This is a genomic window from Microbacterium sp. Nx66, assembly GCF_904066215.1.
Classification (GTDB): domain Bacteria; phylum Actinomycetota; class Actinomycetes; order Actinomycetales; family Microbacteriaceae; genus Microbacterium; species Microbacterium meiriae.
Genome location: NZ_LR880474.1, coordinates 1,018,709 through 1,075,079, shown reverse-complemented (window position 1 = coordinate 1,075,079; position 56,371 = coordinate 1,018,709). Strand labels below are relative to the sequence as shown.

Here is a 56,371-nt window from a genome sequence, read left to right as displayed (position 1 = left end):
CGACTCACCCGTTCCGGGCGCGACGCCGAAGAAGCCGGCCTCGGGGTTGATGGCCCACAGGCGTCCGTCCTCGCCGGGACGGATCCAGGCGATGTCGTCGCCGAGGGTCTCGACCTTCCAGCCGGGGATCGTCGGACGCAGCATCGCGAGGTTCGTCTTGCCGCAGGCCGACGGGAACGCGGCTGCGACGTGGTAGGCCTTGCCCTGCGGGTCGATCACGCGGACGAGGAGCATGTGCTCGGCGAGCCAGCCCTCATCACGCGCGATCACCGAGGCGATGCGTAGCGCGAAGCACTTCTTCGCCAGGATGGCGTTGCCACCGTAGCCCGAGCCGTACGAGTAGACCTCGAGCGTCTCCGGGAAGTGCACGATGTACTTGTCGTCGTTGCAGGGCCACTCGACGTCCGGTTCGCCGGCCTCCAGCGGAGCACCGACGGAGTGCACCGTCTTGACCCACGGCGCGCCCTCGGCGATCTGGCGGGTGACCTCGTCGCCCACGCGGGTCATGATGCCGATCGATGCGACGGCGTAGGCGCTGTCGGTGATCTGCACGCCGATGTGCGACAGGGGTCCGCCGACGCGACCCATCGAGAACGGCACGACGTACATCGTGCGGCCGCGCATCGAGCCCTCGAAGATCTCGTCCATCTTCGCGTGCATCTCTTCCGGGTCGGCCCAGTTGTTGGTGGGCCCGGCGTCCTCCTCGCGCTCCGAGGCGATGAAGGTGCGGGCTTCGGTGCGGGCGACGTCGCTGGGGTGCGAGCGCGCCAGGTACGAGCCGGGGCGCCACTCGGGGTTCAGCTTGATGAGCTTGCCCTCGTCGACGAGTCCGCGCAGCAGCCAGTCGTTCTCGGCGCGCGAGCCGTCCACCCAGTGCACGGCGTCCGGCTGCGTGAGCGCGCGGATCCCTTCCACCCAGGCGGCGAGCTCGGCCATTGCGGGGGTGTCGTAGGAGGGGGCGGTGCCGAACGTGCGCGTCGGGGTGACAGGGGACGTGCGAGGGGTGAGGACTTCGGCCATGGCCATGACTGCTCCTTCGAAGTGTGGGGCGTTGCTTCCATCTTCTTCGCCCTTGACGCGGACTTTCGGCCAAACCGAACGATAAGAATCGCTGTTCTTTCGCTAGACTCAAACAATGGCGTCCTCCGGCATCCACCTCACGACCCTCGGCCACCGCATCCGGCACCGCCGCCTGGAGAAGGGGTACACCCTCGACGAGCTCGGCGCCCTCGTCGGCGTCGCCGGCTCCCAGCTCAGCCTCATCGAGAACGGCAAGCGCGAGCCCAAGCTCTCCCTCCTCCAGGCGATCGCCCAGGCCACCGGCACCGAAGTGACCGACCTCATCTCCGGCGAGCCGCCGAACCGGCGTGCCGCTCTGGAGATCGAGCTGGAGCGGGCCCAGGAGAGCCCGGTGTTCCGTCAGCTCGGTGTCTCCCCGGTCCGCGTCACGAAGGGCATGAGCGACGAGACCATCGAGTCCATCCTCGGCCTCCACCGCGAGCTGCAGCGCCGCGAGCGCGAGGCCATCGCCACCCCGGAGGAGGCCCGCCGCGCCAACACGGAGCTGCGACTGCGGATGCGCGCGCAGAACAACTACCTCCCCGACATCGAGAAGCTCGCGGAGAAGCAGCTCAAGGCCGCCGGCCATTCGCAGGGCGCTCTGACCCACCGCACCGTGAGCATCATGGCCGAGAAGCTCGGCTTCGAACTCATCTACGTCAACGATCTGCCGCACTCGACGCGCTCGGTCACCGATCTCGAGAACGGCCGCATCTACCTGCCCCCCGCCTCGATCCCCGGTGGACACGGCCTGCGGTCGATGGCACTGCAGGCCATGGCGCATCGACTGCTCGGGCACACGCCGCCGACGGACTACGCCGACTTCCTGCAGCAGCGGTTGGAGATCAACTACTTCGCCGCGTGCTGCCTGATGCCGGAGACCGCCGCGGTGGCCTTCCTGCAGCAGGCGAAGAAGGACCGCAACCTCGCGGTGGAGGACTTCCGCGACGGGTTCGGCGTGACGCACGAAGCGGCCGGCATGCGCATGACGAACCTGCTCACGCAGCACCTCGGCATGTCGCTGCACTTCCTGCGCGTCGACTCGACCGGAGCCATCACGCGCGTCTATGAGAACGACGACCTGCCCCTGCCGATGGACGTGACGGGGGCGGTGGAGGGGCAGCGCGTGTGTCGGAAGTTCCAGGCCCGCTCCGCCTTCACGGAGCAGAACCGCACTGTCGAGCACCACCAGTACACGGACACGCCGTCCGGCACGTTCTGGTGCTCCACGCAGACCGGGTCGTCGAGCGAGGGCGAGTTCTCCGTCACGGTCGGCGTGCCGTTCGACGACGCCCGGTGGTGGCGGGGACGCGAGACGAACGACAGGGCGGTGTCGACCTGCCCCGACGAGGCGTGCTGCCGCCGCCCGTCGGCCGAGCTCACGGAGCGCTGGAAGGGACGGGCGTGGCCGAGCGCCCGCGTGCACACCCACATGTTCTCGCCGCTCCCCCGCGGCATGTTCCCCGGCGTGGACGACAACGAGGTCTACAACTTCCTCGGCCGCCACGCCAGTGAGTGACCCGCCGCCCCACCCCCTTGCGTGCGCCCCGGCCCACTACGCGCTGCCGTAGGGGGCCGGGAGGCACGGAAAGGGGTGGGTCGACGAGGGGCTCAGGCGATGAACGCGGCGAAGCGGGCGAGTGCGGCGGTGACGGCGGCGGGGTCCTCGGGGGGCTCGAAGAGAGTCGGAGGGGTGGTGTGGGCGGCGGCGGCGTGCGTCCAGCAGCCGATCACGCGGCCGTGCTCCACCACGGTCGCCCGGACCATCCCGTTCTTCCCCGGTCCCACGGCGGCGAGGTGTTCCGGAGCGCACACGACGGTGCGGTCGGCATAGGAGATGTAGAACTCGTCGAAGGCACCGAGGGCGAAGACGGACGGCCGGCCCGCCGCACGTCGAGGCGGAGTGCGGCCGACGAAGACGCCGTCGTCCCATTCGGTCACCCGGGGTACCGCCCGCTCCGCCGCCTCCCTGGACTTCCCAAGCGTCAGGCCCGACCACCACGCGAAGTCCGCGACCCCGGCGGGCCCGTGCCCCTCGACATAGCGGACGAACAGCTCGGCCAGCGGGTCGTCCGGGCGGGCGTGGTCGCGGATGTGGTCCGCCGCGAGCACGAACCGCTGCTCCCGCGTGATGCCCTCCCGCGGCACGACCGGCCCCTGCACGAGCACGCCGGAGACCGTCATCGCGAACAGCAGGTGGATGCCGCGCTGCCCCGAGGGGTCGATGCCGATGCCCTCGAGCACCGCGAAGATCTCGCTCCGGGTGAGGCCGCCGTCACGGAGCCGCGGCGTGAGCTCCCGGACGACCGCGTCGATCATGGCGTCGTCGATGCCGAGCTGCCGCTGTCGGGAGGCCGCCTGCTGCTGCTGTCGTGCGGCCGTGACCTCCAGCACCCACCCGACATCCCGCGCGGGGATCGTGTGGAGCGTCCCCCGCATGGTCCAGGCCCGGACGAGGTCGCCACGGTCGAACGCGGCGTCGACGTCACGGAGGCGTACGTCGCCCTTCGTCCGCACAGCCAGCGCCCACCGTCCGGCCGTGAAGTCCTGGCTCTGCACCGCCAGCAGCCGCCCCGCCGCCCCCGCCACGTCCGCCTCCGGCGCGGTCAGCCCCTGCCACCGCAGCCGCTCCTCCCGCCACTGTGAGGTCTTCATGCCCCTCATCATGCCGCGACCCACCCCCTTTCGCGTGCCCCGGCCCCGTGCGTGCGGACGCAGGGGGCCGGGTCGAGCGGAAGGGGGTGGGTCGACGGGAGAGGTCAGAGGGTGACTTCGCGGCGGGTGGGGAGGACCACGGGGTGCGAACCCGCCATGGTCTCCAGCACCCGGATGACCTGGCAGGAGTATCCGAACTCGTTGTCGTACCAGACGTAGAGGATGAGGGTGTCCTCGTCGGCGATCGTGGCCAGACCGTCGACGATGCCGGCGCGGTGCGAGCCGACGAAGTCCGTCGAGACCACCTCGGGGCTCTCCACGTAGTCGATCTGCTGCCGGAGCTTCGAGTGCAGCGACACCCGGCGCAGGTAGTCGTTGACCTGGTCCTTGGTGGCGGGGCGCTCCAGCGTGAGGTGCAGCACCGCGAGCGAGACGTCCGGCGTGGGGACGCGGATCGCGCTGCCCGTGAGCTTGCCCTCCAGCTGCGGGAGGGCCTTGGCCACGGCCTTCGCCGCCCCGGTCTCGGTGATCACCATGTTCAGCACGGCGGAGCGGCCGCGGCGGTCGCCCTTGTGGAAGTTGTCGATGAGGTTCTGGTCGTTCGTGAACGAGTGCACGGTCTCGACGTGGCCCTTCACGACGCCGTAGGCCTCGTCGATCGCGGCGAGCACCGGGGTGATGGCGTTGGTCGTGCACGACGCCGCGGAGACGATGCGGTCTTCCTCGGTGATCGTGTCGTCATTGATGCCCTGCACGATGTTCTTCAGCGGGCCTTTACCGGGGGCGGTCAGCAGCACGCGGGCGACGCCCTTCGCACGGAGGTGCTGGGAGAGTCCGGCCTCGTCGCGCCAGCGGCCCGTGTTGTCGACGACGATCGCGTCATGGATGCCGTAGGCGGTGTAGTCGACCGCCGCCGGGTCGTCGGAGTAGATGATCTGGATGCGCGTGCCGTTCGCGATGATCTGCTCGGCCTCTTCATCCACCGTGACCGAGCCCGCGAAGCGGCCGTGCACCGAGTCCCGCAGCAGCAGCGACGCGCGCTTGACGAGGTCGTTCTCGGAGCCGCGGCGCACGACGATGGCGCGGAGCCGGAGTCCGCTCCCGCCGCCGGTGTGCGCGATGAGGATGCGGGCCAGCAGCCGGCCGATGCGCCCGAAGCCGTAGAGCACCACGTCGGTCGGCGGCGCCGGGACCGCGCCGACGGCCGGGGCCAAGGTCTCGGCGAGGTACTCCTCGAGCGGGCGGCCGCTCTCCGCGTGCCCCTCCACGAGGCGGGCCACGTCGATCGACGAGGCGCCGGGGGCGAGAGCGTGGATGCCTTCGAGCACCGCCAGGCTGTCCTCGACCTCGAGCCGCTCGTGGCCGAGCTGGGCCACGCGCTCGTGCACCTCGACGAGGCCGGTGGCCGAGAGGCCTAGCAGGCGGTGGCCGTGCAGCGAGGTGACCACGTCGCGCTCGCGCTTGAGAGCCCCGATGAGCGGGATCATCCGCTCCGCCAGCTCTTCGCTCGCCGTCCATTCGTCGCGGTGTGCCGCGGAATCGTTCATCTGCGTCCTTGCATGTGTGAGCGCGCGCCGAGGTCGCCGGCGCGCGCGAGGTTGCCGGGGTGTTCGGGGGATGACTCCAGGGTACAAGCCGCGGAACCGCGCGCCGAATCGGTCGGCGCGGGACATCCCGAGTGCACGAGTTTTACGTCTACACTGGTGGAATAATGAGCAGCGCACTCCTCGGCGACGACGCCGACCTCCTCCTCCGCGGTGGCCGCATCCACACCTTCGACGCCACCGATTCCGTCGCCACCGCGATCGCCGTCCGCGACGGGATGATCGTCGCCACCGATGCCGCGGCCGAAGCCCTCCCAGCCCGCGAGATCGTGCAGCTCGACGGCCGCACCGCGATCCCCGGCCTCAACGACGCGCACCTCCACGCCGCGTGGCTGGGCGCACGCTGGCCGCACCTCTTCTTCTCCGACACCCCGCCCGAGGAGCAGCCGACCGGCCGCCTCGTGACCACGGCCGGTGAGCGACGCAGCGCCCTGCGCCGCGCCTGGGCTCTGCTCGCGGAGCTCGGCATCACGAGCTACACGGAGCCGGGCATCGGCCCCGGGGAGGACGACGGGGAGACCGGCTGCTTCGGCACCGACATGCTCGAGTCGTATGTGGAGCTGCACCGCGAGGGGGCCCAGACCTCGCGCGTCACGCTGCTGCGCCTGTTCGGGACGATCGACGGAGAGAGCTCCCTAAAGGACTTCGCCGCCGGACTCCCGGTGCCGCCGCCGACGACCGACCCGCGCTGGCTCGCGATCCCCGGCGTGAAGATCTTCGCAGACGGCATCCCGCCGATGGCCACCGCATGGACGTCCGACCCGTACCCCGACGGGACGACCGGGCACCTGCTCACCCGCGGCGACGCCGATCCGCTCAGCGCCTTCCAGCAGATGATCGCCCTGGCCGCCGGTCGCGGACTCCAGATCGCCGTGCACGCCACCGGCGATCGCTCGATCGAAGAGTTCCTCACCGCACTGGAACGCGCCGGCGAGACTCCCCCGCCGCCGGCACCCCACCACGTCGTGCACGGCGACCTCGCGACGCCGGCGCAGATCCGCCGCGCGGAGCGTCTCGGCGTCGGGTTCGCCGTGCAGCCCCTCATCGCCGCGCACACGCACTCCTGGGCGGCCGTGCAGCTCGGAGAAGCCCGCGTCGCCGCCGCCTGGCCGCTGGCCGAGATGCTCTCCTCGGGGGCGCTGACCACGCTGACCAGCGACGCGCCGATCGCCACGCCGGACTGGCGCCCCAGCCTCGACGCCTCCCTCGCCCTCCTCGCCGCCGACGGTCGGGCGGACGACGCCGCAACTCGGCGCCGGCTGCTGCGCACCATGACGGCGGACGCCGCGATCCAGGACGGTGCCGCGACCTGGAAGGGAACCCTCGAACTCGGCAGGGTCGCGGACATCACGGTGCTCGACGAGGATCCGTGCACCCCGGGGCGCCCGTTCGCCGCCCTCCAGGTCGAGCGCACGATCGTCGACGGCCGCACGGTGTTCGCGCGCGGCTGACCACCCACCCACGAAAACGGCGGGCGGCATGTTCACGCATGCCGCCCGCCTCTGATCCCCCTCGGACCAGTCTCGGACCGCGGTCGTCAGACCGCGGTGGCCAGGAGCACGCGCGGGCTCCCCGGCAGGGCGACGGTGTCGCGCACCGCCCACCCGGCATCCGACAGCCAACCGCGAACCTCGGACTCGGGGTACACCACGGTGCCGTCGATCACGAGGTACTCCCCCGCGTGCAGGGCATCCAGGGCGCGCTGCTCGTCGTCGTCATCGAGGAAGAAGTCGAGCACCGTCAGCGTCGCCCCGTCGGCCGCCGCCGCACGGAGTCGGCGGAAGATCTGCGCGTTCTCCTCCGCGGAGAACCGGTGGATGACGTGGTTGGCGAACACCGCGTCGTACGCGCCCTCGGGAGCCGTGGTCGCCGTGTCCCCGACCTCGACGGCGGCCCGGTCGGCGACGCCCGCCGCTGCGACCGCCTCGGCCACGCCGTCCTCGAATCCCGGGGCGTAGACGAACGTCGTGTGCAGCTCGGGGTTGCGCGCCATGACGGCGAGGGCGAACTCGGCGGACAGACCACCGAAGTCGAGGGCCTTCGTCGCGCCGGCGAGGTCGACGAGCCGGCCGAACTCCTGTGCGTGCAGGCGGTTGTACGTCATGACGCCGGCCATGAACGTCCCCCACCGCGCGTCGTCCATCTGCAGGTCGCCCGGTTGGGTGGTGTCGACCGTGTGGGCGAACTGCAGCCAGTGCGGGTAGCTGATCTCGTCGAGGAAGGTGAGGAAGGGGGCGAGATCGATCACCGCGTCCTCCCCGGTGAGGTAGGCGGACGCGTCGGGGGCCAGCGCGTAGCGCCCCTCGGTGCGGACGAGGAGACCCTTCGCCGCGAGGGCGTCGGCGAGCAGCCGGGCGATCCGCTCGCTCACCCCGCAGCGCTCGGCGATCGCCGCAGCCGTGTCGGCGCCGGCGGCGACGGCGGCGAACAGACCGATGCGGCTGGCCTGGAAGAGCTGCTTCGCGGCCATGTAGCCGGTGGCGATGTCGAGGATGCGGGCGGCGTCGGGAGTGGGGGTGTCGGTCATGGCGGATGCCTTTCGATATGTCTACGAACGTTGGAAATAAAGGACAGGAGGGGGCCGGGCGTCGATCGGGCGGGTCAGTCCGCGAGGAACCCGCGCACAGCGTCGCGGAACGCGGCGGTGTGCAGCGCCGCGAGATGATCCCCGGGGACGCGTCGCACCCGGACGTCGGGCAGCCGCGCGGCGAGCTCGTCGATGCCCGCGGCCATCGGGTCATCGGTACCGCCCAGGAGCAGCACGGGCATCGCCGGGGCAGCAGCCTCGGGCGAGAACGGCTCGGTCGCGAGCCCCTCGATGAGGTCGAGCAGATCGTCCGGGCGGTTGCCGGGCAGGCTCACCATGTGCACGATCATCCCGGTCAGCGGATCGACGGGAGCCGGTCCGCCGGCGATCGCGGCCCGAGCGGCGGAGAGGTCGACGAGCGTGAAGGGCTCCCCCGCACTGAGGCCGCCGAGCACGAGACGCCGCACCGCGACACCCGGGTGCCGGGCGAGGTCCCACGCGAGCCGGGCACCGAGCGAGTAGCCGACGAGGTCGACCTCGTCCGGGCCGATCGCTGCGGCGAGCGCGTCGAGCACCGCGGAGGTCGGCACGACTCCGAGCCCGGGGGCGTCGCCGTGCGCCGGCAGGTCGAGGACCCGGCGCGGCCGGTCGCCGAGCACCGCCGCCCACTCGCTCTCCGGCCAGTCCTGCGTGCCGCGCGAGGCGAGGCCGTGCAAGAACACCACGGGTCGTTCGGGGGAAAGGGTCATGACGGGCCGTCCTCTCGGGACCGGCCCCTCGCCCTCAGCGCAGCCGCGCGAGGAACCGGTCGATGTAGTTCTCGTAGTCGGCGATGCGGTCGCCGTCCGGGTACATGAGGTTGATGACCGTCGCCCCGACCGCCGCGGAGATGTACTCGTCGGCGAGCGGGCCGTAGTCCTGATCGCGGATCGATCCCTCGTCGCGGGCCGCCTCCATGCGCGCGATGAGCGAGGATCGCCACGAACCCAGGTGTCCGCGGTAGAGCTCGGCCAGCGACTCGTTCGCCATCGCGTACTCCCAGAGCGCCAGGAGCACCCGGCCCGCGGCGATCTGCTCCGGGTCGCGCGGCACGGTGGCCTGCAGGAAGCCCCGCAGCGCGTCGTCCGCCGCCACCGGTTCCTGCCCCGCGGCCTCCACGCCCTCGGACATCTGCTGCAGGATCGTCTCGAACGTCGCCGCGACGATGCTCTCCTTCCCGGGGAAGTAGTGCTTCAGCGCGCCGTTCGCGAAGCCCGCCTCCGCGGCGATGCTGCGCATGGTCGCCGCCTCGAACCCACCCTTCAGGATGATGCTCTTGGCCACCTCGACGATGTCCCGTCGCCGCTGGTCGTGGTCGATGATCTTCGGCATGGCGTCCTTCCGGCCGAGTCCGGGGTGTGGCGTGTTCCGGCCTGGAGCTACCGTACCGCCGCATCGGGCACCTCCCGCAGAGCGAGCCATTGCGCCCGGCGTTCCCGCTGCGCCACCGGGTCCGCGACGGGCGAGGCCAGCCGCAGGCGCTCGGCGTACGGGTGACGCGGCGTGCGGGTGACCTGCTCGCCGTCGCCGATCTCCACGATCTCGCCCCGGTACATCACGGCGACCCGGTGACAGACCCGCCGGACGACGCCGAGGTCGTGCGAGACGAACAGGTAGGCCACGCCGGTGTCGCGCTGCAACTCGATGAAGAGGTCGAGGATGGTCGCCTGCGTGGTGAGGTCGAGCGCGCTGACCGGCTCGTCGCACACGATCAGCCGGGGTCCGCGGACCAGGGCGCGGGCGATCGCGATGCGCTGCCGCTGCCCGCCGGAGAACTCGCTCGGATACCGGTCCATGCTCGTGGAGGGCAGGCGCACGCGGTCGAGCATGTCGCGCACGCGCGTGTCGGCCGCCTTCGCTCCGATGCCCGTCGTCAGCAGCGGCTCGGCGAGGATGTCGCCGATGGTCAGTGCCGGGTTGAGGGAGCCGTACGGGTCCTGGAACACGACCTGCACATCGTCGGCGAGTGCCCGTCGTGCCTTGCCGCCGAGGCCGCCGATGTCCCGGCCGTCGAAGCGGATGCGGCCCGCGGTCACCGGGGCGAGGCCGAGGATGGCCTTGCCGAGGGTCGACTTCCCGGATCCGGACTCCCCGACGAGGCCCAGGCATTCACCGGAGGCGATGTCGAGGGAGACGCCGTGCAGCGCGCGGAAGGCGTGTCTTCCGCGGCCGTACTCGACCACGAGGTCGTCGACCTGCAGCAGGGGGTTCACCGGAGCGGCGTTCATGCGGGGACCTCCGTCCGGCGGCTGTCGAGCGCGGCGCGCCCTTCGGCATCATCGAGCGACGCGGCGATGAGCTCGCGCGTGTACTCCTGGGTGGGCGCGGCGAAGAGGTCGTCCACGGGCCCCGACTCCACGATGTCGCCGCCGCGCATGACGATCACGCGGTCGCAGATGTCGGCGACGACGCCGAAGTTGTGCGTCACGATGAGCAGCGCCATGCCGTACTCCGCCTGCAACTCCCGCAGCAGCTCGAGCACCTCCGCCTGCACGGTGACGTCGAGGGCGGTGGTGGGCTCGTCCGCCACGAGGAGCGACGGTCGACCGGCGATCGCGCCGGCGATGAGCACGCGCTGGGCCATGCCGCCGGACACCTGATGCGGGTAGCTGCGCATCACGCGATCGGGATCGGACAGCCCGACCCGCAGGAGCACCTCCCGCGCGCGCTGCCGGGCGGCGGCCTTCGCGAGCCCGTGCGTCCGGCGCAGCGGCTCGATGAGCTGATGCCCGATCGTGTACGAGGGGTCGAGGTTGCTCATCGGCTCCTGCGGCACGTACCCGATCGTGCGTCCGAGCAGGGCCTGGCGCTCCTTCGGCGTCGCGTGGGTGACCTCCGCGCCGCCGACCCAGATCGCGTCGGCGGTCGCCCGGCCGGTCGCGGGGAGCAGGTCGAGCACCGAGAACACTGTCTGCGACTTGCCCGACCCGGACTCGCCGACGATCCCGACGACCTCGCCTGGCGCGACATCGAGGGTCACGCCATGCACGACCTCGGTCTCCCCCGTCGGCGTCGCGTGGACGACGTGCAGGTTCTCGACGCGGAGGGCCGACGCCGGGGCCTCGTGGCGGACGCTGCCCGTGGCGGGAGCCGCGGCGACCTCGTCGCCGGTCTCGAGCACACCGCGCCGCCGCCGTCGGGCCGCCCGCGGCGTGCGCACCTGCACGAGCTCGGCGAGCGTGGAGCCCATGATCGCGAGGACGGCGATCGTGAGACCGAGCGCGGCGGAGGGCCACAGGAGCATGAGGGGGTAGGTGAGCATGAGCCGGAAGCCCTCGAGCATCATCGCGCCCCAGCTCGGCACGTTCGAGTCGCCGATGCCGAGGAACTGGAGCCCCGCCTGCATGCCCATCGCGATGCCGGCCGTGAGTGCGGTCTGGATGATGACGGGCGGGTAGACGGCCGTGATGACGTGCCGGAAGATGATGCGCGCGTCCGACAGGCCCGACACGCGGGCGGCGTCGATGTACGCCTCGCCGCGGACGGCGAGCGTCTGCGACCGCGCGATGCGGAAGTACCCCGGCACCATGAAGACACCGACGGTGACCATCAGCAGCTCGAAGTTGTTGCGGCTGCCGGCGGCGACCACGAGGAGGATGATCATCCCGGGGATCGACTGGAGGGCGTCGCTGATCCAGGTCGCGACCCGGTCGAAGACGCCGCCGAAGTACCCGGCTGCGACACCCGACGGGACCCCGACGACGAGCGCCGTGACGATCGTGATGAGCGCACCCCACAGTGTCGTCCTCGTCCCGTAGATGAGGCGACTGAGGATGTCGCGGCCGGTGGAGTCGCCGCCGAGCAGGTGCTCCGGCGAGGGCGGGGCCTTGGCCGCCGCGAGGTCGACGAGGTTCGGGTCCATCGGCGCCAGCAACGGCGCGAACACACCGACGAGCACGATGAGCACGAAGATCGCGAGCGGGATGTAGCCGCCGGGGTGACGGAGGAAGCGTCGGAACAGGCTCGACCGGCGCTTCTGGGCGGCCCGGTCGAAGGCGACGCGGATGTCTGTCGTGGTCATGCGACGCGCACCTTCGGGTTGATCCAGCCGAGCACGAGGTCGAGCAGGAGGTTGATGAGGACGACGAAGACGATGGAGACCACCGTGATCCCGAGCAGCATCGGGATGTCGCCGTTCTGCGACGACTGGTTCGTGAGCTGCCCCAGACCGGGGAGGCTGAAGATCTGCTCCACCACGATCGCCCCGGAGAGCAGGCCCACGAACATCAGGGCGATCACCGTGAGCGCGGCGGGCGAGGCGTTGCGGAGGATGTGCAGGTTCACCCGGGCGGCGGACAGGCCGCGGCTGCGGAGCGTGCGCACCCAGTCCTGGCGGCTCTGGGCGATCACGGCATTGCGCAGCTGCTCCGACACGGCGACGATGCCGCCCAGGGCGAGGGAGATCGCCGGCAGCGTGATCGAGCGCAGCCAGCCTTCGACGGACTGCGTCGGCGGGACGTAGCCCACGGCGGGGAACCACTTGAGTTGCACCGCCAGCCACATCACCAGGACCAGGCTCACCCAGAACCCGGGAAGTGCGAAGAGGACGACGGAGATCCCCTTGATGATGCGGTCGAACCAGGTGCCGGGGCGGAGTCCGGTGATCATGCCGAAGGCGACGCCGATGACCGCCGTGATGAGGGTCGCGAGGGTCACGACGGAGAGAGTGACGGGGACCTTCACCGCGAGCTGCGCGCCGACCGGCTGGAAGTTGCGCCACGAGACGCCGAAGTCGAGCAGGACCGCGTGGGAGAACCAGTCCCAGAACTGGACGATCAGGGGGCGGTCGAGTCCGATCTTCGCCGCCAGGGCCTGCTGCTGCGCGGGACTCGCGGTCGTGCCGAGGAGCGAGGCGGTCGGGTCGCTGATCGCGAGGTGGGCGAGGAAGAACGTGCCGATCGAGACCGCGACGAGCAGGAGGATGCCGGACAGCACCCGCTTCGCCGTGAAGAGGAGCATGGGGGCCTCTCGAGGGTGAGGAGGAGGGGAAGGGGTGCCGGGGCGGCCGCGTGGCGACCGCCCCGACGGGCGTTCAGCCCTGCGTGATGTACCGCAGCGTCGGGAACATCATCCCCACGACGGGCTGCAGCTGGATGCCGGGCGCCGTGTAGTAGATGTTGTTCGCCTGGTACCAGACCGACCACCAGGCCTGGTCGACGAGGGCCTCGTTGAGCTCCTTGATGGCGGCGGTCTGCGCGTCGCCGCGCTCCGTCTGCACCTTCTCGACGAGCGGGGCGATGACCTCGTTCTTCGCGTAGTCGGGCTCCGGGTTGAACCACTGCACGCTCGTCAGCTGCCGGGAGACGGTGGCCACGTCGTTGCCGTCCATCGCGAGGAAGGAGATGAACATCGGGTAGTTCGGGGCGTTGAGCTGGTAGTCCGGCATCTGCATGTTGTCCCAGGTGACGGTGATGCCGAGCTCGTTGAGGGCCTGCTCGGCCGACGGCTTCCACATCTCGAAGATCGGGGACATCGGCATCGAGATGTCGAAGCCGTCCGGGTAGCCGGCGTCGGCCAGGAGCTCCTTCGCCTTATCCATGTTGAACGCGTAGGCATCGTTGAGCTCGGGGTCGTTGATGTCGCCGCCGTCCGGGAAGACCTGGTTGGTGGCCACGCCCGCACCGCTGCCGACCGCCGCGAGGACGGCCGCACCGTCGAACGCGTAGTTCAGCGCCTGGCGGACCTCGAGCGTGCCGAGGGGCTCGCTCTTCGCGCCGGTGTGGTCGGTGATGACGAGGCCCGCCCACCCGGAGACGCGCTGGGCGGTGTTCCAGCCCTGCTGCTCGGCCTGGTCGAGGTTGGCCACGTCGCCGTACTGCACGTTGATCTGTCCGCTGAGCATCGCGTTGTGCCGGGCGGTCGCGTCGGTGATCGGGTAGATCGCGAGCTCGGAGAACGGGTACGTCTTCGCGTCCCAGTGGTCCTCGGTCTTGGTGAAGTGGTACTCGGCGCCCGCGACGCTGGTGTCGCTGTCGAGCACATAAGGGCCGGAGCCGACCGGGTCGCTGCCCAGCGTGCCCGCCTCGATGGAGGCCGGGGGCATGACGTAGCTGCGGCCGAGGCCCATCAGGTAGAGGATCGTGTCGTCGCGCTGCGTAAGGGCGATGCGGACGGTGTCGTCATCGACCTTCTCGAAGCCCTTCGCGTTGACGTAGGCCTCACCGGACCGGGCGCCGGCCTTGAGGTACTCGAGGCTCGCGACGACGGCGTCGGCGTCGACCGGGGTGCCGTCGCTGAACACGGCGTCGGTGCGGATGTCGAGGTCGATGCTGAGGTCGTCGTCGGCCACGGTCCACTTCGTCGCGAGCGACGGGATCGGGGTGCCGTCGGCGTCGAGGGCGATCAGGGCGTCGTACACCGCGGACAGGTAGGGGCCGTCGAAGCCGATGTCGGCGAGGGACGGGTCCCACGAGGTGACGTCCAGGAAGTTGCCGATGTTGAGGGCGTCGGGGCCTTCGGCGCCGCCGCCCTCGGACGGCGAGGGCGTTCCGCCGCCGCTGCAGCCGGCGAGTGCGAGGGTCGCGGCGACGGCGGCGGCGACCGCGAGGGGCATTCGTTTCATGGTTCCTTCTCTCGGGTGCAGGGGGTGGTGAAGAAGGTTCGAAGAGCCGCTGACCGGAGACCGGGACCGACGCCACTTCGATGTGTCGTGCTGGTTAGTCTACATGCGTGGAAAAAGAGCGCAAGCGCGTTTCTTCCTCTGTCCGCGCGGACCGATGCCTCAGCGCGCACCCGCCTTGCTCCCCCGCGCACACCCCGCCCCGTCCCGTACCCCGCCCGCCCGCACCCCGCGGGTGCAGGTGCGGGTACCGGGATCAATAACGCACCCCTGCCCTCCCCGCGCGGCCCACTTCTGATCCCGCCACTGCGCCCACCCGTCCGACCGGATCAGAAACACCCCTCGGCGACGCGTTTTCGGCACCCTTCTCATCCCGCACCGGGGTGAACGACGGCGCGAACGGGCCACACTGCCGCTCCCGGGGGCCACCGCATCCCTTCCCGGGATCAAGAACGCACCGCCCACCCGGGCCCCAGGAGCACTTCTGATCCGGAGCGTGCGCGGGGCACTTCCGATCCAGCACGGAGGCGAGGAGCAGTTCCGATCTGCTGCGGACACGAGGAGCACTTCTGATCCGGGGCCCCGGAGAGCGGTCCGGTCGCGCACGAGCGGCGGGCCCGGCGACCGACACCAGAAGCGGGATCAGAATCGGCCGCACGCCCTCCTCACGCGGCGCGTCTTCTAATCGGCGCACAGAACGTCACGCCCTGCGGGATCAGAAACGTGCCCGTGGGGTGCGCGCGAGGTGCGGAACTGATCCCGCACGCGAAGTGGGACGCGGGGGCGGAGTGGGACGCGGGCCAAGCGAGTGCGGGATCAGGAACGTGCTTGCGGGGTGCGCGTGAGACGCGGAACTGATCCCGCACGCGGAGTGGGACGCGGGGGCGGAGTGGGACGCGGGGGCGAGCGAGTGCGGGATCAGGAACGTGCTTGCGGGGTGCGCGCGAGGTGCGGAACTGATCCCGCACGCGGAGTGGGACGCGGGGGCGGAGCGAGGCGGGATCAGGAACGTGCCTGCGGGGCGCGCGGGAGGTGCGGAAGTGATCCCGGAGACCGGCGGCCGGGGGCGGGGCGGACGCCGGGGGCGGGGCGGACGCCGGGGAAGCCGTGGGAGATACGAAAGGTCACCAGGTGCCGTCGGGGCGGACGGCGTGGTCGACGCGGCAGTCGGCGAGGGCGGCGCGGACCTCGGCGCCGTGGTCTCGGACGAGGGCGAGGGCGGCGTGGTTGTCCTCGAGCTGCGCGACGCGAGAGGCACCGAAGAGTACGTTGGCCGTCGCGGGGTTCGCCAGACAGAAGGCGATGCCGAGGGCAGCCGGCGTCACCCCGAACTCCCCCGCGACCCGCGCGACCTGGGGGTACACGGCGAGGATCCGCTCGCGGATACCCCCGACATCGGCACCGATCTTGCGCTGGGGCATCCGTCCCGTGGCGAGGATTCCGCCCTCGAACACGTCGGAGGCCTGCAGCGTGAGGGTTCCGTCGGCGAACAGGGGCCCGTAGGCGTCGCCCTCCGCCATGGCCCGGCGCGCGATGCCGTACTTGAGCTGCGCGAACGCGGGGCCGACCGCCCCCTGAGCGGTTGCCTCGGCGAGCGCCGCCCTGGTGTCCGCGATCCGCCAGTTGTTGATCCCCCACGAGTCGACCAGGTCGTCGACGATGAGGGCGTTCACGTCGGCGACGAGTCGCGGCATGTCCGGGGCGTCGAGGTAGTCCCCCACCACGAGGGTGTCGAAGCGGTCGAGGCCGGCCCGCTCGAGCGACTCCTCGATCTGTGCCCGGAAGCCCTGGTGCGGCCAGTCCCAGAGCCAGAGCTTGCCGCAGAGCACGACCTCGACACGGTGCACCCCGCTCGCCCGGAAGGCCTCTCCGAAGAGGATGTCGGTCCGGGAGTTCTCGGCATGCGGCCCCATGTTGTAGTACGCGATGTCGAAGAATCCGGCATCGAGGTCGACCGCCCGCTGGATGAGCTGCACGGCATCGTCGAAGCCCATGCGGTCCCAGGTGTTCCACGATCCGAGGGCGAGCGGCGGCACCGTCGCACCCCGAGGAGACAGCGGCTTGCGGGGGTATGTCACATCGGGCATGAGGGCTCCTTCGCCGTCTCGGGGCACGGGGTTGTGTTTTTCTATGTTTGTAGAATATAACGGAGGAATCCCATCGGAACACCGTCAGTGAGGACGACCATGACCGCTTCCCCGCGCCGCATCCTCGTCACCGGAGGAGCCTCCGGGCTCGGCCGCGGCATCGCCAGCGCCTTCCGCGCCGCCGGGGACGAGGTGTTCCTCGGCGATGTGAACCTCGAGGCCGCCCGGGCCGTCGCCGCCGAGATCGGCGCCACCGCCCTCCCCCTCGACATCGCCGACGAGGGCGCGGTCACCACCGCCGCCGCGCAGCTCGCGGAGGCCGGCGGGCTCGACGTCCTCGTCAACAACGCCGGCGTCGTCGCCGGTGGGGGCACACTCCAGGAGGTCGCGGTCGACGCGGTCGACGCGGCCCTGCGCGTCAACGTCCGCGGCACGTTCCTCATGCTGCGGGTCTTCGGCGGGCTGCTCGCGGCCGCCGGCCACGGGGCCATCGTCAACATCTCCTCCATCGGCGCCCGGCAGCCCACCCCGGGCCTCGGACACTACGAGGCCACGAAGGCCGCGGTCGACGCGCTCACCCGGACGGCCGCCATCGAGCTCGCCGGCTCCGGGGTGCGCGTCAACGCCGTCGCCCCCGGTCCCGTGCTCACGCCCCTGACCGCCGACTTCGCCTCGAAGCCCGATGCCCGCGCCGCCTGGGAATCGCGCATCCCGCTCGGCACCATCGCCGTGGTCGACCAGGTCACTCCGCTCGTGCTCTTCCTCGCGAGCGAGGCCGCCAGCCACATCACCGGGGTCTCGGTCCCCGTCGACGGCGGCCAGCTCCTGGTCTGACCCCCGTCCCCCTCCGTGCGGGATCGATCCCGCCCCTCCCTGGCACCGCGGAGGACCGTCTTCGATCCCGCCACCCGCCCCGCGACTGGAGAACCCATGACCCTCCCCCCCACCACCCGCGCCGCGGTGCTCACCGCGCACGGCGAGCCGCTCACGCTGCAGGACCTCCCGCTGCCCGCCGAGATCGAACCCGGCGCCGCACTCGTCCGCATCGCCTGCACGACGCTGTGCGGCACGGACATCGAGATCTGGGAGGGGAAGATGTCGTTCCCCGGCATGCTGCCCATGGTCCTCGGTCACGAGATGGTCGGCGAGATCGTGGCCACCGGGCCCGACACCCGCGACGCGCTCGGCCGCGCACTCTCCCCCGGCGACCGGATCGGTTGGTCGGAGTCCACCTGCGGCGAGTGCCACGGCTGCGTCGTGCTGCGCGAGCCGGTCGCGTGCTCCCGCCGCGGCTACGGCTTCCTCCAGCGCGCCGACGTTCCGCCGTTCGCGACGGCCGGGCTCTCCGAGTACGCGTACGTGACCCCGGGTGCCGCCACGCTCCTGCTCCCGGCGACCGTCAAAGACACCTGGGCCTCCATGGCGGGCTGCGCCGCGAAGACCGTCCTCCGCGCGTTCGAGCGGGCCGGCCGGATCCGTCCCGGCTCCCGCGTGGTGGTGCAGGGCTCCGGCGCCCTCGGCATCTTCGCCACCGCAGTCGCGAGGATCGCGGGTGCCGGGCAGGTCATCACCGTCGGCGCCCCCGCGGCTCGTCTGGAGCTCGCCGCCCGCTTCGGCGCCGACGCCGTCGTGGACTTCCGCGACGGGCCCGTCGTCGACCAGGTCCTGGCGCTCACCGGAGGCGAGGGGGCGGACCACGTGTTCGACTTCGCCGGAGCCCCGAGCGTCGGCCCGGACGCCGTCGGCATGGCCGCCCAACGCGGCACCGTGGCGATCGTGGGCTCGACCGGTCCGGCCGGAGACGGCTTCGCCCTCAGCACGATCATGGGCAAGGAGCTCACGGTCGTCGGCTCGCTCAACGGCGACATCTCCGACTACGCCCGCGCGATCGACTTCTTCACGGCGTTCGCCGACCGCTTCCCCTGGGACGACCTGTTCAGCGCCCGGGTCGGCCTCGCCGACGCCTCCGTGAAGATCGCCCACATGCACCACCTCGATGAGGTCAAGGCCGTCATCGACCCGAGCCTCTGAGGAGCACCATGACCACTCCCCTACCCCTCCGCGAGATCGGCCGCAGCGGCCTGCACGCCTCCCTGTTCTCCCTCGGCTCCTGGCACACCTACGACCGCATGGACTTCGCCGACGCGGTGGCGCTCCTCCGCGAGGCCACCGACCGCGGCGTGAACCTCTTCGACGTGGGCGTGTACTCCGCACCCGGCGCCCCGCCCGTCTTCACCGACGTGATCTTCTCGGCGATGGTGCGCGCGGCCGGGCTGCGCCGAGAGGAGTGGCTGCTGTCGTCGAAGCTCTGGCTCGAGGCCTTCGGCGCCGACGGCTTCCGTCCACAGCTCGAGAACGCGCTGATGCGGGTGGGAGTCGAGCACGCCGACCTCGTGATCCTCGGCGACCTCCGCCGCGACGACCTCGAGCTGCGCGATCTCGTGCTCGACCTCGCCACGCTCGCCGACGCCGGCCTCATCCGCGCGTGGGGCGTGAACAACTGGTCGGCGGCGAGCATCCAGGCCCTGATCGACCTCGCCGCCGCGGAAGGCGTGCCCGGTCCGCAGATCGCGCAGCTCAAGTACAGCGTCTCGCGGCGGTCGATCCCGGACGGCGAGCCCTTCGCGCGCCTCTGGGAGCAGGGCCTCACGCTGCAGGCCTCGGACTGCCTGGAGGGCGGGATCCTCGCCGGGAAGGTGAACGGCGACCGGCAGATCGGGCGCGACCCCGGCGGCATCCGCGAACGGATCATCGCCGACGTCCCCGCGTTCACGGCGGTCGCCGACGACCTCGACGTGACCCCCGCCCAGCTCGGCATCGCGTTCACCCTCACCCACCCCGCCCTGACGACGACGCTGTTCGGCGCCTCCCGCGTCGCGCAGCTGCGGGCGAACCTCGACGCGGCCGCCCTCGTCGATCGCGTCGGCGCCGCCGAGCTGCGCCGTCTCGTCGAGCCCTTCTGGGCCGACCGCGGGGTCGTCGACCCCGAAGGCCCCTGACGCCGTCCCACCCGAGGAGAACCATGACCATCCCCGTCCCCTTCGATCCCGACGTGCAGGCCGTGCTCGACGAGATCGCGAAGAACCCGCAGCCCGCCCTCACCCGCGAGACCCTGCCGCGCGACGGCGTCGACCGGATGTTCCCGGACAACGACGCCGTGATCGCCGGCCGGGACATCACCTGGGAGGACCGCGTCATCCCCGGCCCGCCCGGAGCACCGGACATCGAGGTCACGATCTTCCGCCCCGCCGGCTCGGAGACCTCGACGCTCCCCGGCTTCGTGAACATCCACGGCGGCGGCATGATCGTCGGCCACCGCTCCTGGGAGACGGCTCGAGTCGTCGACATCGTCGCGGAGCACGGCGTCGTGGCCGTGAACGTCGAGTACCGCCTCGCCCCGGAGGACCCGTACCCCGCGGGCGTGGAGGACTGCTACGCGGCCTTCGTGTGGACGCACACCCACGCCACGGAGCTCGGCATCGACCCCGCGCGCATCGTCGTGGGCGGCGGCAGCGCGGGCGGGGGCCTCACCGCGGCCGTCGCCTTGCTGGCGCGTGATCGGCGGGGCCCCGTCATGGCCGGGCAGTTGCTGCTGTGTCCCATGATCGACAACACCAACACCACGGTGGCCAGTCGGCAGTACGACGGCATCGGCACCTGGCAGCGCGACATGAACCTCCTCGCCTGGTCGTGCGTCCTCGGCGAGGAGCTCGCCTTCAGCGTCGAGGCTCCCGCCTACGCCGCGCCGAGCCGGGCGACAGACGTCTCCGGCCTTCCGCCCGCCTACATCGAGGTCGGCGAGGCGGAGATGTTCCGCGACGAGGACACCGTGTACGCCCTCCGGATCTGGGAGACCGGCGGTCAGGCCGAGCTGCACGTGTGGGGCGGCGGCGCCCACGGCTTCGACATGTACATGCCGGACGCCGAGATCACCCGCGCTGCCCTCGCCGCACGTGCCTCCTGGCTGCGACGGATCTGGCGGACCGCCGCATGAGCACGCCCGAACCGGTGCCCTACGACCCGGAGCTCGTCGCCGGACTCGACGCCTTCGTCGACCTCGTCGAGGTCATCCCGCTGCGCGCGGACACCATCCACGCCAACCGCGATCACTTCGCCACGATCATCCCGCCGATGGCCGTGCAGGCGGAGGGTCGCGCCGTGACCTGGGAGGACCGGGTCATCCCCGGCCCCGTCAGGGCTCCGGACCTCGAGATCACCATCGTGCGCCCGGCGCAGGCGCCCGCAGACCCGGCACCGGCGGTGCTGTCGATCCACGGCGGCGGCATGGTGCTCGGCACGCGTTTCTTCGGCACCGCCGAGCTCATCGACCTCGCCGAGCGGCACGGTGTCGTCGGCGTCGCGGTCGAGTACCGTCTCGCCCCGGAGCACCCCGGACCGGCGCAGGCGGAGGACTGCTACGCGGCACTGGAGTGGATGGTCGCCCACGCCGACGAGCTCGGCATCGACACCTCCCGCGTCATCGCGTCCGGGCAGAGCGCCGGCGGCGGACTCTCGGCGGCGGTCGCGCTGCTCTCCCGCGACCGCGGCGGACCACGGCTGGCCGGGCAGCTCCTCGGCTGCCCGATGCTCGACGACCGCAACGAGACCCCGTCGAGCCGGCAGTACGACGGCTTCGGCGCCTGGGACCGGAACAACAACGACACCGCGTGGGACGCGATCGCCGGAGCCGACCGGTTCACCGACCGCGTGTCGCCGTACACGGCGCCGGCCCGGGCCACGGATCTGTCGGGACTCGCTCCGGCGTTCATCGAGGTGGGTGCCGCGGAGACCTTCCGCGATGAGGCCGTCGACTACGCGTCGCGGATCTGGGCCACGGGCGGCCAGGCCGAACTGCACGTCTGGGCGGGCGGCTACCACGGCTTCTCCGGGTTCTCCCCCGAGGCCGAGGTCTCGCAGGCCGCGGTGGCCGCGCGGGAGAGCTGGCTGCGCCGCGTGCTGCGCCTGGGCGGATGAGTCTCCCGGCGCGCGGTGAGCCCGCGCGGATGGGCACGCTGCGGGCGATGCTGGTGCTCGGCATGCTGGAAGCCTTCGGTCCGCTGTCGATGGACCTCTACCTCCCTCAGCTCCCCCAGCTCGCGGCGTCGCTCGGCACGACCGAGGCCCTGGCGCAGGTGACCATGTCGGCGTGCATGATCGGCCTCGGCCTGGGGCAGCTCGTGGCCGGTCCCCTCAGCGACCGGCTGGGCAGACGTCTGCCGCTGCTGGTCGGCGTCGCGGCGTTCGCGGTGCTCTCCGCGGTGTGCGCGGTCGCCCCGACCATCGAGCTGCTGCTCGTCGCCCGCTTCCTGCAGGGGCTGGCGGGATCGGCGGGCATCGTGATCTGCCTGGCGATCGCCCGCGACCAGTTCGAGGGCATCGAGCTCTCCCGCATGCTCTCGCTGCTGTTCCTCGTCTCGGGCACCGCGCCGATCATCGCGCCGGTGGTGGGCGGCCAGCTCGCCCGCATCATGGACTGGCGCGGGATCTTCGGGGTGCTCAGCGGGATCGGCGTCATCCTGCTGCTCGTGGTCGTCTTCCTCCTGCCGGAGACGCTGCGACCGGAGGCGCGCCACGGCGGAGGCCTCCGCGTGCTGCGGGCGCATGCCGGCGCCGTGCTGGGCGACCGGCTCTTCGCCGCGGTCCTGTGCGCCTCCGCCGGTGCGGGCGTGGCGTTCTTCACCTATCTCTCGATGTCGTCCTTCGTCCTGCAGGACGAGTTCGGCCTCAGCCCGCAGAGCTTCAGTCTCGCCTTCGCCGCCGGCGCCCTCGCGAGCATCGTCGGCAGCCAGTCGAGCCGCCTGGTCGTGCGCCGCTTCGGCCCCCTCCGCGTCTACCTCGGCGGGGTCACGGCGACGCTCGTCGCGACCACGACCTTCCTCGTCCTGGCACTGAGCGGGACGGGGGTGGCGGGCGTGGTGGCGGCACTCGTCGGGTTCATGCTGTGCGCGGGCCTCGGCGGCCCGAACGGCCAGACACTCGCCCTCGCGCATCACGGCGCCAGGGCGGGGACGGCGTCCGCGCTGCTCGGCATGTCGTCGTTCCTGTTCGGCCCGGTGCTCGCCCCGGTCGCCGCCGGGATCGGGGGCACGAACGCCGTCACGATGGCGGTCACCATGACCCTGGCCGCCGCCGTCGCGGCGATCGCGGCCTGGGCCTTCGTCCGCCCCGCGGCGCGGGAGTGAGACCCTCGCACCGGACGGTCAGCCCGCGATGCTCATCGCGACGACCCCGATCGCCATCGCCCAGGATTCCACCGCGAGCAGCCGGGCGGCGCGGCCCCGATGCGCCGTCGTCCGCCACCCTGCGGCGATCGTCCAGGCGACGACGCTGAGAGTGCCGAGGAGGACGAGCGCGCCGAGCGCGCCGCCGAGTCCATGACCCCCGTGCCCCGCGGACGTCACCACGCCTTGACCGACCGATCCCGCCGCGCCGTGGAAGGCGCAGATCGCCATCACGAGCGATCCGAGAGCGCGGTGACAGCAGGGGGCCGCGGACGTCGCCCCGCGAACGCCCATCGTGCCGATCATGCCGGACACGAGCAGCAGGGCACCGATCAGCAGGGCACCCAGCGGCCCGGTCCCGCCCGTCGCCATCAGCAGCATCCCCGCCGCCATCACCACCGCGGCCTGGCGTCCCTGCCACGGCACAGCGCGCCGCGCAGCGAGGCAGGCGCCGGCCGACACGAGCGCCGCCGCCGCCATCAGCCACGATGCTGCCGGGAGCAGGAGGTCCACAGCCGAAGTATATTGATCGTTCGCTCAAAAAAGCGAGACCCCTCGTCATACGACACAATGAGCACGTGCCCCGCATCGTCGACCATGATGAGCGTCGCCGTCAGATCGCCGACGCGCTGCTCGTCGTCGCCGCCAGAGACGGTCATGAGAGCGTGTCCTCACGGGCGGTCGCCAAGGAGCTCGGCGTCGCGACCGGTTCGCTCTGGCACTACTTCGACGGCTTCGACGACGTCGTCCGCGCCGCGGCGGCCGAGGTCACCCGTCGCACCGACGAGCGCATCGCCGCCGCGACGGACGGACTCCGCGGCCTCACCCGACTGCGGGCCCTGATGGGCGAGGTGCTCCCCGTCGACGAGCGCACTCGCACCGAGGCGCACGTGGTCGTCGGCTTCTGGGGGCGCCTGGCCGCCCTCGCCCCGACTCCTGACGCCGGAGCACCGACCCTCGCGACGTGGCAGGGCAGCATCCGCGAGGCGCTGGAGGAGGCGGTGAGCGACCGAGAGCTGCGCCCGGACACCCCCACCGGCGACCTCCTCGCCCTCCTGCGCTCGATCACGTACGGCCAGCAGGTCGTCGAGGTCACCGAACCGCAGACGGCGGCGGCGCACTTCGCGGTCCTCGACAGCATCCTCGCCCCCTGGCGTCGCTGACCTCGACATCGCCCACACGCCACGGTTGTGCGCCCGTGCACGCCGTCGTATCATCGTGCCAACCCGTTTCTTGAGCACTTGCTCGAAAATAGTGAGGTCAACGATGTCCCCGCACTCCCCCCAGCCCGTCTCCCTCGAGCCGATCGCCGTCCCGCACCCGCTCGACCCGCTCACCGGTGCCGAGATCGCCGCCGCCCGCGCCGTGCTCGACGCGGCCGGCCTGCTGACGGCGACCACCCGCGTGCCGATGCTGCTCCCCGACGAAGCCACGAAGGAGGAGCTCGCGGCCTGGCGTCCCGGCTCTCCCATCGACCGCCGTGTCGACGTGACGCTGCTCGACACCGCCACCGGCGTCGCGACCGAGCTGATCGTCTCGATCACCCGTGGCGAGGTCGTGCGGCAGGAGCGAGTGCCGAACGACGCCCCGCCGTACGGCCAGCCGCAGTACCTGTTCGAGGAGTACGAGCGGGCAGAGGCCATCGCCAAGGCGTCCCCGGACTGGCAGGCGGCCATGCGGCGGCGGGGCCTGGCGGACCACATGGCCCTCGCCTTCTGCTCCCCCCTGGCCCCGGGCTACACCGGCCGGGCCGACGAGGTGGGCCGCCGCGTGATCCGGTCCCTCACCTTCCTCCGATACGACGAGCAGGATTCCCCGTGGGCCCACCCCGTCGAGGGGCTGATCGTGCACATCGACCTCACCACGGACAGCGTGATCCGCGTCGAGGACGAGGGCGACGTGCCGGTGCCCGCCGGGCACGGCAACTACTACCCGGAGGTGCAGGGCGCGGCACGGACGACGCTGCGGCCCATCAAGATCACCCAGCCGGACGGGCCGAGCTTCGCCGTGTCCGGATCGCTCGTCGAGTGGGAGGGATGGTCCATGCGCGTGGGCTTCAACGCCCGCGAAGGCCTCGTCCTGCACGACGTGTCGTTCCAGGGGCGCTCCGTGCTGCACCGGGCGAGCGTGCCGGAGATGGTCGTGCCGTACGGTGACACCGCCCCCGGGCGCTTCTGGATCAGCTACTTCGACGCGGGCGAGTACCTCCTCGGCAAGAACGCCAACCACCTGGAGCTCGGCTGCGACTGCCTCGGCGTGATCCAGTATCTCGACGGCTACGTCGCCGACGACCACGGTCACCCGGTGCGCATCCCGAATGTGATCTGCATGCACGAGGAGGACTTCGGCATCCTCTGGAAGCACACCGACCTCTCGGGACGGTCCGACGTGCGGCGCTCACGGCGCTTCGTGGTCTCGTACTTCTCCACGATCGGCAACTACGACTACGGCTTCTACTGGAACTTCGGACTGGACGGCTCCATCGAGGTCGTCGCCAAGGCCACGGGCATCGTGTTCGCCGGCGCCGGGGAGCCGGGCGTCCGTCAGAAGCACGCCACCGAGCTCGCCCCCGGCGTCTTCGCCCCGGTCCACCAGCATCTGTTCTGCGCGCGGCTCGACGTGGCTATCGACGGCCAGGACAACCGCCTCGTGGAGGTCGACGCGCAGCGGGTGCCGATGGGGCCGGACAACCCGTTCGGCAACGCGTTCACCTGGTCGGAGACGGTGCTCGAGACCGAGCACGCCGCCCAGCGTGAGGCCGACTCCTCCGCCGCCCGGGTGTGGGAGGTGCAGAGCGCCTCGCGGACCAACCACGTCGGCCGCCCGACCGCCTACCACCTCGTCCCGGAGCCGACCGCCCTGCTGATGGCCGACCCCGCCTCCTCCGTCGCCGCGCGCGCGGCCTTCGCCACGAAGCACCTCTGGGCGACCCGGTACGAGCACGGGCAGATCTGGCCGGCCGGGCGCTACCCCAACGCGCACCAGGGCGGCGCCGGCCTCCCGGAGTACACGGCCGACGACCGCCGGATCGACGGCGAGGACATGGTGCTGTGGCACACCTTCGGGCTCACGCACTTCCCCCGCCCGGAGGACTGGCCGATCATGCCCGTGGACTACGCGGGATTCTGGTTCAAGCCCTACGGCTTCCTCGACCAGAACCCCGCCATGGACGTGCCGGAGTCCTCCCAGGCGCACGGCGGCGCGACGGCGACGGACTCCTGCTGCGGCGGCGACTCCTGCGCCTGCGGCCACTGAGCGCTCCCAGGGACGCTCCGCCGCGCGATCAGTAGCGGGCGGAGAAGGCCCCGTCGGCGTGGAGGAGCTGACCGGAGATCCAGCGTCCCTCATCCGAGACGAGGAACGAGACGACCGCGGCGATGTCGCCCGGCGTGCCGAGGCGACCGAGCGGTGTCATCCCGGCGAGGCCGACGCGCGTCTCGTCGTCCATCCATCCGGTGTCGATGGAGCCGGGGTTCAGGACGTTGGCGGAGATGCCGCGCGGACCGAGCTCGCGCGCGGCGGAGATGACGAGCCGGTCGAGCGCGCCCTTGGAGGCCCCGTAGGGCAGGTTCCCGGTCACGTGATCGCTCGTGAGCGCCACGATCGCGCCACCCGTATCGGCCTGCCGGGCGAAGGCCGCGATGAGGAGCAGGCTCGCCCGCGCGTTCACGGCGACGTGCCGGTCGAAGCTCTCCGCCGTCGTGTCCAGCACGCCGGACTCGACGTCGTGCGCGTGGCTGAGGACGAGCGCGGAGATCGGGCCGTGCGCCTCCGCGACCTCGGCGATCAGGCGCTCCGGCCCGTCGGCGGTGGAGAGGTCGGCGGGGTGATCGGCGTCGTCGAGGTCGCTGGTGACGACGGTCCAGCCGTCGGCACGGAGCCGCGGGACGATACCCGCGGCGATGCTGTTCGCGCGCGCGGCGCCGGTGACGAGAGCGAGGGGCATGCCCTCACGCTAGCGGGCAGCCCGTCGCGGGTGCGAAAACGTGCCCCGATCGTTCCGGGCAGGAGCGCTTCGCATCCCGCGCCGCGGGGAGGGCGACGACCGGCTCAGGTGAGGGCGACGATCGCGTCGCGGAGGATGCCGGCGGCGTCCGCCAGTGCGGCCGCCGCGGTCTCGGCGGACGCTCCGGTCGCGAGCAGGAGCAGCGCGAGCTTGACGGAGCCGTCCGCGGCCTCCAGCGCGGCGGACGCGGCGTCGACGTCCACACCCGCGAGCTGCGACACCGTGCGGATCGAGCGCGCGTGCAGCTTCTCGTTCGTGGCCAGCAGGTCGACCATGACCCCGCGGTACGTCTTGCCGAGCTTGATCATCGAGAGCGTCGTCAGCATGTTCACGACGAGCTTCTGCGCCGTGCCGGACTTCAGCCGCGTGGAGCCCGAGATGAACTCCGGCCCCGTGACGACCTCGATCGCGATGTCGGCCTCCGCGCCGATCGCCGATCCCGCGTTCGAGGCGATCGCCACCGTGAGGGCGCCGAGGCCCCGGGCGTACCGCAGCCCGCCGATGACGTAGGGCGTACGACCGGATGCCGAGATGCCCACCACCGTGTCCCGCTCGGTGAGGTCGAGGTCGCGCAGGGCGAGGGCCGCGGCCTCATCATCGTCCTCCGCGTTCTCCACCGCCGAGCGGATGGCCGTCTCCCCGCCGGCGATGAGTCCGACCACCATCGACGGGTCGGTGCCGAAGGTGGGCGGGCACTCGCTCGCGTCGAGCACGCCGATGCGACCTGCCGTGCCCGCACCGATGTAGATGAGGCGACCGCCGCGTCGGAAGCGCTCCGTGATGCCGTCCACCGCCGCCGCGATCTCCGCCGTGCGACCCGCCACGGCCTCGGGCACCCGACGGTCCTCGGCGTTCATGCGCTCGACGAGCTCAGTGGTGCTCAGCAGGTCGAGATCGCCCCGCTCGGTGGACGAGGCCTCGGTGTCCAGGCCCGCGAGCTCGGCGAGAAGGGTGGTCAGACGGGGGTCATTCGGCACGGTGCACGAACCTTTCATGGGGGAGGTCGAGGCGACGGGTCAGCAGCAGGGCCCCGTCCATGGCGCCGCCTCGCGCGGGGACGACTCGACGGCCGCTCCCTTCGAGCGCGCGTGCGAGGGCGGCGCGGAATCCGTCGTGGTCGGTGAGGCCGCCGTGCAGTGCGACGTCCGCGGTCGGCCCGGCGGCCGCAGCGGTCGTCGCAGCGAGGAGCCGGACGGCCTCCTCGACGATCCCGCGGGCGACGGGGTCGTCGTCTGCGGCGGCGGCGAGCACGAGGGGCGCGAGGGTCGCGAGGCGGCGGGCGAGAGCTCCGTCGGCGGCGAGCCAGGCCTGCACGGCCGAGGGCGGGCCGACGGGGGCGGCGAGCGCCGTGGTGAGAGCGGTGGGCGCGGCCAGCCCGTCGTGGGCACGGAGCACGGCGCGCAACGCCTCGCGGCCGAGCCAGGATCCGCTGCCGAAGTCGCCCAGCTCGGGACCCCAGCCGTCGACCAGACGCGCACCGGAAGGGTCGACGCCCAGCGCCACGGCTCCGGTGCCGGCGATGAGCAGCACGCCGGCCGCGCCGTCGAGAGCGCCCGCATGGGCGGTGACCACGTCTGACGCCACGGCCACGCGCGCTCCGGTCCGTGCGGCGAGCGCGGCGGCGAGTTCCGCGGCCGCCTCCGGGGCGAACCAGGCGCCGGCCGCCCCCACGCCGAGCGTGTCGATGCGCTCGACACCGTCGAGCAGCGGGAGAATCGCGGTGAGCGCCGCCTCCACTCCGCCCGCCGCGGCGAGGCCCGGCGCTCCGATCCCGGAGCGCTCCCCGGCCGTCGCGCCGTGCACGACGAGGCGGCAGCGGGACTTGCCGAGGTCGACGGTGGCGGTCGTGTCGCTCATCGGCACTCCTCGGATCCGGCGGAAAGAAAGAAAAGCGTCTACACAACACGTAGACTCGCTGAAAAGAATTTACCATCCCGTTCCGCCGTTCCGGAGGATACCGTGAGCATCCAGTCCACGATCGAAGCCGCCGCTGCGACCCTGCCCCCGTCGCTGGCGCGCGTCGCGGCCGCTGTGCGGGAGAACCCGACCCTCGTGATCGACAAGACGATCAGCGAGCTCGCCGAGGAGTGCCGCACCTCGGTCGCCTCCGTCGTGCGGTTCTGCCGCGCGATCGGCTTCACCGGATACGCGCCGCTGCGGATGGCCCTGGCCACCGAGCTCGGCAAGGAGGCCGCGCAGTTCTCCGCCCGCGGCGCCTACGGCTCGGAGATCTCCGACGAGGACACCCTCGAGGAGGCGGTCTCCAAGCTCGCGGCCCTGGAGCTCCTCGCCATCGAGGAGACCGTCGGCCAGCTCGACTTCGCTGTGCTGGCGGCGGCTGTCGCGGCCATCGACGGCGCCGACCGGATCCTGCTCTACGGCATCGGCGCCAGTCAGTTCGTCGCGGAGGACCTCGCGCACAAGCTCCTCCGCGTCGGCCGCAACGCCCACGTCCTCTCGGACCCCCACGAGGCGATCGCCGCCGCCGTGCTCCCCGTGGGCACGACCGTCGCGATCGGGTTCTCGCACGCCGGGTCGACGATCGAGACGGTGCGGTTCCTCGAAGCCGCCGTCGCCAACGGTGCGACGACCGTCGCCGTCACCTCCGTGAAGGACTCCCCTCTCGCCCAGGTCGCCGACCACGCCCTGTTCACCGAGGTGCGCGAGTCGACCTTCCGTGCCGGGGCGATGGTGAGCCGGATCGCGCAGCTCGCCCTCGTGGACTGCCTGTTCATCGGCGTCGCCAAGCGGCGGTACGCCGAGACCGTCGACGCCCTGCAGCGCACGCGTCAGGCGACGCGCCTCCTCCGCGACTGACGTCGGCGCCGAGCCCGGGTGCGTCAGCGGACCACGGCATCGGGAGCGGTCAGGGCGTCGGCCCGCGGCGCGTGACCGCCCATCGTCCCCGCCGTGCGCAGGAACACGATGATCCAGCTGAAGATCAGCACGGCCGCGATGAGCTCGACCGCCGTGAGGTTGTAGTAGCCGACAGCGAAGAACGCCCCGAGCAGCACGATGACCAGCACGTACGTCCAGCCGAGGCCGACGAAGACGCGCGGGATGCTGCGCACGAACCACGGCAGGCCGACGACGACCACCGCGAACACCACCACCATGCCCGTCGCGACGGTGTTGTGCAGACCGAAGAACTCGTCGACGGGGAAGATCCCGACGCACGCGAGGAAGATGCCCATCAGGATGAGCCCGCCGCGCACGATGGTCCGGCCACGGCGGTCGACCGGATCGTCGACAGGCAGCCCCGCCGTCGCATAGCGCGAGATGGTCGTCACCATGATCCCCGCGATGATGAGGGTCACGTTGAAGGCCACCGAGGCGCTATTGCTGCTCATGCCCAGCGCCGACAGGTTGTCGCGCCACCAGTGCACGTCACTGGAGGCCAGCATCGCCGCGAAGGCCCCGACGACGAGGAACACCGCCAGGACCAGCGACAGCACGGTCGGCGTCAGAGCGACGGCGCTGAGGAAGGCGACGTAGCCCGTGAGCGCGAACGCCACGGCGACCAGGATCGCGCCGGGGAACGCGAAGACGGGGGCGTCCACGAAGCTCTGCTCCAGCAGCTGCGCGATCCCCAACCAGCCGAGGTAGGCGATCGCGGCGTGCGCGAAGGCGATGGCGGCGAGGTCGTACCAGCGGAGCCGGTCGCCGGGGACGGCGAACCCGTCCCTGGCGCGGGTGGGGTCGGGCTCCGGAACCCGCACAGCGAGCCGCCCCAGGGCGAAGGCGAGCGCCGCCGCGATCGCACCGCCGTAGGCCGCGAACATACCGATCGAGCCGGTGCCGCTGATCGAGAGCTCCCGCCCCCAGAACACCGGCAACGCCCCGAGGAACCCGACGAGGAGGAACGCCGCACCGACGATCAGCGCGGTCGCCTCGAACACCGCGTCGGAGGTGGCGGGTCCGCGCACCTGGCGGAGCACCTGCCGGATCCGCTGCGTCACCGTCGACATCATCCCGCCGTTCACGGACCACATCCTAGACGGCACCCCCGCAGGATCGTCGCCGGTGGTAGCATCACGGAACGGATCGTATACAACGTCGTCGTTCCCACCAGCCCGAGGTGATCAGTCATGAACGGTGCCCTCACCACCCCCGCCGAATCGGTGTCCACGCTCGTCGCGCGCAACATCAGCGAGTTCCGCGCCGCCGTCTCCGAGTCGTTCGTCCCGCTGCAGGTGTCCACCGCGGGCGCCGACCAGTTCCGCGGCGTGATCCGCGGCGCCGCCGTCGACGAGGTGCACGTCAACGACATCCGTGCCACCTCGCACGTCGTCGAGCGCACCACCGAGCTCATCGCCCGCGGGGACCGCTCGTACTTCAAGGTGAGCCTGATGCTCGCCGGGACGGGCCTGCTCATCCAGGACGACCGCGAGGCCGTGCTGCAGCCCGGCGACCTCGCCGTCTACGACACCGATCGGCCGTACTCCCTCGTCTTCGACCAGGACTTCCGCACCATGGTCGTCATGTTCCCGAAGCACCTGATCAGCCTCCCGCCGGACATGATCGGGCAGCTCACGGCCGTCCGCATCTCGGGTCAGGAAGGGCTCGGCGGCATGGTCGTGCCGTACCTGACGCAGCTCGCCGGCAACCTCGATGAACTCGCCGGCACGACGGGAGCCCGGCTCGCGCACAGCGCCCTCGACCTCGTGACCACCGTCTTCACGCGGGAGCTCGGTCTCGACCAGGTCTCCGCCGACCCGCACCGTGCCCTCATGCAGCGGATCCGCTCGCACATCGACCGCAACCTCGCCTCCACGGACCTCGGACCGGCCTCCATCGCCGCCGCGCACTTCATCTCCACCCGCCACCTGCACGGACTTTTCCAGGAGCAGGGGGTGACCGTGTCGACGTGGATCCGCACCCGCCGCCTGGAGCAGTGCCGCCGCGACCTCCTCGACCCGATGCTCGCCGACCGCCCCGTCGCCGCCATCGCCGCCCGCTGGGGCTTCGTCGACGCGGCGCATTTCAGCCGCGCCTTCAAGACCGCCTTCGGCGTCTCCCCCAGCGAGTACCGCGCCACCCACTGACCCTGTTGTTCCCATTCTCCCCGTCGCGCGCGGGATTAAAACCGCCCCGCCAGCGCTCGCCCCGCGCTCGTTCCTGATCCCGCACCATCCCCCGCCCCGCGTGCGGGATCAGGAACGCACCTCACTCCCGTCGGGCAGGGGCACTTTCGATCCCGCACCGACGAGCGGCACTCCGTGCGCGAGAGGGCGGCTCCCGCCCCAGAGGGCACGACTCCCGCACCCCAGAGGACACGACTCCCGCGCCCCAGAGGGCACCGCGCCCGCGTGCGGGATCAGGAACGCACCCCACACGCGTCCGGCAGGGGCGTTTTCCGTCCCGCGCCGGGGCGGCCGCGGGCGGGACGCCCGTGCGGGATCAGGAAGGCACCCCACTCGCGCCCGGCAGGGGCGGTTTTGATCCCGCACGGGGGCCCGGGGCGGATCCAGGGACGGAACCGGGGGGACGGAACCGGTACGGGGCCCCGCGGGGACGGGGCTTGCCCGGGAGGGCACGCCGGTTGACTCTCGGTGCGGGATGGACTCCGCGCGCTTGAGGGGTCCCCCGGTGCGGCCGGAGCATGAGGCAAGCGCATCGCGACGACGCGGTGCCCGGGGCGACGAGGCCCCGCCGTGTGCGACGTCAGGACCCTCATGACCGACATCTCCGCCGACCCCGCTCTGGACGAATGGCGCACGTACGACGAGTTCGCCGCGGGCATCGACACGTTCCGCCTGCCGAACACGATGCTCGCCGGAACCGCACTCACGCTCACCCTCGACGACGACACCACGCTCGCGCTGAGCTTCGACGAGGACTCCGTGGTCTGGGAGGGCCTGGGCTCCTCCGGTCGCGACCCGTACGACGCCGTCCGCGTCCGTGACGACGTCGTCTTCGTGAACATCCCCTTCGAGAGCCGCGAGCGGGAGGCCCTCACCGTCGTGTTCTCCACCACGACCCACCGCGCCACCGTCATCCGCTCCCGCATCGCCGCCGAGGCCGTCGAGGGTACCCCGCAGGTGGGGCAGGACTTCTGGGCCGCGACCACCGACGCCGGACCCGCGACCGGCGAGGCCCCCGGTCCGAGCCGCGACCTCATCGGCAAGCGGAACATCTACCGCTACAGCCCCCACCACCTGTACGAGCACGTCTACGTCTCCAGCCAGCGCTACGCGTGGCAGTGCCTGGAGGGCGTCCAGCGCGGTCACGGCGACATGGACCTCTCCACGGTGTGGAAGTTCGCGGACGGCCTGTACCTGTTCTGCTTCCGCGAGTTCCGGATCGCGGTGGCGAGCGTCTGGCTCCACGACCTCGGCTACCAGCTCATGACGACGCAGATCTTCCTCGGACTCAACGGCGACGGCGAGTCCGAGCACTCCCGCGCCGGCGGACACATCTACCCGCTGGGCGCCGTCGCCTACCCCGACGCACAGCCCGCCTGACCTTCGACCCTTCGACCCTTCGACAGGCTCAGGGACCCAGACGGGCTCAGGGCCCTTCGACAGGCTCAGGGACCCAGACGGGCGCAGCGACCCACCACGGAAAGAGAGCACATGAGCAACGCAGACCTGATCCGCGACCACTACGCCGCGAACGACCGGGGCGACCTGGACGGCATGCTCGCGCCCTTCGCGGCCGACATCGAGTGGACCGAGGCCGCCGGATTCCCCTACGCCGGAACGTACATCGGCCCGGACGCGGTCGCCGAGAACGTCTTCGGCCGCATCCAGGAGGAGTGGGACGACTACACCGTCGCGATCGACGAGGTCGTCGACGGCGGCGACGTCGTGGTCGGCATCGGCACCTACTCCGGCACCTACAAGCGCACCGGGCGGTTCTTCGCCGCCCGGGTGGCCCACGTCTGGCGTGTGGCGGGCGGCGAGATCGTCGCCTTCGAGCAGTTCACCGACACGGAGCTCGTGAACCGCGCCCTGCGCGCGCCGTCGACGAGCACCGAGACCCAGCCTTCGAGCTGACAGCACGACCCGAACAGGAGAGGCAGGAAGCACATGAACAGACGAGCATCCGGCGCCGCGGCGATCATCGCCGTGGCCGCCCTCGCTCTCGCCGGCTGCGCCGGCGGCGACGGAGCCGGGGGCGACGGTGCCCCCATCGTCGTCGGCTCCGTGAACACGATCAGCGGCCCGGCGACGTTCCCGGAGGCCTCGCAGGCGGCTGCCGCCGTCTTCGACGCGTTCAACGAGGACGGCGGCCTCGACGGCCGCACGATCGAGTACAAGATGCTCGACGACAAGGGCGACCCCGCCACGGCCACCGCCTCGGCGCGGGAGATCGTGGGCAGCGACGAAGCCGTCGCGCTCGTGGGCTCCGCGAGCCTCATCGAGTGCGAGATCAACGCGAAGTACTACGAGCAGGAGGGCATCCTCTCGGTGCCCGGCATCGGCGTCGACACGGGCTGCTTCGACAGCGAGAACATCTCGCCGGCGAACGTCGGCCCGTTCAACGACATGACCCTCACGCTGCAGTACGGCTCCGAGGTGCTCGGACTCGACGACATCTGCATCCTGCTGGAGATCGCCGGCTCCACCCGCCCGACCTATCAGGCCGCGATCGACAAATGGACCGAGATCACGGGCAAGGAGCCGAAGTACGTCGACGACACCGTGCCGTACGGCGCCTCCGACTACACGCCCTACATCGTCAAGGCGCGGGACCAGGGCTGCAAGGCCCTCGCGATCAACCCGGTCGAGCCCGACGCGATCGGACAGGTCAAGGCCGCGAACGCGCAGGGCTGGGACGACGTGACCTGGCTCTACCTCACGAGCGTCTACAGCGAGAACTTCGCCGACGCGATCGACGACGCGGGCGCCGGCATCTACGTCCCCGCCGAGTTCTACCCGTTCACGGACGACAGCGACATCAACGCGGACTGGCGGACGCTGATGGAGGAGAACGACATCCCCCTCACCTCGTTCAGCCAGGGTGGCTACCTCGCGGCGACGTACTTCATCGAGGTGCTGAAGAGCATCGACGGCGACATCACCCGGGAGAGCGTCTCCGAGGCGCTGAAGGGTATGGACCCGATCGAGAACCCGATGGTGGGCACGCCCTACGCCTTCGGCACGCAGAACACCGCGGGCTGGCCGATCATCCTGAAGTCGGGCACGAACGCCTGGGAGAAGGTCGCCGACGACTGGCTCCGGATCGGCGAATAGTCCCCGCGCTTCGACAGGCTCAGCGACCCACGCCGGGTCCCCGCGCTTCGACAGGCTCAGCGACCCACGCCGGGTCCCGCGCTTCGACAGGCTCAGCGACCCACGCCGGGTCCCCGCGCTTCGACAGGCTCAGCGACCCACGCCGGGTCCCTGAGCCTGTCGAAGGGCCCTCACCAGAAAGGACGCCTGATGCTCCAAGGCGCCATCGCCGGACTCGCCGCCGGCGGCCTCTACGCCGTCCTCGGCGTCTGCCTCACCCTCATGTCACGCCTCGTGCGCGTCGTGAACTTCGCCCAGGCCGCGACCGGCATGTTCGGCGCGTTCACCGCCGTGTGGTTCGTGCGCGAGATCGGACTGCCCATCTGGCTCGGCACGATCCTCGGCGTCCTCGTCGCAGGCCTGCTCGCCGCGGCCATCGGCTTCATCGCCGCGACGTGGCTGTCGGAGGCCTCGACGACGACCCGCTCCGCCATGACGGTCGGCCCGCTCCTGCTGCTCATCTCGCTGTCGTTCATCCTGTTCGGCAACAAGCCGCAGCCGTTCACCCCGATCATCGCCGGGCCCGCGTTCTCCTTCGGCGGCGTGGTCATCAGCCAGGTCACCGTCGCGACGGTGGCGATGGCCGTCGTCACCGCCGTCGCCGTCCGCATCGTGCTGCGCCGTACCCGGGTCGGCACCCAGCTGCGCGCGCTGTCGGAGCGGCCGACCACGGCGGAGCTGCTCGGCATCCGCTCCCGGCCGCTGTCGATCGCCGTCTGGTTCGTCACCGGGATCATCAGCGCCATCGCGATCATCATCGTCGCGCCCTCCCAGTCGAACGACGCCACGAGCCTGTCCATGCTCATCGTCCCCGCTGCGGCGGCCGCGCTCCTGGGCGGCTTCCGCCGGCTCGACCTCGCCGTCGTCGGCGGGCTGCTCCTCGGCGTCCTCGGCGGACTCGTCGCGCAGATCGACGAAGTGGCGCTCGTGCGCAACTTCCTGCCGTTCCTGTTCATCGTCGTCCTGCTGCTCTGGACGCAACGCAAGGAGGTGTGGGATGCCGCTCGCTGACCGCCCCTGGTTCCGGATCACCTGGCCGTTCGCCGTCGCCGTCGTCGGCATCGGCGTGGGCGCGCTCCTCAGCGCCGCCCTTCCCGGCTACTTCGTCTTCCTCGCGATCAGCGCTGTCACGGCCGCGATCGCGATCCTCGGCCTCGGCATCGTCACCGGCTCGGCCGGGATGATCGCCCTGTGCCAGCTGACCTTCGCCGCGGTCGGGGCGTGGATCGTCTCCCTGCTGAACGTGATGCAGGCGCCCGGCGGCTTCCTCGTCTGGCTCGTGCTCGGCGGCGTCGCGGCCGGCCTCGTCGGCATCCTCGTCGGCCTCCCCGCCCTGCGGCTGCGCGGCGTGAACCTCGCCGTCGTGACGCTCGGATTCGCGGCCGCGGCGGACGTCACGCTCGTGCAGATCCAGTTCCCCGGCTCCGCGGACGGCATCGCGATCGAGCGGCCCGCGCTGTTCGGCAGTGACCGGGAGTTCTTCTTCCTCTCCATCGTCGTGCTCGCCGTCTGCGGCCTGGCGGTGTTCTTCCTGCAGCGCGGACGCTGGGGCGCCAGCTGGAAGGCCGTCGCATTCTCCGAGCGGGGCACGGCCGCGGCCGGGCAGAGCGTGCGCACCGCGAAGCTCACGGCGTTCGCGGTGTCGGCGGCCCTCGGCGGCATCTCCGGTGGGCTGCTCGCCGGACAGGTGCAGCTCCCCTTCGCCTCGAGCTTCACACCACTGCAGTCCCTCGCCCTGTACGTGCTGGCGATCATGTCCGGCGCGCACCTCATCGACATGGCCATCTTCGGCGGACTGCTCTGGGTGCTCGTGCCGGAGCTGCTCAAGCGCTGGGGCGTGCCGCAGGACTGGGGCTTCGTGGTGTTCGGCGTGCTGGGCGTCCAGGCCCTCACGAGCGGCACGAACCTCGGCCAGGGCATCCGCAACCTCCTGTACCGGCGGGCCGACCGGCGCACGGCCACCGCGGAGCTCACGGCGCTCCCGCCGGACGCGGGAACCGATGCGACGGCGATCACCACGACCACGACGGCCACCGTCGACGAGGCCGCCCTCGACGGCGCCCCGGTGCTCACGGTCGACGGGCTGACCGTGCAGTTCGGGGCGCTCAGGGCCCTCGATGACGTCTCGTTCACCGTGCCCGCCGCCTCGATCATGGGGCTCATCGGTCCGAACGGCGCCGGGAAGTCGACCTTCGTCGACGCCATCAGCGGGTTCCTCCCCCAGCACGAGGGCCGCGTGCTCCTCGGCGACCGCGACCTCGCCGGGCTCTCCCCCACCCGGCGCGCCCACCTCGGACTGCGACGGACCTTCCAGCAGGACCGCGTCCCGCCGGCGCTCACGGTGGGCGGCTATGTGCGCTTCGTGGCCCGGCGGCGCCTCGCCGCGGCGGACATCGACGAGGTCCTCGCGTTCTTCGGATGCCCGCCGGCCCGGGCGCGCCTCTCGAGCGTCGACGTCGGCACCCGGCGGCTCGTGGAGGTCGCGGCGAACGTCGCCGCCCGCCCGCGCCTGCTCATCCTCGACGAACCCGCCGCCGGCCTCTCGCACGAGGAGCATTTGGCGCTCGCGGCTCGCCTCCGCGAGCTCCCCGGGCGCTACGGCGTGGCCCTCATCATCATCGAGCACGATCTGGACCTCGTCCGCTCGGTGTGCCCGACCCTCACGGTCCTCGACTTCGGCCGCGTCCTGGCGAGCGGCCCGCAGGCCGAGGTCCTCGCGAACCCCGACGTCGTCAAGGCGTACATGGGAGAGACGGAGCTGCTGAAATGAGCGCACTGGTGCTCGACGGGGTGACGGTGAGCCGCGGCGCCGGGCCGGTCATCTCGGACGTCTCGCTGCGGGTGACAGGCGGCGAGGTCCTGGCGCTGGTCGGCCCGAACGGCGCCGGCAAGACGAGTCTGATCGAGGCGGTGTCCGGCGTGACACCGCACTCGGCCGGGTCGATCCTGCTGGACGGGGATCCGATCGACCGGCTCTCCCGCGTGGCGCGAGCCCGGCGCGGCATCGTGCACATCGAGCAGGGGCGGGCCGTGTTCCCGTCGCTGACCGTGCGCGAGAACCTCTCCCTCACGGCACGCACCGCCGGGGAGATCGAAGCCGTGCTGGCGCAGTTCCCGGAGCTCGAGAAGCGCATCGACTCCCCCACGGCGCTGCTGTCGGGTGGGGAGCAGCAGATGGTGGTGCTGGCACGGGCGTTCGCGGCGAAGCCCCGGGTGCTGCTCATCGACGAGATGTCCCTGGGCCTCGCGCCGGTGGTGTTCCTGCGTCTGATGCCGATCGTGTCGTCGATCGCGGAGTCGGGGGTGGCGGTGCTGCTGGTGGAGCAGTTCACGCAGCTCGCACTCGGTCTCGCGCAGGAGGCGGTGGTCGTCGCCGGCGGCCGCGTGTCGTTCCAGGGCGCCCCGCAGGCCCTCCAAGACGACCCCGCCCTCCTCCACCGCGCCTACCTGGGGGGCTGAGTCTCCCGTCGACCCACCCCGTTGCGTTCCTCCCGGCCCCGTGCGTACGTGCGCAGGGGGCCGGGGCGCGCGAAAGGGGGTGGGTCGGCGGCGTGGGGGTTAGCCTGAGGGAGTGACCGAGATCCTCCACGCCCGCGCCGCCCTCCTCGACATGGACGGGACCCTCGTCGACTCGACCGCCGTCGTGGAGCGCCTCTGGCTCGCCTGGGCGGAGCCGCACGGGATCGATCCGGAGACCGTGCTCCGCACTGTCCACGGGCGGCAGGGACATCAGAGCATGGCGATCCTGCTCCCCGAGCGCGACCACGCGATCAACCTCCGCGAGAACGAGGTCATGCTCGCGACCGAGGCCTCCGACGTGGACGGTGTGATCGGCATCCCGGGTGCCGAGGACCTGCTCGCCGCGCTGCAGCCGTTCCCGCACGCCGTGGTCACCTCGGCCAACGTCGCCCTCATGACCGCGCGGATGGGCCAGGCCGGGCTCACGGTCCCCGAGCTCGCCGTCACGGCGGAGAACGTCTCCGCCTCGAAGCCCGATCCGGAGGGCTTCCTCCTCGCCGCCCGCACGCTCGGCATCGACCCCGCGGACTGCGTCGTGTTCGAGGACTCCGGCGCCGGGATCCAGGCCGCCCACGCCGCGGGCATGCGCGTGATCGGCATCGGCCCGCACGCCGCAGCCCACGCCCCGACCGCGCACGTCGACGACCTCACGCACGTCGCCGTGGTCGCGACCGAGGACGGCTTCGAGCTCCGCATCGACTGAGGCGCGACAGCCGCCGCTCGACCCTGACCCGCGCTACATCCCGGCGTGGTCGAAGGCGATGGTCGGCACGTCGACCACGTGCGACCCGCCGTCCGCCACGATCACGGCGCCGGTGACGTACGACGACTCCCCCGACCCGAGGAAGCGGACGACCGAGGCGATCTCGGCGGGCCGCGCGGGGCGGCGCAGCGGCACATCGGCGGTGACCGTCGCGTACCCCTCCTCGCGGGAGCCGAGGCCGGCATGCGCGGCGAACTCGTCCATCTCCTCGTCGGCCATCGGCGTCTGCACCCACCCGGGGCAGATCGCGTTGACGCGGACGCCGTGGCGCCCGTAGTCGCGCGCGAGCGTCCGCGTGAGGCCGATGAGCGCGTGCTTGCCGACCGTGTATCCGGCCACCGACGGCCCCGCGAAGAGTCCGGCCAGCGACGAGACGATCACCACCTGCCCCTTGGCCTCGATCAGCGCCGGCAGCGCCTCGCGTGCCATCACGAACGCGGTGGTGAGGTTGGCGCGGATCGCCGCGTCCCAGCTCGCGTCGTCGGTCTCGGCGACCGGCGAGAACCCGTGTCCCCCGGCGTTCGCGACGAGGACGTCGATCCGGCCGAACCGCGCGAGGATCTCGGCGATCGCGGCCTGCGCCGACGCGGTGTCCGCCGCATCGGCGACGACGGGCAGGGCTCCGACCGCGCGCTCGACCTCGTGCAGCGGCTCCGGCCTGCGGCCCACCACGACGACGTGCGCCCCCTCGGCCGCGAACCGCTCCGCGACCGCTGCGCCGATGCCCGTGCCGCCTCCGGTGATGACGACGACGCGTCCGGAGACGCTTGATCCGACCACGGTTGCCATGTGTGCTCCTGTGTGTTCTGCGCGCGTGCGCTGTGGGGCCGGACGCGGTCGCGTCAGGCGGGGAATCCCGACCGGGCGGTGTACCCGAAGTCGCTGAGGAGGGTGGTGCCGTTCACGGTCCGGCTCCGCGGGGAGAGGAGGTACGCCACGTGCCCGGCGACCTCGTCGGCGCTCTGCACGGGGAAGGCGGGGTCGGCGAAGGCCTCCGAACCGAGATCCCCGCGGCTCATCGGAGTGTCGACGATGGACGGTGCCACCGCGTTCACCCGCACCCCGGTGCCGGCGAGGTCGACCGAGAGCGCCCGCCCGAACTGCACGAGCGCCGCCTTCGATGCGGCGTAGGGAGCCATGCCCGGCGAGGCCACGACGGCCGAGTCGCTCGCGAGCAGCACGACGGACCCCGCGGCGGACTCCCGGAGCGCCGGGATCGCGTGCTTGAGCACGAGGAACGCGCCGGTGACGTTGACGGCGAGGACGCGGTTCCACTCCTCCAGTGCGGTCTCCTCGATCGGCGTCCCGACCGGGCCCGAGATCCCGGCGCAGCAGACCACCGCATCGAGACCTCCCATCGCGCGGACGCCGGCGTCGACCGCGGCGGCCACCTGCTGTTCGTCCGTGACGTCGGCGGCGAGCAGCACCGGATCGGCGCCGGCGACCGCGGCGGCGTCCCGGAGCGCAGCCGCGTCCCGGTCGAGCAGCGCGACCCGCACCCCCTCGGCGGCGAGCGCCCGGACGACGGCACGGCCGATGCCGCTGGCGGCCCCCGTGACGAGGGCCGTCGTGCCGTCGAGCTGCAGGTCCATCGCGTCCTCCGACCGCGGCCCGGCGCCGCGCGGCGCCGACGAGACAGCGGTGTCGTCCCGGTCATCCTGCTCCGCGGGGCGAAGGGGCCGCACGCCCACCGGCGGGGTGTGCGCGGTGGCACCATCGTCCTTCGCTCACGGTCAAGCGCCGGATCGAGGCGGCGAGCAGACTCGCTCTATCGACGATTCCCCTCGTCGTCGATGCCGTGTCCGCACGGCCGTCACCCGAGCAAAGGAGCCGACGTGGCAGAGCAGACCTCCGCACCCACGACGCCGCACCACACCTCCCTCCGCCCCGGCGCCCTCGGCGTCGCCGGCATCGTCTTCCTCGTCCTGGCCGCCGTCGCGCCGCTGACCGGGATCGTCGTCGTCGCCTCCCTCGCCATCGCCCTGGGCAACGGCGGCGGCACCCCGATGTCGTTCTTCCTCGTCGCGGCCATCCTGCTGCTGTTCGCGATCGGCTACGCCCAGATGTCGAAGCAGCTCGTGAACGCGGGAGGCTTCTACGCCTTCGTCGTGAAGGGCCTCGGCCGCACCGGCGGACTCGTCGCGGGCCTCATCGCGACGCTCGGCTACAACTTCTTCGTCGTCGGCACGATCGGCACCAGCGGCTTCTTCATGCAGACGATCATCCGCGACCTCACCGGTCTCGACGTGCACTGGCTCGTCTGGGGCCTGCTGTCGATCGTCGTGTGCTTCGTCCTCGCGCGGATCGGCGTCGACTTCAGCTCGAAGATCCTCGGCGTGTGCCTCGTGCTCGAGGTGCTCATGCTCGTCGTTTTCGACATCTCGGTGCTCGTGCAGACCGGCTACGACGTCGCCGCGTTCAGCCCGGAGGCCGTGTTCTCCGGCTCGCTGCCCATCGGCCTGCTGCTCGCGGCGACCGGCTTCCTCGGGTTCGAGGCCACTGCGCTCTTCAGCGAGGAGGCCAAGCAGCCGCTGCGCACGATCCCGCGGGCGACCTACACCTCGATCATCGCGATCGGCGTGATCCTCGGCGTCACGACCTGGGCCGTGGTGAGCGCGACCGGCGTCGCACAGGCGCAGGCCACGGCGCTGGAGCACCTGCCCACGGGCGACCTCATCTTCTCGCTCTCGCAGCAGTACCTGGGCGGTCCGCTCACGACCGTGATGATGGTGCTGCTCCTGGTGAGCCTGTTCGCGGCGATGCTCGCGTTCCACAACTCGGCCACCCGCTACCTGTACTCGCTGGGTCGCGCGAAGATCCTCCCCCAGGCCCTCGCCCGCACCCGCCCGAACGGTGCCCCGCAGCTCGCGGGCATCGTGCAGGCCGGCTTCGCGGCGATCGTGGCGATCCTGTTCGCCCTCGCCGGCGCCGACCCCATCGTCACGCTCGTGCCCGCGATGCTCGGCTTCGGCACCCTCAGCGTGCTGATCCTGCAGGGGCTCGCGGCGATCTCGATCGTCGTGTACTTCCGGCGCCGGAACGACCCGCGGTGGTGGAGCACGTTCATCGCGCCGGGCATCGGCTTCCTCGGCATCGCGGCCATCTCGATCCTGGCGATCGTGAACTTCAACATCGTGGCCGGCTCCGAGGAGCTCGCGATCCGCCTGATGCCGCTCCTGCTCGTGCTCGCGCTGATCGGCGGCATCGTCTACGCCGCCTACCTCCGCCGCGCCAAGCCCGCCGTCTACGACGGCCTCGCCACCGACCTGGAGCGGTTCAGCGACCGCTGACGCCCGCGCCGACCCCGTTCCCCGAAGGAAGGAATCCCCATGACGACCCTCAACCCCGCCGACACCTCCACCTGGCTGCCACTGGAAGGCCTCGCGCCCGGTTTCGACGCCAACAAGGCCCCGCACAGCACCGCGCTCAGCGGTCGCGAGATCGCTGTCGTCGACGCCCGCGGCACCCGCATCGTCCACCGCTTCGACGACTCGACGGTCGCCTGGGAGTACCAGCCCGCCGCCGAGGACCCCACGGAGGCCGCGTCCGACACCGACGACTACGAGGCGTTCGAGGTCGACGACGAGCTCTACTTCGTGCAGTTCCACCACCGCTACCTCCCGAACGAGGCGGTCTCGCTCGTGCTCGATCTGCGGCACGGACGCTCCCTCGCGGTGATCTCCGAGATCCTCCCCGCGCCCGAGCAGGGCCGCACCCGGGTGCAGCACCACTTCGCCCCCGGCACCATCGAGGGCGCCGCGGTCACCGGTGCCGAGGCCGCCCCCACGACCACGCTCATCGGCCGCCGCGTCGAGTGGGTCTACAGCGAGGAGCACGCCTACGAGCACGTCTACCTCTCCCCGCGCTGGTACTCGTGGCAGTGCCTGGCCGGTCCGGAGCGCGGGCTCGCCGACACCGACGAGAACAGCGTGTGGGAGGTGCGCCCCGGGATCTACATCTTCGCGTGGCGCGAGAAGGTGATCCCGTGCGCCTCGGTGACGATCGCCGACCACCGCGACGTGAACGCGATCCGCTCCCACGGCGTGCTGTTCGGACTGGACGAGAGCGGTGAGGTGCCGACGCACTTCACGTTCGGCGCACACGGCCGCCTGCTGTCGACCACCCACCACACGCCGTCGCTCGAGCCCGCGACCTTCGGAGATGCCTGACATGACCGACGTCGCCGACCTCATCGTCACCGGTTCCGTGATCCGCACGTCGGACCGCGCCCGTCCGCGTGCCGAGGCCTTCGCCGTACGAGACGGACGGATCCTCGCCGTCGGCGACCGCGCCGACGTGGAGGCGTTCCGCGGCCGTCGCACGCGGCTGGTCGAGGTCGGCGACGCGGCGGTCTACCCCGGGTTCGTCGACGTGCACAACCACCACGCGCTCGCCGGACGGACCGAGCTCTTCGAGCTGTCGCTCGCCCCCTCGCTCACGCTCGACGAGATCCTGGACCGGGTGCGGGAGAAGGCACAGACCCTGCCCGAGGACGCCTGGATCGTCGGCGGCGCCGTGGCCACGACCCTGCTTCCCACCCTCGCCAACACCGCCACGCGGTTGCGTCTCGACGAGGCAGCGGGCGGACGGCCGGTGGCGCTCATGGAGGACTCCCGCCACAACCGGTGGGCCAGCACCCGGGCGCTGGAGCTGGCCGGCATCACGGCGGACAGCATCCCGACCTCCGGGGTGACGCTGCTCGACCCCGACGACGGCACCCCCACCGGCGTACTCCTGGAAGCCGCCGGCATCCCGGTGCAGGAGGCGTACGACCGCAGCGGCGGACTCACCGCGGAGCAGCACGCGGCCGCCTCCCGTCGCGGGATCGAGCTGCTGAACTCGTTCGGGATCACGGCGTTCCAGGACGCGGGGGTCTCCGTCGACATCCTCGCCGCGCTCGCCGGACTCGACCGCGCCGACGAGCTGCACGCCTGGGTGGTCTCCTCGCTCCTCATCAACGACGAGATCTTCGGGTTCGACCCCATCGGCGCTCCCCTGCTCGACCGCGGCGAGGAGTTCCGCACGCCGCACCACCGTCCCGACTTCGTGAAGATCTTCCTCGACGGCGTCCCGCCCGCCCGCACCGCCTCGTTCCTCGACCCGTATCCGGCGGATCCGGTGCACGGGGCGCACTTCCACGGCGAGACGACCATGACCCTCGACGAGCTCACCGACTGGCTGCGGGCCGTCGCCGCCCGCGGTCTCGGGGCCAAGGTGCACTGCACCGGCGACGGGTCGGCACGCCTCGTCCTGGACGCCGCCGAGCGCCTGCGCGCGGAGGGCTTCACGACGCCGGTGCAGATCGCGCACGGGCAGTTCCTCGCGGAGAGCGACATCCCCCGACTCGCGGCGCTGGACGTCTCCGCCGACATCTCCCCGTTCATCTGGTACCCGGGCGTCATCCCCCAGGCGCTGGCGGACGTGCTGGGAGAGCGTGCCGAGCACTCGCAGCCCAACCGCGCACTCCTCGACGCCGGGGCCCTCGTGGCCGGCGGCTCGGACTGGCCGGTGAGCGAGTCGCCGAACACGCTCGAGGGCCTGCAGGGGCTCGTGACACGCGCCGATCCGCTCGGTCGGGCCGCGGGCACGCTCTGGCCGGAGCAGGCGATCTCGGCCGAGGAGGCGCTGGAGGTCTTCACGATCAACGCCGCGACGGCGATGGGGCTCGGCGCCGAGACCGGGTCTCTGACTCCCGGCAAGTCGGCCGACTTCGTGATCCTGGAACGGGATGCGATCGGCGGACCGGCGGAGGAGATCGTGCACACCGAGGTCGTCTCGACGTGGTTCGCCGGGCGCCCGGTGCACGAGCGCTGACCGCGCCGCGCCGTACGATGGGCGCATGCGCCGCTTCCCCGCCTCCGTCTATCGGGTCGGGGACGAGCCCGACCCCCGGTTCTCCCTCGCCAACGAACGCACGTTCCTGGCCTGGACCCGGACCGGCCTGGCGCTGATCGCGGGCGGCGTCGCTCTCGAGGTCCTCGGCCTCGACCTGCACCCCGGGTTCCGGCTGGCGGCCTCGCTGCTGCTGATGATCGCCGGCACGGCCGTGGCGCCGCTCGCGTGGTTCGAGTGGATGCGGGCGGAGCGCGCCCTCCGGCAGGGACGACCGCTGCCCGGCGCGCTGTCGGCGGTGGTGCTCGCGGTGGTCGTGGTGACGACGGGGTTGCTCGTCCTCGCCGGGGTGCTGTGGCGCTGAGCGAGGCCTGCCGATGACCGCCCCCGATACTCCGGTGCCCGCCACCCCTGCCCCCGATCTGTACGACCCCGGGCTGCAGCCGGAGCGGACGGAGCTGGCCTGGCGGCGCACGGCCCTCGCGATCGCGGTCGGCTCGCTGCTGTCGCTGCGGGTCTTCCCTCTCGTGCTGCCGAGCGGCGCCGAGGGGTGGGGCCTCGTGCCGGGCGTGCTGGGCGTCGGCACGGCGGCACTGCTCTGGATCGCCGCGCGCCGTCGGCAGCGTCGGACGACCGCGGTGCTCACCGCGCGGGCGCGCGGCCCGCTGCCGGGCGGCGGTCTCCCGCTCGCGCTGACGGTGTTCGCGACCGGGTTCGGGATCGTCGCCCTCGCGCTCGTGGCCGTGACGCTGCTCACGCGCTGACGCGCAGGAGCGCGAGGCGATCGCGACAGATGCCGTGATCGCCCCGCGTCCCCTCGCCGCCCTCCCTCAGTCCGCGAGGATGAACCGCGCGCCGCGTTCGCCGATCATGGCCGCGGGCGCGTTGGTGTTGCCGGTGGGCACGGTCGGCATGACCGAGGCGTCGATCACCCGGAGCCCCTCGATCCCGCGCACCCGGAGCTGCGGGTCGACCACGGACTCCGGGTCGGAGCCCATGCGGCAGGTGCCGACCTGGTGGTGATAGGTGATGGCCGTGCGGCGCACCCACTCCTCCACGTCGTCGTCCGCCACGTCCAGGCCGGGGTAGACCTCGACCGCTCCCCACTCCTCGGCGAGCGCAGGCTGCGTGCCGATGCGGCGGCACTGGCGCACGGAGGCCGCGAGGGCGTCGGCGTCGCGCTGATCCTCCAGCGCCGCCAGGTCGATGTGCGGCAGGTCGTCGACGCCGGGGCCGGTGAGGCGCAGTTCGCCGCGGCTGTGCGGCGTCACCAGGCCCGCCATGAGCGTGAACCCGTCGGTGCCGCGCGGCTCCAGCTCGCCCCACATGGGCACGGAGAAGTGGATGGGCTGCGTGTCCGGCTGCGCGAGGCCGTCGCGGCTGCGCCAGAACAGGTGGCTCTGCGTGACGGACACTCCCGGCTGCGGCGGGCCGACGGGCTTCTTCTCGGTCGCGAAGATCACGGGTGACAGGAGGTGGTCGTGCAGATTCTTGCCGACGGCGGGGGCATCGAGCACGACGGGGATGCCGAGGGCACTCAGCTCGGCAGCGGGACCGATGCCCGAGCGGAGCAGGATGACGGGCGTGCCGAGTGCTCCCGCGGAGAGGATGACCTCGTCCGCGAACACCTCCTCGGTGTCATCGCCCTCCCCGAGCCGGATGCCGACCGCGCGCCCGTCGCGCACGATCACGGAATGGACGGCGCGTCCGGTGAGGATCGTCATCCGGTCGGCGACGGGCTGCGCATAGGCGGTCCAGGTGTTGACGCGGCGGCCGTCCCTGATCGTGACCTGCTCCTGCGACACCCCGTCGAGCGTGCCGCCGTTGTAGTTCGGGTTGCGCGGCAGCCCCTCTTCGACCGCGGCGTCGATGATCGAGGCCTGGATGGGCGAGAGCGCGTAGTCGTCGGTCACGGGCAGCAGGTCGTTCTCGATCGCGTCGTAGATCGGCTCGACCTCGGCCCACCCCCATCCGGTCGCCCCTGCCGCCTCCCACGCGTCGTAGTCGGAGGCCGCGCCGCGCACCCAGATCATGGCGTTCAGCGCGTGCGAACCGCCGGTGACCTTCCCGCGAGGCAGATGCAGACGACGACCGGCCGCGTGCGGCTGCGGCACGGTGAAGAAGTCCCAGTCCTCAGCGGAGTGCCAGAGCTCGCCCGCCCGCGAGGGGTCGTGGATGGCCGGGTTCGTGTCGTAACCACCCGCCTCGACGAGCGTCACCGCGACACCGGCGTCGGTGAGACGCCGCGCGACGATGGCGCCCGACGTACCGGCTCCGACGACGATCGCGGAGCGCACCGCGCCGCTGTTCGTCGCGGCCACGCTCAGGCCTTCCGGGCGGGTCCGGAGACGACCTGGGTGACCGCGACGGACTTGAGCCCCTCGACGCCGAACTCCAGCCCGTAACCCGAGCTCTTCACCCCGCCGAACGGCACCATCGGATGCAGCCCGCCGTGCGAGTTGATCCACACCGTGCCGGACTGCATACGCGCGGCGACGGCGCGGGCCTCCTCCGGGTCGCTCGCCCATACCGAGGCTCCGAGGCCCACATCGAGGGCGTTCGCCAGCGCGAAGGCCTCGTCGACGTCGCTGTACCGGATGACGGGGAGGGCCGGGCCGAACTGCTCCTCCTGGACGAGCGCCGCATCGTTGTCGATGTCGGCGACGATGGTCGGCCGGTAGAACAGCTCGCCGAGGTCGGATGCCGGCTCGCCACCCGTGACGATCCGGGCGCCGCGGCTCTTCGCGTCGTCGACGAGGCGGCTGACGATGTCGAACTGCGGGCGGTTCTGCAGCGGTCCGAGCACGTTGGCCTCGTCGAGGCCGTTGCCCATCGGCACCTGCTCGGCGATCGCGGCGAGAGCGTCCACGACCTCGTCGTACACGGAGTCGTGCACGTAGAGGCGCTTCATGGCGGCGCAGGTCTGTCCGGTGTTGATGAACGCACCCCAGAAGAGGTCTTCCGCGATGGCCGACGGATCCGTGCCGGGGAGCACGATGCCCGCGTCGTTGCCGCCCAGCTCCAGCGTGAGGCGGGCGAGGTTGCCCGCGGAGCTCTCGATGATGCGACGCCCGGTCGCGGTGGAGCCGGTGAACATGATCTTGGCGATGTCGGGGTGCGAGGCGAGGCGGGCACCCACCTCACGGTCTCCGGAGACCCCGATGAGGACGTCGGCGGGCAGCACATCGTTCATCACGGTGAGCATCGCCAGCACGCTCAGCGGCGTGTACTCGCTGGGCTTCGCGACGACCGTGTTGCCCATGCGCAGCGACGGGCCGATCTGCCAGATCGTGATCATGAGCGGCCAGTTCCACGGCCCGATGGCCCCGACCACGCCGGCGGCCTTGTAGACGAGCTCTGCGTGCAGCGTCTCGTCGTCGACGAGCACCTGCGGCTCGAGGACCGTGGTGGCGTTGGTGCGCAGCCAGGCCGAGCAGGCGCCGAGCTCGAACCGCGCGTTGGGGCCGTTCAGCGGCTTCCCCTGCTCCCGCGACAGAAGGTAGGCGAGCCCTTCGGCGTTCGCGTCGATGGCGTCGGCCGCGGCCAGGAGGAGTGCGCTCCGCCTCTCGTGTCCCAGCGCCTCCCACGCGGGCTGCGCGGCCTTCGCGCGGGCGATGGCATCGTCGAGGTCCGCGACCGTGGCCACGGGCGCGCGTCCGATGACCTCCCGCGTCGCGGCATCGGGGATCTCGCGACCCTCGCCGCGCGGGGGCTGGATACGGTCGAGCAGCGCCGCGGCGGCGGACGCCGCAGAATCGGTGGATCCGGAGTCGACGGCTACGGGAACGGCGGAATCGGACATCGGTGTCTCTCCTTCGAGCGGGTCACGGCGCGGACGCCGGTCTTCTTCTCATTCTCGGTCGGCCCTTCCCGCCGCACTTGTCGCGGAGCGCGCCGGAGATGTCCCCGCGCGAAGGATGCGTCCGCGGACCGGTCCCGCGTGAGCGAATCGGGCCCCCGTCCGGTCCGGGGAGCCGGGAAGAGCCGGGCGCGGCGTGCGCCATCGTCGTCTCGGATCCCACCAGGCCGGCCCTCGCACCTGCGGCACTCCCCCTCGCATGCGGATCTGCCAGCCCGAGGTGTCCAACGTGCGGTGATGGTGCCAGCACAGCGCGACGCCGTTGTCGGTGTGGGTCGGACCCCCGCGAGCGTGCTCCGTGACGTGGTGGATCTCGCACCAGGCGGCCGGGACGTGACAGCCGGGGATCAGACACTCGCCGTCCCGCACGCCGATCGCCCGGCGCTGCGCGGGGGTGAAGATCCGGTCGCTCGACCCGAGCCCGACGATCCTTCCTCCGGCACCGAGCACCACGCGCTGGACTGTCCCTCCGCACGCCGTGTGCGCGGCCACCCGCGTCGACACCGGCGTCTCGACGCCCTCGACCCGCGTCCAGCCGTGCCCCGTGGCATAGTCCTCGGCGGCGACCGTGACCACGAGTGTCGGGGCGGCACCGCCCAGCCGCGGCATGTCGTCGTGCCGGGCCGCGATCCCCAGGGCCGCCGCGAGCGCGTCGTGCTGCTTCTGTGCGCGTGTGCGCCCGTCGACCATCCCGCCGACGTCACCGGACGGAAGCACATCGTCATCCGGGGAGACCGGTGCCTGTTGCTCCCCAGCAGCGTCGTCACGCACTTCCGACGGCACGAAGTGGACGCCGGGAAGCGGCGGACCGTCGATCTTCGGGTTCAGATACGCGTCCCAGATCCGTTGCAGCTGCCCCGCGACCTCGGGCAGCAGCGCGCCCCTGACCGGGATCACGCCGTCCTTGGCGCGGCCCAGCACGACGCCCCGGGCCCGCAGCGCGATGTCTTCCGCAGGCTCCGCGCCGTCCGGATCGAGGTACTGCACGATCATCTGCGCCCGCACCCTCAGGTCCTCGGGCGTCGGTGCCGGCCCGGTCTCGTTCTCGTCATCATCACTGTTCTCGGCGCCCTCGCAACTCTCCTCGCCCCGCGCGACCTCCGCCAGATACGCGTCGGCCTCCCAGCGGTCGGCGAGGCGCACGCGAGGGCCGGCCTGCTCGATCGGCCCGGTCGCGGCCAGCAACCCGGTCACCCCGATCGCCCCGTCGAGGAGGGCCTCGCGCAGCGCCGGCCACCGCGCCGGCAGCCACTCCCCGGAGGAGAGGTCGACCTCGCGCCGCACCAACCGCGCGCTCTTCACGAGGCGCGCGGCGGACGCGCCGTCGGTGCGGAGCACACGCTGCAGCAGCTCGTTCATCGAGCGGCAGCCGAACCGTCCGCAGAACGCCGGTTCCCCGGACCCTGCCGGACGCGGATCGGCGCTCGCCACCGCGTCCACGATCACAGCCTCCACGCGTCGCTGGATCTCGCCCGCGACCCGCAGCAGGTCCATCATCTCCCGCGCGTCGAGAGCGCCCACCGTGCCGGATCGCAACACGGCGTCGAGAGCGACGAGCGTGTCGTCGAGAATCGCTGCCGGGGTGCTTTCCATACGACGATTCAACAGAGGGCCACCGACATTGCGAGGCCCGATAATCCCCGTTCAGCGCGATATTCCGATACGCGCGAGGGACTCTTCCTGCATCCACGGAGACCCGCGATCGACATTCCCCAGCACCGCAGCATCCACACCGCCCGCCGCCGCCGAAACCCCCGCACTCACCGGCGCCCGCCGCACCCCAGGGAGAGCCCCGTACCCTCGACCGCGGGAGAGAACGTCACGCCCGGTCGGAGTCCTCGAAGATCAGGATCGTCCGCGTCGAGCGGATCGACGGGATCGCCTGGATGTCCTCCAGCACGATGCGGCGCAGGTCGCGGGCGTCGTTCGCGCGCACGAGCAGCAGCACGTCGAAGTCGCCGCCGACGAGCGCCATGTGCTCGATCTCCGGGATCGCCCGGAGCCGCGCGCTCACCTCCTGCCAGGTGGCCTGCTCGATCGCGAGCGTGACATAGGCACTCGCGTGATGCCCCAGCAGCACGGGGTCGGTGCGCACGGTGTATCCCGTGATCACCCCGGCGTCGGTGAGGCGCTTGATCCGCGCATGCGCCCCCGCCCGGGAGATGTGCACCGCCTCGGCGATCGCGGTCATGGACGCCCGCGCATCCCGCCGCAGCTCCGCGAGGATCGCGCGATCCGTCTCGTCCAGCGCCGCCATGACACCCCTCTCGCGTCCGGGAAATCCTGACACTTCGGACGCCATTCTGACATGTGGAGCGCAATCGTCCACGATCACCCGACGGATCTTGGATGAGTGTCGCATGCGCGGCATGCTGTCCTCATCGAGTTCGGCAAGGAAGGCGGACGGATGCACCCCCACGACATGCTCCCGCGCGACACCGCGGTACGACTGATCGCCGAGGACGGGACCACCCTCCCCGACGAGACCTACGCGCTCCCCGCCGCCGACGTCCTGCTGGCGGCGTACCGTGGCCTCGTCGAAGGCCGTCGTATCAACGATCAGGCCGGCGCGCTCGTGCGCCAGGGCCGCCTCGCGGTCTACCCGTCGTCGCACGGCCAGGAGGCCTGCCAGGTGGCGGCGGCGATGGTGCTCGGCGACACCGACTGGCTCTTCCCCACCTACCGCGACTCGGTCGCCGTGATCGCCCGGGGTGTCGCACCTGCGGAAGCGATGGTGCTCCTCAAGGGCGACTGGCACTCGGGTTACGACGTCCGCGCGCACCGCGTCGCCCCGCAGGCGACCCCGCTCGCGACCCAGCTCCTGCACGCGGTCGGCTTCGCGCAGGCGGCGAAGCACCGCGGCGAGGACACCGTGGTGCTCGCGCTCTGCGGCGACGGCGCGACGAGCGAGGGCGACTTCCACGAGGCGATGAACTTCGCCGCCGTCTTCCACGTCCCGGTCGTGTTCTTCGTGCAGAACAACGAGTTCGCGATCTCGGTCCCCCTCTCCCGGCAGACCGCCGCCCCCTCCCTCGCCCACAAGGCGGTCGGCTACGGCATGCCGGGGCAGCGCGTCGACGGCAACGACGTGGCCGCGGTCCTCGCGGTGCTCACGGAGGCCGTCGACCGCGCCCGCGCCGGCGGCGGCCCCTCCCTCATCGAGGCCCACACGTACCGCATGCAGGCGCACACCAACGCCGACGACGACACCCGCTACCGCGAACGCGAGGAGGTGCAGGCCTGGCTCGCCCGCGATCCGCTGCTCCGCCTGCGCGCGCACCTCACCGCGACGGGGACGCTGGACGACGAGGCCGAGACGCGCTTCGCCGCGGGCGCGGAGGAGATCGCCGCCGCCATGCGCACCGCCCTGAACACCGATGCGGAGCTCGACCCGGAAGACCTCTTCCGCTTCGTGACCGCGACCCGCTCGCCCCAGCGGGAGGAGCAGTGGCAGCTCCTCCGCGACGAGATCGCCCGCTCCCACCCCGCCGAGACGATGACGACCGGAGGCGCCCGATGACCATCGCCGAGCACGAGACGCCGGTCGCGACGACCGTCGGCACCACCACGACCATGACCATGGCCGCCGCCCTCAACCGCGCCCTCGCGGACGCCCTCGCCGCCGACCCCGACGTGGTCGTGTTCGGAGAGGACGTGGGAGCCCTGGGCGGCGTGTTCCGCATCACCGACGGGCTCACCGCCCGCTTCGGCGAGGACCGCTGCTTCGACACCCCGCTCGCGGAGTCCGGCATCATCGGCACCGCCGTCGGCATGGCGATGAACGGCATGCGCCCTGTGGTCGAGATGCAGTTCGACGCCTTCGCCCTCCCCGCGTTCGAGCAGATCGTCAGCCACGTCGCGAAGCTCGGCAACCGCACCCGCGGCGGGATGCGCATGCCGCTCGTGATCCGCATCCCCTTCGGCGGCGGCATCGGGGGCGTCGAGCACCACTGCGACTCGTCCGAGGCGTACTACGCGCACACGCCCGGCCTCACGGTCGTGAGCCCGTCCACCCCGCAGGACGCCTACTCGCTGCTCCGCGCGGCCATCGCCTCGCCGGACCCCGTGGTCTTCCTGGAACCGAAGAAGCTCTACTGGTCGAAGGGCGAGGTCGACACCGCGGTGACCGCGGAGATCGGCTCGGCGCGCATCGCCAGGGACGGCACCGATGTGACCCTCCTCGCGTACGGGGCCTCCGTGCCGCTCGCACTGGAGGCGGCGGAGGTCGCCGCGGGCGAGGGACGCAGCGTGCAGGTGGTCGACGTGCGTTCCCTCTCCCCCTTCGACGACGAGACGGTCACCGCGGCGGTGCGGTCCACGGGACGAGCCGTCGTGATCGCCGAGGCCCCGGGCTTCGTCAGCGTCGCCTCCGAGATCCAGGCCCGGGTGTTCGAGCGCTGCTTCGAGTACCTGGAGGCCCCCGTGCGGCGGGTGACCGGGTTCGACACCCCGTACGCGCCGCCGAAGTTCGAGCACTGGTATCTGCCGGACGTCGATCGGGTGCTCGACGCGATCGACACGCTGCACTGGGAGGACGACGCATGAGCACGCCTGTGAAGACCGCCGCCCGCGTGTTCCGCCTGCCCGACCTCGGCGAGGGACTGACCGAGGCCGGCCTCGTGCAATGGCTGGTGGCCGTCGGCGACACGATCACGACCGACCAGGCCATCGCCGAGGTCGAGACCGCGAAGAGCGTCGTCGAACTGCCCTCGCCGTTCGCCGGAGTCGTGACCGCCCTGCACGGCACCCCCGGCGACACCATCGACGTCGGGGCCCCGGTGCTGGAAGTCGCCGACCCCGGCAGCGAGGAGACCGCGTCCGCGCCGCAGGCACCCGCCACGCAGCCCGAGCACGAGGCGTACCGGCAGGAGGAGCGTGCGGGGTCGGGCAACGTCCTCATCGGGTACGGCACCTCCGCGTCCGCCTCGACGGGTCGGCGACGACGCCCCGCGGCGCCACGCCCCACCCCGGCGCCGGCCTCGACAGCGCCCGCATCCGCAGCACCCGCCTCGACCGCTCCGGAGTCAGCCGCACCGGTCGCCCGCGATGCCGCGCGACCCGCTCCGGTCGCCGTGCGATCGCCGCTCGTGCGGCGCCTCGCCCGCGATCTGGGCCTCGACGTGCACGCGATCTCCCCCACCGGAGCGGACGGGGCGATCACCCGCGCCGACGTGCTGCGCGCCGCCGTGGACCACGCCGTGGACGGCGTCGCCGCGGCTCCGACGCCGACCTCCGCGACCACTCCCACCGGCGAGATCGACGGCCTCCCGGTCCGCAGCAGGGAGCGCTTCTCCCCGCTGCGTCGCACCGTGAGCGCCCGGCTCGCCCGCAGCCGCTCGGAGATCCCCGAGGCCACCGTATGGGTCGACGTCGACGCCACCGACCTCTGGAATCTCCGCGCTCAGATGGCTCCCGACGGCGGGAAGGCCCCGTCGATCACGGCGCTGCTCGCGCGGTTCGTGCTGCTCGCGCTCGAGGACTACCCCGTGCTCGCCTCGCGGCTCAGCGACGACGGCTCCGAGCTGATCTCGTTCGAGGGCGTGAACCTCGGCGTCGCCGCCGACACCGAACGCGGCCTCCTCGTCCCGGTCGTCCCGCACGCGCACCGGCTCACGGTCACCGACCTCGACGCCGCCCTGCGCGAGCTCGCGGCCACCGCGCGCGCCGGCACCCTGCCGCCCGAGCGGCTCCGCGGATCCACCTTCACCCTCAACAACTACGGCGGGCTCGGGGTCGACGGCTCGGCGGCGATCATCAACCACCCCGACGTCGCGATCCTCGGCATCGGCCGGATCATCGAGCGCCCCTGGGTCGTGGACGGGGCGATCGTGCCGCGTCGCATCGTCCAGCTCTCCCTCGTGTTCGATCACCGGGTCTGCGACGGCGGGTACGCGGCGGGATTCCTCCGCCGCGTGGTGGAGCTCATCGAGCATCCGCTCCGCGCCTTCGGGAGGGTCTGAGGTCGACCCGGCCGGCGAACCCTCGTGGGCGGAGCGCCGATACGCTACGCTCGGCGATTACTGACCGATCATTCGGTAAGTCATCGCCGACGTACCCGCGTCGGTGCTCCCCCCTCGCAGAACAACGGAGTTCGCATGACCTCAGCCACCGCAGCCGCCTCGTCGACCGGAAGGATGCCCGCAGAGGAGCGGCGCGTCCTCGCCGGCACCCTCGTGGGGACGTCGATCGAATGGTACGACTTCTTCATCTACGCCCAGGCGGCGGGCCTCGTGCTCGCCCCGCTCTTCCTCGCTCCCATCGCGGAGTCGAGCCCCGGGCTCGCCCAGGTGCTCTCGTTCGCGACCATCGGCATCTCGTTCCTCTTCCGCCCGCTCGGTGCGATCGTCGCCGGGCACCTCGGCGACAAGCTCGGCCGGAAGAAGATGCTCGTCTTCACCCTCGTGATGATGGGACTGTCCACGTCCCTCATCGGCCTGCTGCCGACGTACGCCGCCATCGGCGTCGCCGCCCCGATCCTCCTGATCCTCCTGCGCATCCTGCAGGGCTTCTCGGCCGGCGGCGAATGGGGCGGCGCAGCCCTGATGGCCGTCGAGCACGCCCCGTCGGCGCGACGCGGCCTGTTCGGCGCGTTCCCGCAGATCGGCGTGCCGGTCGGCATGATCCTCGCCACCTTCACCCTGTGGGCGCTCACGAGTTCGATGTCTCCCGAGGCCTTCCTCGAGTGGGGCTGGCGCATCCCGTTCCTGCTCTCCATCGTGCTCATCGCGGTCGGCTACGTCATCCGCCGCGCCGTCGACGAGAGCCCCGTGTTCGAAGACCTCCGCCGCCGCCGCAAGGAGGCCTCGGCCCCGCTCGGACAGCTCTTCCGCGCGCACACCAAGAAGGTCGTGCTCACGGCCATCATCTTCATCGCGAACAACGCCGCGGGCTACCTGCTGATCGCCTTCTTCGCGACGTACGCGGTCACGGGCCTCGGCATGGAGCGCCCGCCGGTGCTGCTGGCGACGACGCTGGCCTCGTTCGGGTGGCTGATCTTCACCCTCTGGGGCGGGGCGCTCTCCGACCGTCTCGGCCGGATCCGCACGTTCCAGATCGGGTACGTCGCCCTTGCGGTGTGGGCGATCCCGATGTGGTTCCTCATCGACACGGCGAACATCGTCTGGTACTTCGTGGCCCTGTTCGTCATGACGTTCGCGCTCGGACTCTCGTACGGCCCGCAGGCGGCGCTGTACGCCGAGATGTTCCCTGCGAACGTGCGGTACTCGGGCGTCTCGATCGGCTACGCCCTCGGGGCCATCCTCGGCGGCGCGTTCGCACCGATGATCGCGGAGGCGCTGTTGAACCAGTTCCATGCCGCGTGGACGATCGGCGTGTACATCGCGGTCGCGTCGATCATCTCGCTCATCGGCGTCTCGCTGGTGAAGGAGACGAAGGGCGTGGATC

The 56,371-nt window shown here is 71.7% G+C and carries 50 protein-coding genes (2 of these 50 cut by a window edge); 28 read left to right on the top strand and 22 right to left on the bottom strand.

The annotated features are described in order from the left end of the window. Positions 1–1,026, bottom strand: partial view of a phosphoenolpyruvate carboxykinase (GTP) gene (locus MICNX66_RS05030; RefSeq protein WP_187663553.1) — the 5' portion only. 837 nt of this gene lie to the left of the window's left edge; the window shows 1,026 of its 1,863 coding nt (coding positions 1–1,026); its start codon is at positions 1,024–1,026; its stop codon lies off the left edge, out of view. Positions 1,027–1,135: 109 nt separating this feature from the next. Between MICNX66_RS05030 and MICNX66_RS05025 the strand changes: the two genes are divergently transcribed. Continuing rightward, positions 1,136–2,578, top strand: a complete 1,443-nt coding sequence (locus tag MICNX66_RS05025) for an XRE family transcriptional regulator (protein ID WP_071328117.1) — start codon at positions 1,136–1,138, stop codon at positions 2,576–2,578. Positions 2,579–2,670: 92 nt separating this feature from the next. On the opposite strand, the gene MICNX66_RS05020 is transcribed toward MICNX66_RS05025, so the two are convergent. Together MICNX66_RS05020 and MICNX66_RS05015 are read right to left on the bottom strand one after the other, a co-directional pair. Further along, positions 2,671–3,714, bottom strand: a complete 1,044-nt coding sequence (locus tag MICNX66_RS05020; protein ID WP_187663552.1) for a winged helix DNA-binding domain-containing protein — start codon at positions 3,712–3,714, stop codon at positions 2,671–2,673. Positions 3,715–3,818: 104 nt separating this feature from the next. Next, a complete protein-coding gene (locus MICNX66_RS05015; protein WP_187663551.1) occupies positions 3,819–5,261 on the bottom strand; it encodes a glyceraldehyde-3-phosphate dehydrogenase in 1,443 nt (480 codons plus the stop codon). 164 nt (positions 5,262–5,425) lie between these two features. Between MICNX66_RS05015 and MICNX66_RS05010 the strand changes: the two genes are divergently transcribed. After that, entirely contained in the window at positions 5,426–6,769 is a 1,344-nt protein-coding gene (locus MICNX66_RS05010) for an amidohydrolase family protein (protein WP_187663550.1), read from the top strand. An 86-nt stretch (positions 6,770–6,855) separates the two neighbouring features. On the opposite strand, the gene MICNX66_RS05005 is transcribed toward MICNX66_RS05010, so the two are convergent. The 8 genes from MICNX66_RS05005 to MICNX66_RS04970 all read right to left on the bottom strand — a co-directional run bounded on the left by MICNX66_RS05005 (position 6,856) and on the right by MICNX66_RS04970 (position 16,530). Beyond that, a complete protein-coding gene (locus MICNX66_RS05005; RefSeq protein WP_187663549.1) occupies positions 6,856–7,845 on the bottom strand; it encodes a methyltransferase family protein in 990 nt (329 codons plus the stop codon). 74 nt (positions 7,846–7,919) lie between these two features. After that, a complete protein-coding gene (locus MICNX66_RS05000) occupies positions 7,920–8,594 on the bottom strand; it encodes an alpha/beta fold hydrolase (protein WP_187663548.1) in 675 nt (224 codons plus the stop codon). Positions 8,595–8,628: 34 nt separating this feature from the next. After that, positions 8,629–9,216, bottom strand: coding sequence for a TetR/AcrR family transcriptional regulator (locus MICNX66_RS04995; RefSeq protein ID WP_101846902.1), 588 nt, complete (start codon positions 9,214–9,216; stop codon positions 8,629–8,631). Between the two features lie 47 nt (positions 9,217–9,263). Beyond that, positions 9,264–10,112 (bottom strand): ATP-binding cassette domain-containing protein, encoded by an 849-nt coding sequence (locus MICNX66_RS04990; RefSeq protein WP_187663547.1) that lies wholly within the window; start codon positions 10,110–10,112, stop codon positions 9,264–9,266. Beyond that, entirely contained in the window at positions 10,109–11,905 is a 1,797-nt protein-coding gene (locus tag MICNX66_RS04985) for a dipeptide/oligopeptide/nickel ABC transporter permease/ATP-binding protein (RefSeq protein ID WP_187663546.1), read from the bottom strand. Before MICNX66_RS04985 ends, MICNX66_RS04990 begins: the two co-directional genes overlap by 4 nt. Beyond that, complete coding sequence (locus MICNX66_RS04980) at positions 11,902–12,843, bottom strand: ABC transporter permease (RefSeq protein ID WP_187663545.1); 942 nt, start codon at positions 12,841–12,843, stop codon at positions 11,902–11,904. Before MICNX66_RS04980 ends, MICNX66_RS04985 begins: the two co-directional genes overlap by 4 nt. 73 nt (positions 12,844–12,916) lie before the next feature. Beyond that, positions 12,917–14,446 (bottom strand): ABC transporter substrate-binding protein, encoded by a 1,530-nt coding sequence (locus MICNX66_RS04975; protein WP_232089196.1) that lies wholly within the window; start codon positions 14,444–14,446, stop codon positions 12,917–12,919. A gap of 1,121 nt (positions 14,447–15,567) precedes the next feature. After that, positions 15,568–16,530 carry an aldo/keto reductase gene (locus tag MICNX66_RS04970; RefSeq protein WP_187663544.1) on the bottom strand — a complete coding sequence of 321 codons (963 nt, stop codon included), beginning with the start codon at positions 16,528–16,530 and terminating at the stop codon, positions 15,568–15,570. A gap of 99 nt (positions 16,531–16,629) precedes the next feature. On the opposite strand from MICNX66_RS04970, the gene MICNX66_RS04965 reads away from it, so the two are divergent. The 6 genes from MICNX66_RS04965 (at position 16,630) to MICNX66_RS04940 (ending at position 22,712) form a co-directional block, all read left to right on the top strand. Further along, positions 16,630–17,364, top strand: coding sequence for an SDR family NAD(P)-dependent oxidoreductase (locus MICNX66_RS04965; protein WP_187663543.1), 735 nt, complete (start codon positions 16,630–16,632; stop codon positions 17,362–17,364). 96 nt (positions 17,365–17,460) lie between these two features. Continuing rightward, the gene (locus MICNX66_RS04960; protein WP_187663542.1) at positions 17,461–18,561 is read left to right on the top strand and encodes a zinc-binding dehydrogenase; all 1,101 of its coding nucleotides are present in this window, start codon (positions 17,461–17,463) and stop codon (positions 18,559–18,561) included. Between the two features lie 8 nt (positions 18,562–18,569). Further along, a complete protein-coding gene (locus tag MICNX66_RS04955) occupies positions 18,570–19,529 on the top strand; it encodes an aldo/keto reductase (protein WP_187663541.1) in 960 nt (319 codons plus the stop codon). A gap of 23 nt (positions 19,530–19,552) precedes the next feature. After that, positions 19,553–20,524 (top strand): alpha/beta hydrolase, encoded by a 972-nt coding sequence (locus MICNX66_RS04950; protein ID WP_187663540.1) that lies wholly within the window; start codon positions 19,553–19,555, stop codon positions 20,522–20,524. Beyond that, positions 20,521–21,504: an alpha/beta hydrolase gene (locus MICNX66_RS04945; RefSeq protein ID WP_187663539.1), complete on the top strand. Its 984-nt coding sequence runs from the start codon at positions 20,521–20,523 to the stop codon at positions 21,502–21,504. Before MICNX66_RS04950 ends, MICNX66_RS04945 begins: the two co-directional genes overlap by 4 nt. Beyond that, positions 21,501–22,712: a multidrug effflux MFS transporter gene (locus tag MICNX66_RS04940; protein WP_232089195.1), complete on the top strand. Its 1,212-nt coding sequence runs from the start codon at positions 21,501–21,503 to the stop codon at positions 22,710–22,712. The genes MICNX66_RS04945 and MICNX66_RS04940 overlap by 4 nt, the downstream gene beginning before the upstream one ends. A gap of 18 nt (positions 22,713–22,730) precedes the next feature. Here the strand turns inward: MICNX66_RS04940 and MICNX66_RS04935 are convergent, their stop codons facing one another. Further along, positions 22,731–23,264 carry a hypothetical protein gene (locus MICNX66_RS04935; RefSeq protein ID WP_187663538.1) on the bottom strand — a complete coding sequence of 178 codons (534 nt, stop codon included), beginning with the start codon at positions 23,262–23,264 and terminating at the stop codon, positions 22,731–22,733. Positions 23,265–23,329: 65 nt separating this feature from the next. On the opposite strand from MICNX66_RS04935, the gene MICNX66_RS04930 reads away from it, so the two are divergent. Both MICNX66_RS04930 and MICNX66_RS04925 read left to right on the top strand, forming a co-directional pair. After that, positions 23,330–23,914: a TetR/AcrR family transcriptional regulator gene (locus tag MICNX66_RS04930; protein WP_187663537.1), complete on the top strand. Its 585-nt coding sequence runs from the start codon at positions 23,330–23,332 to the stop codon at positions 23,912–23,914. A 103-nt stretch (positions 23,915–24,017) separates the two neighbouring features. After that, entirely contained in the window at positions 24,018–26,006 is a 1,989-nt protein-coding gene (locus MICNX66_RS04925; protein WP_187663536.1) for a primary-amine oxidase, read from the top strand. Between the two features lie 28 nt (positions 26,007–26,034). On the opposite strand, the gene MICNX66_RS04920 is transcribed toward MICNX66_RS04925, so the two are convergent. The 3 genes from MICNX66_RS04920 to MICNX66_RS04910 form a co-directional block, all read right to left on the bottom strand. Beyond that, positions 26,035–26,697 (bottom strand): SDR family oxidoreductase, encoded by a 663-nt coding sequence (locus MICNX66_RS04920; RefSeq protein WP_187663535.1) that lies wholly within the window; start codon positions 26,695–26,697, stop codon positions 26,035–26,037. Positions 26,698–26,801: 104 nt separating this feature from the next. Further along, on the bottom strand, positions 26,802–27,734 hold the full coding sequence (gene murQ, locus MICNX66_RS04915) for an N-acetylmuramic acid 6-phosphate etherase (protein ID WP_197971869.1): 933 nt from the start codon (positions 27,732–27,734) through the stop codon (positions 26,802–26,804). Next, positions 27,724–28,614, bottom strand: a complete 891-nt coding sequence (locus MICNX66_RS04910) for an N-acetylglucosamine kinase (RefSeq protein ID WP_187663533.1) — start codon at positions 28,612–28,614, stop codon at positions 27,724–27,726. The genes murQ and MICNX66_RS04910 overlap by 11 nt, the downstream gene beginning before the upstream one ends. Positions 28,615–28,716: 102 nt before the next feature. Here MICNX66_RS04910 and MICNX66_RS04905 point away from each other — a divergent pair, with 102 nt between their 5' ends. Then, positions 28,717–29,574 (top strand): MurR/RpiR family transcriptional regulator, encoded by an 858-nt coding sequence (locus MICNX66_RS04905; protein ID WP_187663532.1) that lies wholly within the window; start codon positions 28,717–28,719, stop codon positions 29,572–29,574. Between the two features lie 23 nt (positions 29,575–29,597). Here MICNX66_RS04905 and MICNX66_RS04900 read toward each other — a convergent pair whose 3' ends face one another. Further along, positions 29,598–30,740 (bottom strand): DUF998 domain-containing protein, encoded by a 1,143-nt coding sequence (locus MICNX66_RS04900; RefSeq protein WP_232089194.1) that lies wholly within the window; start codon positions 30,738–30,740, stop codon positions 29,598–29,600. A gap of 105 nt (positions 30,741–30,845) precedes the next feature. Here MICNX66_RS04900 and MICNX66_RS04895 point away from each other — a divergent pair, with 105 nt between their 5' ends. The 8 genes from MICNX66_RS04895 (at position 30,846) to MICNX66_RS04860 (ending at position 39,216) form a co-directional block, all read left to right on the top strand. After that, positions 30,846–31,802: a helix-turn-helix domain-containing protein gene (locus MICNX66_RS04895; RefSeq protein WP_187663531.1), complete on the top strand. Its 957-nt coding sequence runs from the start codon at positions 30,846–30,848 to the stop codon at positions 31,800–31,802. A 630-nt stretch (positions 31,803–32,432) separates the two neighbouring features. Then, entirely contained in the window at positions 32,433–33,221 is a 789-nt protein-coding gene (locus MICNX66_RS04890) for a MoaF C-terminal domain-containing protein (protein ID WP_187663530.1), read from the top strand. A gap of 111 nt (positions 33,222–33,332) precedes the next feature. Then, complete coding sequence (locus tag MICNX66_RS04885; RefSeq protein ID WP_187663529.1) at positions 33,333–33,755, top strand: nuclear transport factor 2 family protein; 423 nt, start codon at positions 33,333–33,335, stop codon at positions 33,753–33,755. A gap of 33 nt (positions 33,756–33,788) precedes the next feature. Next, positions 33,789–34,955, top strand: coding sequence for an ABC transporter substrate-binding protein (locus MICNX66_RS04880; protein WP_187663528.1), 1,167 nt, complete (start codon positions 33,789–33,791; stop codon positions 34,953–34,955). A gap of 189 nt (positions 34,956–35,144) precedes the next feature. Next, on the top strand, positions 35,145–36,005 hold the full coding sequence (locus MICNX66_RS04875; RefSeq protein WP_187663527.1) for an ABC transporter permease subunit: 861 nt from the start codon (positions 35,145–35,147) through the stop codon (positions 36,003–36,005). Beyond that, positions 35,992–37,764, top strand: a complete 1,773-nt coding sequence (locus MICNX66_RS04870) for a branched-chain amino acid ABC transporter ATP-binding protein/permease (RefSeq protein ID WP_187663526.1) — start codon at positions 35,992–35,994, stop codon at positions 37,762–37,764. Before MICNX66_RS04875 ends, MICNX66_RS04870 begins: the two co-directional genes overlap by 14 nt. Then, a complete protein-coding gene (locus MICNX66_RS04865) occupies positions 37,761–38,453 on the top strand; it encodes an ABC transporter ATP-binding protein (RefSeq protein WP_187663525.1) in 693 nt (230 codons plus the stop codon). The genes MICNX66_RS04870 and MICNX66_RS04865 overlap by 4 nt, the downstream gene beginning before the upstream one ends. A gap of 112 nt (positions 38,454–38,565) precedes the next feature. Beyond that, a complete protein-coding gene (locus MICNX66_RS04860; protein WP_187663524.1) occupies positions 38,566–39,216 on the top strand; it encodes an HAD-IA family hydrolase in 651 nt (216 codons plus the stop codon). Positions 39,217–39,249: 33 nt separating this feature from the next. Here the strand turns inward: MICNX66_RS04860 and MICNX66_RS04855 are convergent, their stop codons facing one another. Then, complete coding sequence (locus tag MICNX66_RS04855) at positions 39,250–40,065, bottom strand: SDR family NAD(P)-dependent oxidoreductase (protein WP_187663523.1); 816 nt, start codon at positions 40,063–40,065, stop codon at positions 39,250–39,252. Between the two features lie 53 nt (positions 40,066–40,118). Beyond that, positions 40,119–40,868, bottom strand: coding sequence for an SDR family NAD(P)-dependent oxidoreductase (locus MICNX66_RS04850; RefSeq protein ID WP_187663522.1), 750 nt, complete (start codon positions 40,866–40,868; stop codon positions 40,119–40,121). A 243-nt stretch (positions 40,869–41,111) separates the two neighbouring features. Between MICNX66_RS04850 and MICNX66_RS04845 the strand changes: the two genes are divergently transcribed. Genes MICNX66_RS04845 through MICNX66_RS04825 form a run of 5 tightly spaced genes read left to right on the top strand, consistent with a single transcriptional unit; the run spans position 41,112 to position 45,872 of the window. Continuing rightward, entirely contained in the window at positions 41,112–42,566 is a 1,455-nt protein-coding gene (locus tag MICNX66_RS04845) for an APC family permease (RefSeq protein ID WP_187663521.1), read from the top strand. 39 nt (positions 42,567–42,605) lie between these two features. Further along, positions 42,606–43,445 carry a molybdenum cofactor biosynthesis F family protein gene (locus MICNX66_RS04840; protein WP_187663520.1) on the top strand — a complete coding sequence of 280 codons (840 nt, stop codon included), beginning with the start codon at positions 42,606–42,608 and terminating at the stop codon, positions 43,443–43,445. A 1-nt stretch (position 43,446) separates the two neighbouring features. Beyond that, on the top strand, positions 43,447–45,090 hold the full coding sequence (locus MICNX66_RS04835) for an amidohydrolase (protein ID WP_187663519.1): 1,644 nt from the start codon (positions 43,447–43,449) through the stop codon (positions 45,088–45,090). Between the two features lie 25 nt (positions 45,091–45,115). After that, positions 45,116–45,472 carry a YidH family protein gene (locus MICNX66_RS04830; RefSeq protein WP_025103854.1) on the top strand — a complete coding sequence of 119 codons (357 nt, stop codon included), beginning with the start codon at positions 45,116–45,118 and terminating at the stop codon, positions 45,470–45,472. A 13-nt stretch (positions 45,473–45,485) separates the two neighbouring features. After that, positions 45,486–45,872, top strand: a complete 387-nt coding sequence (locus tag MICNX66_RS04825; protein WP_232089193.1) for a DUF202 domain-containing protein — start codon at positions 45,486–45,488, stop codon at positions 45,870–45,872. Between the two features lie 66 nt (positions 45,873–45,938). Here the strand turns inward: MICNX66_RS04825 and MICNX66_RS04820 are convergent, their stop codons facing one another. From MICNX66_RS04820 to MICNX66_RS04805, 4 genes are all read right to left on the bottom strand, one after another. After that, positions 45,939–47,405 (bottom strand): GMC family oxidoreductase, encoded by a 1,467-nt coding sequence (locus MICNX66_RS04820; protein ID WP_442922898.1) that lies wholly within the window; start codon positions 47,403–47,405, stop codon positions 45,939–45,941. 26 nt (positions 47,406–47,431) lie between these two features. Continuing rightward, the gene (locus MICNX66_RS04815; RefSeq protein WP_232089192.1) at positions 47,432–48,910 is read right to left on the bottom strand and encodes an aldehyde dehydrogenase family protein; all 1,479 of its coding nucleotides are present in this window, start codon (positions 48,908–48,910) and stop codon (positions 47,432–47,434) included. Positions 48,911–48,958: 48 nt separating this feature from the next. Then, positions 48,959–50,560, bottom strand: a complete 1,602-nt coding sequence (locus tag MICNX66_RS04810) for an HNH endonuclease signature motif containing protein (protein ID WP_187663517.1) — start codon at positions 50,558–50,560, stop codon at positions 48,959–48,961. 226 nt (positions 50,561–50,786) lie between these two features. Continuing rightward, positions 50,787–51,224 carry an Lrp/AsnC family transcriptional regulator gene (locus MICNX66_RS04805; RefSeq protein ID WP_187663516.1) on the bottom strand — a complete coding sequence of 146 codons (438 nt, stop codon included), beginning with the start codon at positions 51,222–51,224 and terminating at the stop codon, positions 50,787–50,789. A gap of 150 nt (positions 51,225–51,374) precedes the next feature. Here MICNX66_RS04805 and MICNX66_RS04800 point away from each other — a divergent pair, with 150 nt between their 5' ends. The 4 genes from MICNX66_RS04800 to MICNX66_RS04785 form a co-directional block, all read left to right on the top strand. Next, on the top strand, positions 51,375–52,487 hold the full coding sequence (locus MICNX66_RS04800; RefSeq protein ID WP_187663515.1) for a thiamine pyrophosphate-dependent enzyme: 1,113 nt from the start codon (positions 51,375–51,377) through the stop codon (positions 52,485–52,487). Continuing rightward, positions 52,484–53,512, top strand: a complete 1,029-nt coding sequence (locus MICNX66_RS04795) for an alpha-ketoacid dehydrogenase subunit beta (protein WP_187663514.1) — start codon at positions 52,484–52,486, stop codon at positions 53,510–53,512. The genes MICNX66_RS04800 and MICNX66_RS04795 overlap by 4 nt, the downstream gene beginning before the upstream one ends. Then, entirely contained in the window at positions 53,509–54,927 is a 1,419-nt protein-coding gene (locus tag MICNX66_RS04790; protein ID WP_187663513.1) for a dihydrolipoamide acetyltransferase family protein, read from the top strand. Before MICNX66_RS04795 ends, MICNX66_RS04790 begins: the two co-directional genes overlap by 4 nt. A 135-nt stretch (positions 54,928–55,062) precedes the next feature. Continuing rightward, a protein-coding gene (locus MICNX66_RS04785; protein ID WP_187663512.1) for an MFS transporter crosses the window boundary here: on the top strand, positions 55,063–56,371 show its 5' portion. The gene runs 11 nt beyond the window's last position; only the first 1,309 of its 1,320 coding nucleotides appear in the window; the start codon lies at positions 55,063–55,065; its stop codon lies off the right edge, out of view.

Excerpts from the sequence above, each read along its gene's own strand:
- MICNX66_RS05025 (WP_071328117.1), top strand. The coding sequence starts at position 1,136 with ATGGCGTCCTCCGGCATCCACCTCACGACCCTCGGCCACCGCATCCGG.
- MICNX66_RS05020 (WP_187663552.1), bottom strand. The coding sequence starts at position 3,714 with ATGAAGACCTCACAGTGGCGGGAGGAGCGGCTGCGGTGGCAGGGGCTG.
- MICNX66_RS05015 (WP_187663551.1), bottom strand. The coding sequence starts at position 5,261 with ATGAACGATTCCGCGGCACACCGCGACGAATGGACGGCGAGCGAAGAG.
- MICNX66_RS05010 (WP_187663550.1), top strand. The coding sequence starts at position 5,426 with ATGAGCAGCGCACTCCTCGGCGACGACGCCGACCTCCTCCTCCGCGGT.
- MICNX66_RS05005 (WP_187663549.1), bottom strand. The coding sequence starts at position 7,845 with ATGACCGACACCCCCACTCCCGACGCCGCCCGCATCCTCGACATCGCC.
- MICNX66_RS05000 (WP_187663548.1), bottom strand. The coding sequence starts at position 8,594 with ATGACCCTTTCCCCCGAACGACCCGTGGTGTTCTTGCACGGCCTCGCC.
- MICNX66_RS04995 (WP_101846902.1), bottom strand. The coding sequence starts at position 9,216 with ATGCCGAAGATCATCGACCACGACCAGCGGCGACGGGACATCGTCGAG.
- MICNX66_RS04990 (WP_187663547.1), bottom strand. The coding sequence starts at position 10,112 with ATGAACGCCGCTCCGGTGAACCCCCTGCTGCAGGTCGACGACCTCGTG.
- MICNX66_RS04985 (WP_187663546.1), bottom strand. The coding sequence starts at position 11,905 with ATGACCACGACAGACATCCGCGTCGCCTTCGACCGGGCCGCCCAGAAG.
- MICNX66_RS04980 (WP_187663545.1), bottom strand. The coding sequence starts at position 12,843 with ATGCTCCTCTTCACGGCGAAGCGGGTGCTGTCCGGCATCCTCCTGCTC.
- MICNX66_RS04975 (WP_232089196.1), bottom strand. The coding sequence starts at position 14,446 with ATGAAACGAATGCCCCTCGCGGTCGCCGCCGCCGTCGCCGCGACCCTC.
- MICNX66_RS04970 (WP_187663544.1), bottom strand. The coding sequence starts at position 16,530 with ATGCCCGATGTGACATACCCCCGCAAGCCGCTGTCTCCTCGGGGTGCG.
- MICNX66_RS04965 (WP_187663543.1), top strand. The coding sequence starts at position 16,630 with ATGACCGCTTCCCCGCGCCGCATCCTCGTCACCGGAGGAGCCTCCGGG.
- MICNX66_RS04960 (WP_187663542.1), top strand. The coding sequence starts at position 17,461 with ATGACCCTCCCCCCCACCACCCGCGCCGCGGTGCTCACCGCGCACGGC.
- MICNX66_RS04955 (WP_187663541.1), top strand. The coding sequence starts at position 18,570 with ATGACCACTCCCCTACCCCTCCGCGAGATCGGCCGCAGCGGCCTGCAC.
- MICNX66_RS04950 (WP_187663540.1), top strand. The coding sequence starts at position 19,553 with ATGACCATCCCCGTCCCCTTCGATCCCGACGTGCAGGCCGTGCTCGAC.
- MICNX66_RS04945 (WP_187663539.1), top strand. The coding sequence starts at position 20,521 with ATGAGCACGCCCGAACCGGTGCCCTACGACCCGGAGCTCGTCGCCGGA.
- MICNX66_RS04940 (WP_232089195.1), top strand. The coding sequence starts at position 21,501 with ATGAGTCTCCCGGCGCGCGGTGAGCCCGCGCGGATGGGCACGCTGCGG.
- MICNX66_RS04925 (WP_187663536.1), top strand. The coding sequence starts at position 24,018 with ATGTCCCCGCACTCCCCCCAGCCCGTCTCCCTCGAGCCGATCGCCGTC.
- MICNX66_RS04920 (WP_187663535.1), bottom strand. The coding sequence starts at position 26,697 with ATGCCCCTCGCTCTCGTCACCGGCGCCGCGCGCGCGAACAGCATCGCC.
- MICNX66_RS04910 (WP_187663533.1), bottom strand. The coding sequence starts at position 28,614 with ATGAGCGACACGACCGCCACCGTCGACCTCGGCAAGTCCCGCTGCCGC.
- MICNX66_RS04895 (WP_187663531.1), top strand. The coding sequence starts at position 30,846 with ATGAACGGTGCCCTCACCACCCCCGCCGAATCGGTGTCCACGCTCGTC.
- MICNX66_RS04890 (WP_187663530.1), top strand. The coding sequence starts at position 32,433 with ATGACCGACATCTCCGCCGACCCCGCTCTGGACGAATGGCGCACGTAC.
- MICNX66_RS04885 (WP_187663529.1), top strand. The coding sequence starts at position 33,333 with ATGAGCAACGCAGACCTGATCCGCGACCACTACGCCGCGAACGACCGG.
- MICNX66_RS04880 (WP_187663528.1), top strand. The coding sequence starts at position 33,789 with ATGAACAGACGAGCATCCGGCGCCGCGGCGATCATCGCCGTGGCCGCC.
- MICNX66_RS04875 (WP_187663527.1), top strand. The coding sequence starts at position 35,145 with ATGCTCCAAGGCGCCATCGCCGGACTCGCCGCCGGCGGCCTCTACGCC.
- MICNX66_RS04870 (WP_187663526.1), top strand. The coding sequence starts at position 35,992 with ATGCCGCTCGCTGACCGCCCCTGGTTCCGGATCACCTGGCCGTTCGCC.
- MICNX66_RS04865 (WP_187663525.1), top strand. The coding sequence starts at position 37,761 with ATGAGCGCACTGGTGCTCGACGGGGTGACGGTGAGCCGCGGCGCCGGG.
- MICNX66_RS04855 (WP_187663523.1), bottom strand. The coding sequence starts at position 40,065 with ATGGCAACCGTGGTCGGATCAAGCGTCTCCGGACGCGTCGTCGTCATC.
- MICNX66_RS04850 (WP_187663522.1), bottom strand. The coding sequence starts at position 40,868 with ATGGACCTGCAGCTCGACGGCACGACGGCCCTCGTCACGGGGGCCGCC.
- MICNX66_RS04840 (WP_187663520.1), top strand. The coding sequence starts at position 42,606 with ATGACGACCCTCAACCCCGCCGACACCTCCACCTGGCTGCCACTGGAA.
- MICNX66_RS04835 (WP_187663519.1), top strand. The coding sequence starts at position 43,447 with ATGACCGACGTCGCCGACCTCATCGTCACCGGTTCCGTGATCCGCACG.
- MICNX66_RS04830 (WP_025103854.1), top strand. The coding sequence starts at position 45,116 with ATGCGCCGCTTCCCCGCCTCCGTCTATCGGGTCGGGGACGAGCCCGAC.
- MICNX66_RS04825 (WP_232089193.1), top strand. The coding sequence starts at position 45,486 with ATGACCGCCCCCGATACTCCGGTGCCCGCCACCCCTGCCCCCGATCTG.
- MICNX66_RS04815 (WP_232089192.1), bottom strand. The coding sequence starts at position 48,910 with ATGTCCGATTCCGCCGTTCCCGTAGCCGTCGACTCCGGATCCACCGAT.
- MICNX66_RS04810 (WP_187663517.1), bottom strand. The coding sequence starts at position 50,560 with ATGGAAAGCACCCCGGCAGCGATTCTCGACGACACGCTCGTCGCTCTC.
- MICNX66_RS04805 (WP_187663516.1), bottom strand. The coding sequence starts at position 51,224 with ATGGCGGCGCTGGACGAGACGGATCGCGCGATCCTCGCGGAGCTGCGG.
- MICNX66_RS04800 (WP_187663515.1), top strand. The coding sequence starts at position 51,375 with ATGCACCCCCACGACATGCTCCCGCGCGACACCGCGGTACGACTGATC.
- MICNX66_RS04795 (WP_187663514.1), top strand. The coding sequence starts at position 52,484 with ATGACCATCGCCGAGCACGAGACGCCGGTCGCGACGACCGTCGGCACC.
- MICNX66_RS04790 (WP_187663513.1), top strand. The coding sequence starts at position 53,509 with ATGAGCACGCCTGTGAAGACCGCCGCCCGCGTGTTCCGCCTGCCCGAC.